The following is a 57,263-nucleotide window of genomic DNA, read 5'->3' on the forward strand; positions in this document are numbered from 1 at the left end:
ATATGCGACATCCCGCGAGTTCCCCTGAGCCCCACTGAGTCCCTGACCCCGTGGCCAGGGGGTTCTTCCTCCTTCGGGTGCTCTGTGGCCTGGTGACGTAACTTCGGGATTCTTGAAGCGTTCTCACCTCGTCCGGCCGGGCATCGGCCTGGTCGAAGGCGAGGGGGCTCGGGTTGGCGTCGCTGGCGGTCGTACGGGATCTGCGGGAACATCGGGCACCGGCCTCGTCCGAGGAACTGACGCGGTTCGAGATCGACGTGTTGGCCGGGTTCGTGCTGGCGCGGGCGTCCGCCGGCCTGGCGGACAGCACCATCCGCGGCGACGTCGGGAACCTGGAACAGGTGCGGACCTGGTTCGGCCGACCGCTGTGGGACATGGAACCGAAGGACGCAGATGCCTACTTCGGCCGGATGCTGCGAGGTTCGCCCAGCGGGACCCGTCTGGCCCGGTCCCAGGCCCTGACCACGTACTTCGCGTTCCTGGAATTGCGGCACAAGGTCGAGATCCACCAGATGACCGGCCGGGTGGTCGAGTGCCCGATCGACGAGATGAACCGGCCGCGCGGGAGCAAAGACGCTCAGCTTCGGATTCCGCCGAACACCGACGAAGTCGCCGCCTTGTTCACTGGCTGGGGCGGCGAGTTGACGACGTGCCGCAAGTTCGGCCCCACGGCCCGCAATTACGCAGCCGCCAAGCTGATGGCCGAGGTTGGGCTACGGGTCAACGAGGCCCGGCGTCTTGACCTGGAGGACATCAAGTGGGGCCTGGGAAGGTTCGGCAAACTGCACGTCCGCTATGGCAAGGGCTCGCGGGGCTCGGGCCCACGTGAACGCATGGTGCCTTTGATCAACAACGCCGGTCGGACTCTGCGGTGGTTCATCGAGGACGTCTGGGGCCAGTTCGGCGGCGATCACACCCGCCCCGGCGCCCCGCTCTTCCCCTCCGAGCGCAAGAGCGCGGACGGGTCACCGCGACGCGTTGGCGACGATGCCCTCCGGTCCGGACTCGCTGATGCAGCGGCAGCCCATCTGCCGGGCTGGGCAGACAAGTTGACCCCACACGTCCTTCGGCACTTCTGCGCGTCCGAGCTGTACTTGAACGGCCTGGATCTCATCTCGATCCAGGAAGTCTTGGGCCATTCGTGGATTGCCACGACGATGCGATACGTCCACGTGCACCGCACGCGGGTCGAGGATGCCTGGGTGGCCGGGCATGAACGAGCCGCTCGGCGGCTGGAAGGTCTGGTCCGATGAGGTGGAACCTGCGGCTGACAGCAGCGAACCGGGGCATCTGGAAGGCATCCGACCTGCAACGGAGCCTGGCCGAGCACGGCTTGGTGATCTCGGCAGGGAAGATGTCGGGGCTGTGGTCCGGGCAGCCAGTCTCCCTCAAACTCGATGATCTGGACGTGATCTGCGTGGTCCTCGGCTGTGAGATCGGTGAGTTGCTGGTGCCCGAGCCGCAGAAGGTGTCCCGGCCCGGCCAGGAAGCCGAGCCGACCGCAGCGGTCGCCAGCGGGACCGTGCCCGCCGTGGTGCCGCGGCGCCGTGATGGCCGGTCTCTTCCTCCGATGTGACGGGCGATCAACGTTGACACCGCCCAGAGCGGACAAGCCGCCAGCCTCTTGCAGGGTCTGTTTCTCATGGGGACAGCTGCCCGGGTATTCCTGCCGAGCCTGCTTCACCTTCGCCAGCCTCCACGAGGTGGGTGAGTGCTCGGCCTGCCACCGGTCCGTGCCCACGAAAAAGGGCTACTGTCGGCTGTGCTGGCTGCAGGCCAGCCTGGAGGCCAAGACCAATGGAGAAATGGTCGTTCTCGCGCCGTATCTCGCACGTCTCCAGTGCCAGCAGCTGTTCCTCGCCAGAATGCATCGCATCCGCCAGCCCGGTCCCCTGCTCGGCAAGGCCGGCCGCCGCAAACTGCGGCAGCCGATTCCGCCGGAACCCACGCACCCGCCGTCCTCGTGGATCCAGCCGTCGTTGCTGGACGTTCCCCGTGACTACCGCCGGTTCGACCGCCGCCGTGATCAGGAACTGGACAATCCCTGGCTCGTCCGGGCACGTCGCGCCGCCCGCGAACTCGGTGAGGCCCGGGGATGGACGCACTGGACCCTCCGCGAGGTCGACCGCGCGCTGGTCATCGCCTTGTCCGGCTTCACCACCGGGGACACGGTCCGCTACGGCGAACTACTCCCCGCCCTGCGGCAACGCGGACTGAACACGAGACGCACCAGCGAAGTCCTGGATCACCTCGGCGTGTTCGAGGACGACCGGCCCACCCACAGCCGGTGGCTCGACCGCAAACTCGAAGGCGTCGTCCCCGGGATCCGCCACGATGTCGAGGACTGGGTACGCACGCTCCGCGATGGCGGTCCACGCAGCCGGCCGCGCGACCAGCACACCGTCTGGAGCTACCTCGGCGCCGTCCAACCGCTGCTGCTGGACTGGTCGAACCGCTACCACCACCTGCGCGAAGTAACCCGCGAGGACATCCGGGCCGTCGCCGCCTCGCTCCAGGGCAGCGAACACCACCACACCCTCAGTGCCCTGCGGTCACTGTTCGGACACTGCAAAGCGACCGGAACCCTCTTCCGCGACCCCACCGCCCGGATCCGCCGCGGACGCCGCAGCTACGGAGTGATCCTTCCACTTGAGACCGAAGAGATCCACCAGGCCGTGGCCGCCGCCACCACTCCCGCCGCCCGCCTCATCATCCTGCTGGCCGCCGTCCACGCAGCCCAGTCGAAAACCATCGCCCGTCTTCGCCTGGACGACATCGACCTCGGCGAATGCCGGCTCAGCCTCGCCGGACACGCTCGTCCTCTGGACGACCTCACACGGCAGGCCATCACAGATTGGCTCACCTACCGCCGTCGGCGCTGGCCGAACACCGCCAACCCACACCTGCTGGTCAACCGGCAGACCGCGCTGGGAACCGAGCCGGTCAGCAGACTCTGGCTCACCAACCCCGTCCGCCACCAGGCCGCCACGCTGGAACGACTCCGCGTCGACCGCCAGCTCGAAGAAGCTCTCACCCACGGCCCCGACCCCCTCCACCTGGCCGAAGTCTTCGGCATCGCCGAGATGACCGCGATCCGCTATGCCACAGCAGCCCGGCAGATTCTGGAGTCATCCGCAGAAGCCAAACCCATGCCTTCATCCTCAACTCACGGGCCCACCACCAATCAGCACACCGACGGACCCACGGGTTCCCGCTGAACATCCCTCAGTTTCTCTGAACTCACGGCGGAGTGAGGGTGGCGTAACGGCGGGAGCGGCGCAGCGCGAAGTCGTCCACGGCGACCACCGCAACGCCGGCTCCGGCGGATCGGGGATCTTCAACAGGCAGGTGAGCAGGCTTGCCCAGCTCACGGTGTGGTGCAGATGGAGCAGCAGCCGCGAGTCGGCCTTCCCGGCCAGCGCCGTCGCCACAGCCACCACGATCGCCTGCAGGCCAGGGGCGCGGCGCTGGTAACGCACCGTCAGTTCATCGATCTGCTCCACGAACGTGACCTTGGAACAGGCCGGATTCTCGCAGTACAGGCGGCGGACCGACAGATCGATCCGTACCGGACGGCCACTGACCGCCTCGCCCGCGACGTGCCGTACATAGCGGCTGCGCTCCCAGCGCGAAGCATGGCCACAGCCGGTGCACACGACCGGTCCCGCCCGGGACCCTGCGGAAACCACCACCGCGCTCCCGCACTCCTCGACCGAACCGATCTCCACCGCAGCAAGCTGCGGCAGCAGCTTCAACACGTCATCACACACCGTCAGCATCCCGCCGGAGCAACGGAATGTCACGACCTCGGCGGAGTCGATCAACGGCTACGAAAATCTTGTATGAGCCAGGAGCTACACCCAACCGACTTTGACGGCATCCTGTTGGGTGACGCGGCACCTGCGGCTGCCCAATCATCCGGAGCTCTGCGTTCGGTCGGCCTTCTATCACCTGCCGTGGACACAACATGGCCTTCGAACGGACCTCGGCCAACTACTGGGCCCTTCCCGGGACTTGAGGCAGTCACTGTGAGCAGGTGCCTGATCCATCAGGACGGCCGAGACTTACCGGCCCAAGCTGGCGGCCTTGATCATGCGTTGCGCGAAGACGTCCTCGCGGCGGTCTTCCATCTGATGCAATGCGTCCTTTCTCAGCGAACCGCAGCTTGTCGCAGTGATCTGTGCGTAGATCGTGCAGTGCAGGGGCCGGAACGCGTTTGAGTGAGACGGTGTCCCGTTTTGCCGGACGTCAGGCAGTCCGTGAGCAGTGGCCGGAGCACCTCCGGTGATGGTCCGCTGTGCGGGGGTGTCTTCGGCCGCATCCTTCCGTTACACGCGCTGGGCCGCGGTCGTTACCCGCGTGTGTCCGCTGTTGAGACTGTCGAGGCCTGCGTCCCCGTCGACTGTGCCCGGCAGGGGGCCGACTTGGTCGTCGCGCTTGCCGTATGGGCTGGGCCGGTGCTGCTCAGCACGGTCGTGGCGCCTGTGGTCGGGACGCTGGGCCAGCTAGGGCTGACCGCTGTGGGATGTGTGGCGGTGATCTGGATGTGGCGCAGGGAAGGGCCGTCGGTTCGAGCGGAGGCGTTCGTGGCGACGCTGTGCGCCTGTGGCGTCTAGGTACTCGCCGTAGGGCCGTCTAGGCTGTGGCGGTTCTGGCAGGCCGGTTGGCCTGTCTGGCTGCCGTTCCACCATGCGTTGCTCGTCCTCGTCAGCCTGGTCGCAGCCCGTTCGTTGCCGCGTCTGCTGCGCCACCCGCTGGTGGGTGGTTGTGCTGTCCTGTGGTGCGGTGCGGGAACCGCCTGGGGCGTGTTGGAGGGCGAACGGCGTGACCTGATCAGTGTGTTGGGGCTCGTCGTGCTGCTGGTGGTGCGCCGTCACCCGGTGATGCGGCCACGGGTCCCGGTGATCGTCGTCGTGTGCGGTCTCACCGACTTCGTCGGGGTCACCGCCGGGACGTGGACGTATCAGCCCCACGACGTCACCGGGCTCTTGAGCTTGGGCAATCCGCCGGCCGCCATCGCGGGAGGGTTCTGCCTGGTCTACTACATCGGCTTCCGGCTCGGTCCGGTCCTGCTCAGGATGCGGTCGGCCCTGATCCCAGGATGACGCGGCAGCCCCGGGCCGGACGGATCTCGAAGCCCGACCGCCATCCGATGCCCTCGTCGCCGCGCACGGCGGGTTTCAGGTGGCCGCGGCGGGCGAGGGCATGGAGCAGTTCCTTGACTTGCTGGAGGGCGAGTTGGGTGCCGACGCAGGCATGCGGGCCAACCCCGAAGGGCAGCCAGGCACCGCGTGGCGGCCGGGCGTCCAGAAAGCGTTCGGGTCGAAACGCCTCGGGGTCGGGGTAGAGGTCCGGATGGCGGTGGACGTCCCAGTAGCTGGGCACGATCCACGCCCCGGCCCCCACCCGGTGGCCACCGAGATCGCAGGATTCCCGCAGACGCCAGACCGTCAGGCTGACCGGCGGTCGAAGCCGCAGGCTTTCCCGGATGACCGCGTCCGTGTAGGGGGCGTCCCCGTCGGCGAGGGTGGCCTCGGCGGCCACCCGTTCCCACTGCCCCGGCTGACGCACGGCCCGTTCGACGACCCAGGCCGCGGCCAGGCTGTTGGCGTACGCGGCGAACAGCCAGACCATGAGCTGGTCGGAGAGAAGCCCGCCGGTAAGGGACTCGTCGGCCGACGCGCGGTCCTGCGCCACCATGAGCTGCCCGAGCGCGTCGTCATGCACGGCGCCGACGCGCCAGCGCCGTGCGGCCTCCTCCCTGATGAGCACGAGACAATCGCGCTGTGCCCGCAGGGCAGGCGGGTAACGGGGCATCAGACCCAGTCCGTGGGCCACTGCCAGGGGCCGGAAGGCGGTTCGGCGCAGGCGGAGGAAGGCCGCCGTCCAGATTCGCAGCAGGTGCGGGTCGTGAATGCCGGCACCGGTGCGGATGTTCGCCTGGACGACAGCCCTTTCCAGCAGCGGCAGGAGGCGGAAGGGACGCCCGGTGGGGCAGGCGTCGGCCATGCGCTGGGCCACCGTGGTGATCGCGGCCCGGCTGGCGGCGAGGGCGTCGCCGCGCACGGTGGACATGACCGCACTACGGACGGTGCGGTGCCGCTCGCCGCTGAGCGCCACCAGCGTGGACGGCGAGCCCACCGCGCGTGCGAAGGCGCGGCCCATCGCGGTGAGGTCCACTGCGGGGCTGCGCAGGACTTGTTCGATGAGGTGGGGGGACCGCAGCCACACGAGTCGGCCCACGCCGGGAGCCCAGTCGGGGACAAGGTCGCCGTACCGGGCGAAGAGGCGCTCCGTGTGCCGCGGTCCCGCCAGGACGCGGCAGACGGCTGCGGGCAGGAGCCTGGGCGTCATCGCTTGAAGCTCAGGGTTCCCGCGCCGTGGAGCGTGCGCAGGCCGCTGCTGGCGCACGGGGTGACGTCGCTGGTGGGGGTGGCACTGCCGGAGACCTTCGTGCCGGCGAGAGACCCGCTGACGACCTCGCCGCCGAACAGGGCGTCCGTCGGGTTGTATCCGCTCACCGAGCTTCGGGTGGACTTGATCGTCGAGGTGCCCGACTTGTGGCCGGCGCTGTCGTACCAGGTGACCGCCGCCGAACCGCTGAGCTGCGTCCCGCCGGTGCAGCTGGCGTTTCCCCTGCCCTGGACGGTGAGGACGCCGGTGCGCAGCCGCCGTTCGGTGCCTGCGGGAGATGAGCAGCCGGTCAGGCGGAAGGTTGCGGTCATGCGGATGGTGCGGGGGCGCAGGGTCAGCGCTGGGGAGAAGGTGACCGGGTGATCCGGCGTGGTCGCAACGTGGCATTCAAGGGCGGTACGGCCGGCCGCCGCGACCGCTGCGCGCGGGGCCGCGGTCGCGGGGGCGGCGAGGATACCGGCGGCGACGATGGCCGTGAAGGCTGCCAGAGGGGTCCGGGGCAGCTGGGAGAAGGATCGAGGGCGGTCGGCGGAAAGCTTGTCCATCAGGGTTCCTTACTGTTTTCCGTGCTCGTGCCGGGAAGGGGAAGTGAGAACCTGGGCGCGAGCGGAGTCGGGGGCGCAGGCGGAGTCGGCGGGTGTGGCCGGGCGGTCGAGGAGGCGTTCGACGGGTGCGGGCAGCCACCAGTTGCGGTGGCCGAGCAGGCGCATCAGCGTCGGGACGAGGACGAGGCGGATGACGGTCGCGTCCAGGAGGACGGCGCCCGCCACCAGGAAGCCGAACTGCCGGTACTCCTGGCGGTGGGTGGCCGTCAGGGCGGCGAAGACGCAGGCCATGGTGGCGGCGGCGAGGGTGACGGGGCGGACGGTCTCGCTCAGGCCGCGGGCGACGGCCCGGCAGTGGTCACGGTCGGCCCGGTAGTGCTCGGTGATGCGGTGAACGAGGAAGACTTCGTAGTCCATGGACAGGCCGAACACGATGGTGAACGCCAGCAGGGGGATCGCGACGTTGACGGTGCCGGCGGTGTGCGCCGTCGCCCAGGCGAGCAGACCGAAAGAGGCCGCGAGGGACAGCGCATTCATGGCCAGCGCCTTCAGCGGCAGCAGGAGGCTGCGGAAGGCCGCGGCCAGGAGCAGGAACGAACCGGCCAGGATGAGGGCGGCGACCTGCCCCAGGCAGGACAGCAGCGCGGTGCGGACGTCGGCCAGCACCGCGCCCGGACCGGCGACATACACCGCCTGGCCGGGTGGCAGCGTGCGCCCGGTCAGGGAGCGGACATGGGCCATGAACGCGTCGGCCTCGGGCCGGTCGGCCGGAACGGAATCGGTCACCGCCACGACGGTCAGGTCGCGGCCGTTGTCCAGGGCCGCGGCCAGGGTGACCCGCCGGTCCGCGGACAGGGCGTCGGTCAGAGCGGTGGTGTCGACGGGGCCGGCACCGGCGGCGTGTGGCAGGGCGAGCAGCATGAACCCGGCCAGCCCGTCGGCCTCTGCCCGCTGCAGACCGCGGCCCGCTTCGGTGCCGGCGATGGCTGTGCGGTCGACCTGCACTCCCAGGCGCAGCCCCCCTGCCGGGGCGGCGGCGAGGCCGAGGACGGCGAGGGCGGCGAGGAGGTAGGGCCACGGGCGGGCCATGAGGTGGTTCGCCCAGCGGGAGACGCCCTCCCGCGCAGCGGTACCGCGACGGCCGATAAGGGGTGCGAAGGAGAGCAGCGGATCGAGCCGGGGCAGCAGGGCGGGCAGCAGGGTGGTTGCCACCGCCGTGGTGACGACGGTGGTCAGCACGGCGGCCCCTCCCGCGGTGCGGACGGCGGCCAGAGGGACGGTCTGCAGAGCGGCGCCGGCCAGCACGACCGCGCCGGCGCACCACAGCACCGTACGGCCTGCGGTCGCCGATGCGCGGGCGGCGGCGTCCTGGGGGTCGAGCAGGCGGTCGCGGTAGTGCCGGTGGCGCAGCAGGATCAGCAGGCCGTAGTCGAGGCCGAGCCCGAAGCCCACCGTGGTGGCGACGACCACGCTCAGCGTGTCGACGTGGGTGACCTGGCTGAGTGCCGCCAGCGCACCCGTGCTGACCAGGACGCTCACCCCCGCCACCAGGAGCGGCACCAGCGCCGCGCCGGCCGAGCCGAGTCCGGCCACGAGGATCCCGAACGCCAGGAGTGAGGTGATCGTCTCCACTCGGCGCAGATCCCGCAGGTCGCCGCCGACCGTTTCGTCGAGGACCGGCGTCGGTCCGGTCACGGCCACGGTCACACGACCGTGCGAGGCGGTGGCCGCCGACTCGTGGGAGACAGCTCGCAGTCGGGACGTCAACTGTCGGCGGGCGTCCTCGTCGCCGGTGACGCCGACGAGGAGATAGTCGTGGTGCGGGTTCTGGCCCGGCGATGCGGGGACCGGCAGCACCTGTCCCGCCCCTGGCAGCCGGGGCAGCGCCTGTGCGACCTGGGCCACGGCGTCCTGATACCCCTCGTCGGTGACGCGCAGCGTGCGGGAGTCGAAGGCGAGCACGAGCTGCTCGGTGCCGAGCTGCGGCATGCCCCGGGCGATCAGGCCGGCGGCGTGAGCGGACGAACTGCCGGGCACGCTCAGGGTGATGGCCCGGAGCCGGCCGAACCCGACGGACAGGGCGAGCAGGGCGGCCAGGACCACGACCGTCCACGCCGCTACGCACCATCGGCCCCGTCCACGCCGCCCCCGCACCACGTTTTCCACCCTCAGCCGATCCATTGCCCGATCACCGGTAACCCGACGGGCGCATTGACCATCTGGTGGCTTATCGCCAACTACCCGCCACTGGCGCCCCATTACGTGCCCGACATGCTGCCAGGGCCCTGGCCTGCACCGTCTCGCATACGAAGGCACGTTGACGCGCCGAGCCCGTGCCGCCCTGGAAGGACCGGCCGCCTTGGTCCGGCCAGGTCCGCACGTTCGGGTGATCGTTTCCAGATGGCCGTGGCACCGGCTGCGCCAACACGTTGAAACTGTCGGCGAATCGGCGGTACGGCACGAGGGGGAAATCCATGGGCGGGATCGACGGCGGCCGGACCACGGACCAGGGCGGGAAGACCCTTCGCGCGTCCTATCGCACCTGCCGACGGCTGGTCCGCGCCTCCCACCCCGCCGAGTACGCCCTGCTCCAGCTCATGCCGCCAAGGCTGCGGCCGGCCGGCTGGGCCCTGTACGCGGCCTTCCACACCGCGGACGCCCTGAGCGACGATCCCCAGGGCACATCCCAGACCCGCACCGCGGCCCTGCACGCGTGGACCACCGCCCTGCGCACCGAGGTGGAGCAGAGCATGAGCGCCGACCCGGTACGGCGCGCGCTGGTGGACACCCTCCTGCGATGGGACATCGACCTGGCCGACCTGGAACTGTCACTGACCGCGCTGGGCCGGGACGCGGCCGGGACGCGCCCGGCGACCTGGCAGGAGTGGAGCACCCGTGCCCAGGCCCAGAACACCAGCTGGATCGCCCAGGGTTCACGGCTGCTAGCACAGGCCGGGACATGCGCGCCGGTACGGCTGAAACAACTGCGCGGCTTCGGACGGTTCGTCGACGGCCTCTACCTCACCGACACCCTCACCGACCTGGCCGACGACGTACGCCGCGGCACCGTGATGCTGCCGGCCGAAGTGTTCGACGCCTTCCCCGGCTCCGGACCCGACCTGCTGCACGGCCACTGGACCCCCGCCGTGCAGGACCTGATCCACCACCTCCTCAAGCGGGCACGCCAGCGGCTAAGGACCGGCCACGACGAGCTGCGCACGCACCTGCAACCGGGCGCCGAGATCCTCACACAAGCCGGCGTCGACTTCTTCCTCGCCCGGCTCGACGCCATCGAGCGCGCCGGAGGACAGGTCCTGCGGCGTCCGGCACGTCCCGGCCCGTGGAGCCGCTCGCGCATCCTCCTGCCCGCCCGCGCGCGGGCCTTCCTGCTGTGGCGTCTGGTACGCCTGCCGGACCCACCCGAGCCTGTCGCACCCTCAGCTGCAGCGCCGGTTCCGCCGATTCCGACCAGGCCCGTGCCGCCGCATCCCAGTGGAGCGCAGCCCCCGCATCCGCACCCCGACGACCTGCCCCGGCACGTGGCCGTCATCATGGACGGCAACGGACGCTGGGCCACCCGGCGCGGCCTCGACCGCGCCGAGGGCCACACCGCCGGCGTCGAGGCACTGTTCGACGTCGTCTACGGAGCCGTCGAGATCGGACTGCGGCACCTGACCGTGTACGCCTTCTCCTCCGAGAACTGGCGACGCTCCCCCAACGAGGTCAGCCGCCTGTCCGAGCTGCTCCGTGAGTTGCTGGCGGACGACAGGTGGTGCCGACACGGGGTACGGCTGCGCTGGATCGGCGAGGCCGACGGCCTGCCCGATGACCTGCTGGCCGCCGCGCACGCGTGCGAGGCTCAGACCCGCGATCACACCGGGCTGACCGTCAACGTATGCCTGAACTACGGCGGACGCGGCGAACTCACCCGCGCGGGCGCCGCCCTCGCCCACGCCGCGCTCGCCGGCGAACTGGACCCCTCCCGCCTGACCGAACGGGACTTCGCCCGCTTCCTGCCCCACCACCCCCTTCCCGACGTCGACCTGCTGTGGCGCACCGGCGGCGAACGGCGCGTCTCCAACTTCCTGCCCTGGCACACCACCTACGCCGAACTCCACTTCACCGACCGGCTCTGGCCCGACGTCGACCGCCGCGACCTGTGGCAGACGATCACCGCCTACGGCCACCGGGCCCGGCGCTTCGGCGCCCTGCCGGCACCGCGCACGCCCGAGAAAGAACCGCACTCCTCCGCTGCGACATCCGGTCGCGAACACTGACCGGACGGCAGGCCACTGGTCGTGGTCGCGCGGGAGGCGCCGAGGGACACAAGCGCTGGGACCCCGAACGAGACGATCACACATACCCGGAACACCACACCAGAACAGAGCACCCTGAGCAAGTGACCGCAGGCGTTGCCTGCCATCCAATTCTGGTCGCCAATCAAGTCAGTCGCCGCAGGTCAGCACGCGGCGGACGACTGACTTCGCTGTCCAAGGACCAACTGTCCACTGTCGACCCCACGCAGGGAATCAGGTTCCGTGTCGATTTCTCCACTGCCGTCTCACGCGGATGTCCTGTTCCAGGCCAGCGGCATGCACCGAACAGGAGAGCTGAAGAAATGACACGGACGTTGAGACAACAAGCGGGTGACACAGCGTGAGACGCCTGCGGAACGCCCAGGTCAGAGGCACGATGGATGACACGATCCGCGAGAACCTGATATGTAGGCCGTTTTGACTCGCCCTGGCCTGCGTGATCCCCGGGCGCAACGGCCGCCTCGTCGGCTCCATGACCATGGCGAGCCACCAGCGCATGTGGGTGGAGGAGAACCCAGCTGTGTGGGGGGCCATCGGGATCGGCCTCGCTCTCGGCGCGCTGGCCGTCTGGCGCAGGGTGCCTCGCCGCGCCACGGGACGACGGCGGCGCCCCGGCTCCGTCAAGGAATAGTCGACGAGGGGCCAGGGTCACGTCGGCGGACATGACCGGAGCGAAATGTCAACGACCCCGAAGTCCTGGCGTCAGGATGAGTTCCGCAAGCGGGACGGGCCGCGTCACGTCGCTCCGATCGTCAACGACGGCACGGGGTGTTCGCCCTGGACCGCAGCTTGATCAGTGCACTCGCCGGCGCCGGCCCGAGCGAACTGGACGAGCTCGCGGCTCGCTGGCGCGAGAGGCTCTGGCGTGAGGATGGCGATGACATGACCGACGACTCTCCTCTGGAGATTCTGCTGGGGGGTGCCCGGTTTGCCGCGGTCGTGTTGAGCACGGGCGGTGGCCTCTGCTGCCGGCACTTCTGATCTGCGGCCGTCCCCACCAACTCAGCCCCTCACTCCCCCACTGACACGGGCCGGTCGCCTCTGCCGAGTGACCAATGACGCCGACACCTGGCACCAGCTCGCCGCACTGGTGGACCACACGCGTGATGTAGCCGGGGACGTGGATGTGGGAGAAGGCTCAGCTCTTGGTCGACATGGTGCAGGCCGAAGGGCCCAGGAGTGCAGGAAGGGGTCCGGGACCGGTCATGGTCCCCGGCCCCGCATCGTCGGGCCTGGTGACCACGCTGGGGGCAGCGGAGCCGCTCCGGTGGCTTCGCACCGACAGCAGGTTGCCGGGTCACCTGCGTACCGGGGTCAGCCACTGCGGCGACAGTGTGTTCTTGCCGCTCACCGCGTCCTGGTACGCGTCCCGCAGGGCTGCCGTGAGCGGGCCCGGCGCGGGCGTGGTGGTGGGCCGGTCGTCCACGGACCGGACAGGGACGACTCCGATCGCGGTGCCGGTGACGAAGAGTTCGTCGGCGGTATAGGCCTCGGCGTGTGCGAGGGGGCGCTCCACCGTGGGGATGCCCGCCGCGCGGGCGAGTTCGAGGATCGTGGCCCGGGTGATCCCTGGGAGGATCCCCGCCTCGACCGGAGGGGTGTGCAGTACGCCGGATCGGACGAGGAAGACGTTGGCGGCCGAGCTCTCCGAGAGGTGGCCCGAGGATGTCAGCAGCAGCGCGTCGTCGTAGCCCGCCCGTACGGCGGCGATCTTGGCCAGCGACGAGTTCAGGTACGCGCCGGTGGCCTTGGCCAGGGGCGGGATCGCGTCCTGGTGGTTGCGCCGCCAACTGCTGGTCATCAGGCGCCAGTTGTGGACCGGATGGTCCTCCCAGGACCACGCCGCGAGCGCGACGCGTACGGCGGACAGGTCCAGCGCCACGCCCATGCTGCCGTAGCCGAGGTAGACCAGGGGCCGGACGTAGCGCGGGCCCGTCCCGCCCGCCGCGATCAGCTCCGTCGTCGCGGCGGCAAGCTCCTCTTGCGTGTAGGGGATGTCCATCAGGTACACGCGGGCCGAGCGGGACAGCCGCGCCAGGTGGTCGTGCAGCCGGAAGACCGCGAGTCCCTCGGCCGTTTCGTGGGCCCGCATCCCCTCGTACACGGCCCAGCCGTAGTGCAGCGACTGGGTCAGTACGTGGACCTGCGCTTCGTTCCAGGGGACGAGACGGCCGTCCATCCAGATGTGCTCGGCCGGGGACAGGGCGGTCACGGGGTCCTCCTCGCCACGTCCCGCAGGCCGGGGGCGTCGATGTCGTGGTGGCGGGCCAGCACGTACAGTGCCCGCGCGGTGTCCGGGTCCAGCGGGATGCCGTCGCGCGCGGCTTCGCGCTCGCGGTGGCGCTCGGGGTCCCCCGGGCACCGGACCGCGGCCGCGCCTGCTGCCGGGGCGTTGCGTGTCGTGTCGACGAGGTCGCGCAGCCGCTCGGCGAAGGCGTCCCGGCCGCCGAAGAAGGCGGGGTCCAGACAGAGCAGGATGTGCGCCACCTTGCGACCCTCGCCGGCCTGTGCCCGCTCGATGTGATCGAGCTGCCAGTCGAGCGGGGCATCGGCGAGCGCGGCGGTCAGCAGCGTCACCACCATGCCCAGCCCCTGCCCCTTGTGTCCGGGGCCGAGCGGAGTCAGCGCCGCCGCCTGGGCGGGGTCGCGGGTGCCCCGGCCGTACGGGTCCAGGGCCCACCCCGGGTCCAGGGACCGGCCGCGGCGCCCCCGTTCCCGTACCTCTCCCAGACACACCTGGCTGGTGGCCATGTCGAGCGCGAACTCGTGGTCGCCGTTCCCCGCCGCGACGCTGATCGGATTCGTGCCGAGGAGCGGGTCCCTTCCGTGGTACGGAGCGACCCGCGAGGACGCCGACGTCATGGCCCAGCCGACCATCCCCGCACGGGACATGGCGCGGCTGTGGATGGAAGCCGCCGCAAAGTGGTTGGAGTTGCGCACCAGGACGGCCGCGACCCCGTACTCCGCGGCGCGCCGCACGGCCTCCCGCGCGCCCGTGAGGCCTGCCACCACGCCCAGTGCGGCGTCGGCGTCGAGGAGCACCGTGGGGCCGCTCTCCCGGATCGTCTCGAACTTCGGTCTGGGGTTGGCGACACCGCGCGCGAGATCGTCCAAGTAGCCGGGCAACAACCGCAGTCCATGGGTGGTGACACCCCGCGCGCTCGTCTCCACGAGCGCGTCGGCGACCAGTGCGCAGGCGTCGTCGTCCACGCCGTGCGCGCCGAGGGCGCGGACCGCGATCAGGCGCGCGGTGTCCTCGTCGACGCGGTACGTGTGCGTGTCCGCCTGAGGTGCGGGCGTCATCTGGCCACCTTCTCCTGTTGTCGGCATCTAGAGCACGTACGGCAGTTCGCCCGACACCTTCACGCTGGACCAGTCGAAGGCGATCCGGTCCAGGACGTCGAGCTCCTGGAGCACCCGGTGCAGACCGCTGTAGTCCCGCAGCAGGGCCGTGCGTCCTGCCGCCTTGCAGTCCCGGAGCATCTCGGCACCGCCCGCCACCCCCACCAGGCGCATGATCGTCCCCCAGGCGCGGTAGTCGTTGGCCGAGTACGCTTCGAGCGCCCGGCACAGCGAGTCGAGCAGGAACCGCTGCTGTTCCCCCGTCAGCTGGGGGTAGAGCACCTTCAGCAGTTCTCCGCTGATCGAGCCGTGACACACCTCGTCGTGCCGGTGCAGCCGGGACAGCGCGACGTTCATCGGTTGCACGCCCTCGGCGTTGGCGACGAGTTCGAGGTACGCGCCGATGGACAGCTCGGTGGTGGTGGCGAAGGCGAGCGTGAGCAGGCTGCGCTGCCAGCGCTCGGTGGCCGCGTCGGAGAGCTGACGGTGCGTCACTGACACGTACGGCAGCGGGAGTTCCTTGCCACGGAACTGATCGCCGCGCCTGGCCCGGGTCATGTCGCTGGCCATCCGGTGCATCAGGATGTGGTACTGCTCGTCCACCATGGCCTGCATCAGCGAGATCTCCAGGGCCTCTCCCCACAGCCCCGGGAACTCGCCGCGCAGGACGAGCCCGAAGGCCGGGTTGACCACATGGGTCTCGGAGTACTCCGTGTTCCGGTTCAGCGCGATCATGGCCCAGGTCAGGACGGCGTCGCGCCGCGCCGGGGCAAGCGCCCGGTAGGTGGGGTGGTCGGCGAAGGGAACGATCTCCTCGGGGTAGTCGGGGAGCGCGGGGTCGAACATGTCAAGAAGGCCGGGGTCGTCCCGCTTGACGGTGGCCCGGCGCTTCCAGTTTGCGGCCAGTCGGTGAATGACCGGGTTGTCGACGGTGCCGAACACCTCCTTGCCGAAGGCGTCTTCGTCGAGGTTGCTGATGAACCGCTCGTCCATCGTTCAGGATCCTCTCGGGTTTTGCGGGGCGGGTTCTCCCGCCGTACGCGCGGGGCGGCCGTCCGGGACGCCCTGGCCGGACGCTTGAGCGTGCTGCGGCCCGCGCCGCGTGGTGCGCGACGTCGTGCGCATGGACCTCTGCGCGAGCACCACACCGGCCAGGACGGTCGCTGCGCCGGCGCACTGCGCGGGTGTCAGACGCTCGCCGAGGATGAGATACGCGGCCCCGGACCCGGCCACGACCTCCAGCGTCGCGAACAGGCTGGCAGCCGACGGCGCCAGGAACCGCTGCGCCGCGATACCGCTGAGATACGCCACGAGCGTGGCCACGAGGGCGGCCCACAGGACGACGGCCCAGACGGGTGCGCTCAGCGTCCTGTAGCGGACCATGTCCCCGAGCCTGTCGTAGGGGAACGTGTCCACCGGTGCGAGGACGTTCAGCGCGAGGGCGCCGGCCGCGATGCCCAGGGCGGTCACGGTGAGCGGGTCGTGCCGGGCCAGCGCCCGCCCGGCGACGAGGAAACGTACGGACAGGGCGGCCGCCGTGCCCAGGGCGGCCAGCACTCCGACCGCGTCGAGCCGCAGCCGCTGCCACACCTCGCCCACAAGCAGCAGCCCGGCCAGGACCACGGCCGTGCCCATCCACACGAGACGGGGCTGCGGTATGCGCCGCACCCAGCGCAGCCACGCCACGACAATGACCGGCGACAGGTACTGGAGCACCACGAAGACACCGACGGGGATGCGGGCGACGGCGACGCCGCACAAGGTCTGCAAAGCGGCGAAGGAGAGGACCCCGAGGACCGCGATCGTGCCGTACGCCTGCCGGGCCGTCGCAAGGAGCGCCCGGGGGCGGGTGATCGTGGCGAGGGCCAGGAGCAGGATCGCCGCGATCGTCAGGCGCGCCTGGGCGATCTGCAGGGCGGACAGTCCCGCCGAGTCGAGGACCTTGGTGGCGGGTCCGACGGTTCCGAACGTGCCGGCGGACACCATCGCGAGCGAGACGCCCGTGGCGTGACCCGTGGTCGAACGGATGCCGTTCAGCGCGGGCCTCCCTGCGCGAGGGCGGCGCCGCGCGGGAAGAACGGCCGGTCGTGGCCGTCAAGCGGCACCAGTTCGGACCACCACTGGGCGGCGGGGTCCCAGCGGGCGTGGAACGGCCGGCCCACCAGCTCCGGATCGCGTGCCTGGAGGTAGCGCAGCGCGAACGCACGCTCCCCGCCGGGCAGTTGGGCCACTCCGTCCACGGTGACCTTGCCCTCGGCCGTGGACATCACGGGCCCCCGGGCGGTGCGGCCGAGTCCGGACAGCCGCGTCACCGCGCCCCGGTGGATCTCGTACGCGCGCTGGATCGGCAGTCCGAAGTAGCGGCGCGCCCCGGTGTCCCGTTCGACAAACAGGTAGTACGGGTGGATGCCGAGGGCGATCTGCGCCCGCCACGAGTCCGCCCACACCTGCGCGTCGTCGTTGACGTGCCGTACGACCGGGGCCTGCGAGCGCAGTTCGCAGCCCGCCGAGCGCAGGGCGGCCACCGCGCGCCGGGTCAGGTCGGGCTGCAGCTCGCGCGGGTGCGACACGTGCACCATCACGGCGACGTGCCGCCCCGCCCGTACCAGGCGCTCCACCAGCTTCAGCAGGGGCCCGGCGTCCGGATCGGTCACCAGTCGGGCGGGGTGGAAGGAGAGCGCCTTGGTGCCGATCCGGACGGTCGTGATGTGCTCAAGACCCGGCCGCAGCAGGGCGTCGATGTAGCGTTCCAGGAGTTCGGCGTGCATCACCAGCGGGTCGCCGCCGGTGAACAGCACATCGCTGACCTCAAGGTGGCGCCGCAGATAGTCGGCGACCCGGTCGGGCCCGTCGTCGGCGATGCGCAGCTTGGGCTCGCCGACGAACTGGGCCCAGCGGAAGCAATACGAACAGTAGGCGTGGCAGGTCTGTCCGTGCCGGGGGAAGACCAGCGCGGTCTGGGCGTACTTGTGCTGGACGCCCTCCACTTCGCCGTCCTGGTCGTGCGGGATGTTGCGGGTCAGCTGTTCGCCGGGGTGCGGGTTGAGGTCGCGGCGCGCGGCGGCGACGGCTGCGCGCAGCGCGACCGGATCCCCCAGCGCCCGCTCGACTCCCCGGAAGTGCGCCGGGTCGATCATGTCGCGGTGCGGGAAGACCAGCCGGTACAGCGGGTCGTCGGGGGCAGTGTCCCAGTCGACCAAGTGGTCGACGACATGGGCGCTGACCTTGAACGGCAGTATCTGAGCGACCACTTCGACGTCATGGGCGAGGCGGGGATCCGCGCACCGGTCGCGCACGAGCTCGGCGAGCCTGCGGCCGGAGACGGTACGGGTCGCCGGGGCCGTGGAGCCGTTCATGCGGCGATCCAGTACCGGGTCAGATGGCGGCGCTCGTCCGCGTACTCGGAACGGGCGTGCAGCATCCGCTGGTTGTTCCAGATGAGCAGGCAGCCGTCGGGGACGAGCACTTGGGTGCGGTACCGGTCGAACAACTCGCTGACGCAGCGGGCCAGTTCCGCCCCGGGTCGTCCCAGCGGCAGTCGTTCGGGGTCGGCCGCCGCGTCGAGGGCGGCGTCGTAGTCGGCCGCGGTCAGCAGGTTGTAGCTGAACCTGAGCACGTTCCGGCCGTCGTCCTCCTCGCACAGCATCGGTACGGTGACGGTCGTGCTGTGGCCCGCGTCGTCCTGCGGTCCGGGGAAGGAGATCCGCGGGCCGGTCAGCAGCGCGTGCTCGGCGGGGCTGAGCAGCTTTTCGAGCACCTTCAGGTCGAGCAGATCCGTATGGCCACCGCCGCAGCGGGCCTGCCGGTGGCAGTAGAGGGCGAGGTGGCGCGGGCTCGGGTCCCAGCCTGGAGCCTCGGTGTGGCAGCGGATGGCGTTGCGGCTCTGAGAGTAGGCGCGGCCGTCGTTGCCCGAGCGGTAGACCACCTCGTGCTCCACCGCGCCGGTGTACTGGGGCACGAACCGGCCGATCTCCTGCATGAGTTCGACGGCTTGGCGTTGACCGCCCAGCCGGTCCACAACGGCGTATCCGTCGGCGTCGAGATCGGCCCGGACGCTGTCGACGCATGGCTGTGGCATGGGCGATCCCCCTGGTGGTCCGGCGTTCCTTGCCGTGCCTCGTGGGCACTTGGGTTTGCACGGTCGCGAGGCAGCCTCGCAAAAGGGTGCCGGGGCGTATTGAAGAAAACCGACCTCGACTGCGAATGGCCGGATCCGGCGTCCGACGGCGCGCCCGGCCCGGCGGGTTCATCCCGGCAGTACGAGGCTCGTGGGGCGGCGGGCGCCGCGATCGGTGTCGGCGGGCCCGGTGTGCTCGATGCCGCGGGTACGCGCGAAGTGTGTGAAGGTCCAGCCCGTCATGGCCTTGAACTCCCTGCTCAGATGGCCCTGGTCGGAGTAGCCGGACAAGGACGCGGCCGAGGCACCGGTGTGCCCTTGGGACAGCAGCCCAAGGGCACCGCGCAGGCGCAGGATGCGCGAGGCGGCCTTGGGCAGCAGACCGATCTGTTCCTCGAAGCGCCGCTCCAAGTGACGTTCGCTCCAGCCGCATTCGCGGGCCAGGACGTGCACGGGGATCCGGCCCGCCGTACGGTTTATCCGCTTCCAGGCCCACAGCACCCGCGCCGAGACGCACGGCCCGTCCGTCAGCCATCGGGCGAGCGTCGCGTCGAGCAGCGCGAAGCGGGTGGCCCAGTCGGGGCTGTTGCCGAGGCGCTCGTCGAGCGCCCCGTAACGCGCGCCCAAGAGGTCGGAGGGTTCGACCACTTGGTTGGCCAACGCGTTCATGGGCGTACGGAAGAGCGTGTGCGCGGCCCAGGGAGCGATCACCACCTCCACCCCGCTCAGTCGGCCGTCGTGCTCGCCGACCCGGGCACGCGACTGCATCCCGGCGAAGACGGAGGTGTAGGCGGTCGTGGTGGCCACGTCGGCTCCCACAGGCTCGTGCACGCTGAGCTTCTGACCGAAGAGGATCACCAACGTGGTCATGAAGTCCGGCAGTTCGAGCCTGCGCCGCGGCCGGGCCAGGTCGAACCGGAAGCCGTGGTAGCCGGCGATGCCGGAACGGAGAGCGGCTGCCGGGCGGGCGGTCGCCCTCTCCCAGGTCCCGTCAGGGCAGCACTCGTACCTCACCGGATTCCTCCCCCGCCACGGTCCGCTTCCACCATTGTGGGCCGGGGGGCGAGGGAGAGGGGCTAGGGTTTCGCGTCAGTGTGCAGCGGCTGCCTCGACGGTGCAGACCTCCCGGTCCTGGCTGCGTCGCACGAGGGAAGCCCTGGTGTGGGTCCCGCGCGGTCGGAAGATTTCAAGTCCAGTGAGACGGTCGTGGCGTTATGAGAGGAATCCTCGCGTATCAACCATCCGGATACATGATGCAGGCGCCCGGAGAGTTGAATGAGCTCTTTCAGGGGTAGCTCTCCAGGGTGAGGACGGCCTGTGCCGCGGTGGTGAGCCAGGTGGGACTGCAGCGGGCTTTGCGGAAGATCCGCCAGGTCTTGAGGCGGGCGATGCCGCGTTCGATGGGATACCGGAGCCTGGCGTGGGCCTTGTTCACCGACCGCTGCCGGACGGTGAGTTCTAGACGGGGACGGCGACGGTGCGGGACGGCGACGGTTCCGCCGGCGCCGGGATAGCCCAGATCCGCCAGGACCAGGATGCCCAGCCGTCGGCAGGTGTTGATGATGCGGTGCCGGCGGGCCGCGGTGAGGTCGCGCGTGCGGCCGGGCAGGGCCCGGGAGACCCACAGGATCCTGCCGTCGGGATCGGTGACGACCTGGAGGTTCACGCCGTGGCGGCGGTGCTTTCCGCTGCAGTCGGCACGTGTGTCGCCGACCCGGTCGCACTCCGCCAGGGTGCCGTCCACCAGCACGTACTTGGCCGTGGTCTTCACCGCGCGCAGGGCCGCGGTGAGCCCGGGTGCCCAGCAGAGGGAACGCACGGCCGATTGGCCAGTAGCCCTTGTCCACGATCAGGAGGAGCAGCGGCGATTGCGGAGTTTCCGCGTTTCTCCAGGAATTTAACTCCGGGCATGCTGCGGATACTGACTGACCGGCAGGTCCACCTTTTCGGTGAGCCTGCCGGCTTTCCCTGCGTCGCCCCACACCATCCGATTCCCTTTACCCCTGGAAGGAAAGAGAATTCAGCGGTGGGCGAGGAATGTCGGCCTCGCCTACATCTTGGTAAAGAGAGTCCACGCCTGGTTTGGTGCGTCGGGCGTGGACTCCTTGAGTATGACCGGAGTGTCCTCGCCGTTTGCCGTGAGGACCAGGGCCCTGAACTTGACGCTCTCGATGGTGGTCTGCTCCTCCCCGGTGTCCACGACCCAGCGCTGTGACAGCTTGTCGGGGGTACGGGGCTTCATCGTCACTGGCCCGCCGCGTGTTGTGGCTTCGAGACACTGTCCCTTGTAGTGGGTGCTCTCGATCGTGTAGATGCCAGTACCTGCCGGGGTTTCACCCACCAGTTCAAGCTGCCAGACCTGATACGTCTGCTCCGGACTCCGCGTCCACAACGTCTTTCCGTCGTAGGCGTCGAGGTTGGTGTCATCGCTGAACACCTGGATGGAGGTCATCATGCTCTTGACCGAGGCCACGGCATTTCCCTTTCAGTCGACTGCACTGGTTCGCCGAACGGTTTTCACATTTCCAGAGTTAACAGTCACCCGGCAAGCACCGTAACCCGCCACAGTCAGCATTGTCCGAAGATCCCGGAGGTCAGGGCTGCGCGTCAATGAATTCAGGGCATTTTCCCGCAGGTTGCACTCGCTGCTCCCCAGTACGCCCAACGAGCGGCTTTCACAGGAATGAGTGTTCGCTTCCCATCGGGTGCCCCAGCTGCTTCTTACAGCTCATATGCTGCCTGCCGCACGGGAGGTTGCGCCGGGGAGCGACACTGATCTTGGCCTGGCGGACATCGTCGCCGCGCAGCTGGTCAGCGGTCTTGAGACAACATCCAGAGCGGGGGCCATGCCCGATGTCATCACGGTGCTGCGCCCCTCCTCCAAGCGGGAGAAGAAACGCCAGGGCGAGGGCTCCTCAAGTCCGTACCTCTTCATCGCGCAGCGTTGAGCAGCGACCGCTGCGCCGTGGGACCTGCCGGCAGAGGTGTCAGGTGCTTCGGCGACGCGGTACGCCTCGCCGCGGCATGTCAACTCCCGCCACGAACGGGGGGCTTGAGGCATCGGCCTGCGGGCGTGGGTATGTCTGCCGGCGACCGCAAGTACCACGAGGGGACATGAATGCGCTTTCGCATCCTCGCCGTCGCTGCCCTAGTGCTGTGACCGCGTTGGTTCGCCGGGTTGGTGTTCATGGTCCTCGTGCCGGTTGGATGTGACGACATGTCCGGTCGGTGCGGGGAGGCGGGATGGCGCAGCAGGTCAGGGTGCGTACGTTGACCGAGCAGGAGTGGCGGAGACTGCAGCGGATCGTACGACGGGGCAGCACCAGCACGGTGCGGTTCCGCAGGGCGACGATGCTGCTGGCCTCGGCGGGCGGGAACACCGTGCCGGTGATCGCGCGGCTCGTGCAGGCGGACGAGGACACCGTCCGGGACGTGATCCACAAGTTCAACGAGTCCGGGCTGTCCTGCCTGGACCCTCGGTGGGCGGGAGGCCGTCCCCGCCTGCTCAACTGTGACGACGAGGACTTCGTCATCCAGACGGCCACCGCCCGGCCAGGCTCGGCGAGCCTTTCACCCGCTGGTCGATCCGCAAGCTCGCGAATCACCTGCGCCGCGGCCTCGCCCGCCCGATACGGATCGGCCGCAAGGCCCTAATGGGCAGTGACAGGGCGACTGAGACCCAACCAAGACCAGGGCCATCGAGCTCTTCTTCCAGACCGGCCTGGTCGCCCCTGTCACTGTTGAAGCGGCCGCAGATCCGAGGTCTATACAAGCCCAGGGCCCCGAGCCCCCAAGATAGGCGGACCCGGTTCTGCGTACGGCAGCTGCTCCACGGTTGCCGCCGCGGGCACAGGACCGAGGTCTATACATCACCAGAGCAGAAAGCTCCGATCCCAGGCCGGCCCGATCCTGTTTCCAAAAGCTCATCCAGGTACTACCTGCTGCGGTGGTGGCAGTCGGTGCCGGGGAAGTCGCAACACGCCCCCGGGGCTTCGAGCCCTCGGTCAAGAGCCGACCCCCGGTTCCGTCCACTGCCACCGCAGCGCATCCAGTCTGACGATCAGATCGTTAAAGCCCGTGGTTCGAGCCGTTCGCAGGGACCACCTCTGACTGAACCCGGAGCCGCCGAGCTCTTCCGCAGACCGAGGGCCCTACGGACAGCTGGGGTCACGAACGGCTAATCGGATGCAGGGCCACCGAGCCCTTCCATTAGGGAGACGCGTGCCCCCGCGCGGCTGCGACCAGCAGCAACCTCGACCGAGAGGAACCGAACAGCACGATGAGAGTGTTCTGCGGCATCGACTGGGCCAGCGACCACCACGACGTCGCCCTGATCGACCACGACGGAGCCCTGGTGGCCCGAACCCGGATCGGAGACGACGCAACTGGCCTGCAACAGCTGCTTGTTCTCCTGACCGAGCACGGCGACACCGAGAACTCCCCGATCCCCGTGGCCATCGAGACGTCCCGCGGCTTGTTGGTCGCCTGCCTCCGCGCCACCAGACGCCCCGTCTTCGCCATCAACCCGATGGCCGCTTCCCGCTACCGCGAACGCCATGCAGTCGCCCGCAAGAAGTCCGACCACCTCGACGCCATGGTCCTGGCAAATATCCTGCGCACGGACCGGGCCGCCCACCGGTCACTGCCCGACGACAGCGAACTCGCCCAGGCCATCGCTGTCTTGGCCCGCGCCCAGCAGGACGCGGTCTGGAATCGTACCCAGGCCGGCAACAAGCTCCGATCACACCTGCGCGAGTACTTCCCCGGCTTCCTCGCCGCCTTCCAGCACACCCGCGAAGGACTGTGCTTACCCGTCGCGCGCGTCGTCCTGGCCGCCGCTCCCACCCCGGCCCACGCCGCCAAGCTCACCCGCGCCCAGCTGCGGTCGCTGCTGAAGAAAGCCGGCCGCCAGCGTGGCATCGAAGCCGAGGCAGACCGGCTTCGCGAAGCCTTCCAGATCACCCAGATGCGCCAACTACCCAAAGTCGAACAGGCCATGGGACACCAGACCCTCGCACTGCTGCGGCAACTCGAAGCCGCCTGCACCAGCGCCGATGGCCTCACCGCCGCGGCAGTGACGTCTTTTGACACACACCCGGACGCCGAGATCATCACCAGCTTGCCAGGGCTCGGATCACTCACCGGCGCCCGGGTGCTCGCCGAAATCGGCGACGACCGATCCCGCTTCACCGACGCGAAAGGACTCAAAGCCTTCGCCGGGGCCGCACCGGTCACCCGGGCATCCGGGCATCCGGGCATCCGGGCATCCGGGCATCCGGGCATCCGGGCATCCGGGCATCCGGTAAAAGCCTCGCCGTGATGGCCCGCCGGGTCAAGAACCAGCGGCTCGCCGCCGTCGGCTACGTCTGGGCCTTCTCCGCGCTGTCCTCACCCGGAGCCCGAGCCCAGTACGACCGCCGACGAGAAGCGGGAGACCGTCATACCGCCGCCCAACGCCACCTCTTCAACAGACTGCTCGGCTGTCTCCACCACTGCCTCACCAAACGCACCGTCTATGACGAGGGCACAGCCTTCCCGTCCTCTGAAACTCCTGTTCTGAAGACCGCCGCCGCTTGAGGCATTTAGTCCGGCAGGGGAAGCAGCCTGCCGCTCCAACGCTCGTCGTCAACCTCATCGGGTTGCGTCAGGCCGATACCAAAAGCGTCCTCTACCAGTGCCAGGACGCTGTGAACAGGCGCGACCTGCCCAGGGGCGAGCCCAAGGGGTCTCATGGTGTCATCAAGTCTTGCCGGGTTCTGCCCGGTCGGTTCGATCGCCTGGAGAGTGTGGAAGTCGACGATGATCTCGCCTCCGACCGCGTACTTGAACCAGTGCATCGGCTTCTCGTTGTAGTGGAGCACCACGGCCTCAGTCCCCATGGAGACGGCGCTCAAGATCCTCTCATCGAGTCCGTGCACGCCGCCCTGTTCCCATGCCCACGTCCACGACCCGTCGATGCCGCTGGTGACGACGGGTTCTTCATCGTCGAAAAGGTCGTCGCCCAAGTCATCCGACAGGTCTATGGCGTTGCGAAGCGCCAAGGTCTCCGGATCTACCCCCATGCGGGTGAGCAGCTCAGCAGGGGGAAGGTCCCGCACGAAGGTCAGCGTGTAGATGGGAAAATCCCCCTCCCGGAACAAGTCCAAGCCGCGGCCCATCTCTGTACTCGTCATGCCGCGGATGCTGCCACACACCACTGACACCCCTCCCGGACCTCCCTCCTTGACAGATCAACTGCATCGGATGTCTGGAAGGAGTCCACCGACCCGGACTTCGACGCCAAGCTGGACCGCATCGAGTACGTGCTCCAGGAGCGCCCGGACCGGACCTTCGCCTTCGACGAGTTCGGGCCGCTGGGCATCCGCCCGACGGCCGGGGCCTGCTGGACCGAACAGGGCAGACCGGACCGGCTGCCGGCGACCTATCACCGCACTCACGGCACCTGCTACTTCCATGGCTGCTACTCGGCTGGCGACGACACCCTCTGGGGCGTCAATAGACGCCGCAAGGGCATCGCCCCGACCCGGGCCGCGCTCAAGAGCATCCGCGCGGCCCGCCCGGACGGCGCCCCGGTCTATGTGATCCTGGACAATCTCTCCGCCCACAAGAACGGGCGTATGCGCCGCTGGGCGACGAGGAACAAGGTCGAGCTGTGCTTCACCCCGACGAACGCGTCCTGGGCCAACCCGATCGAGGCACACTTCGGGCCGCTGCGGCAGTTCACCCTCGCCAACTCCCACCAACCCCAACCACACCGTCCAGACCCGCCAGTTGCACCGCCATCTGCGCTGGCGCAACCAGAACCCCCGCCACCCCGACGTCCTGGCGGCACAGCGCCGCGAACGCGCCCGCATCCGCAGCGAGAAGGGCATCCGCTGGGGCGGACGCCCCCTCGCCGCCTTGGCCTGACCCAAGTGAGGGATCCCGCCGTGCCGGGATGCGGAGATCAGACAGCGGCCAGGCTCTTCGCCATGACCCGCTCCCTGCCAACGCCATCGGGCAGAAGATCGCCGGGCTCACCCGTGTCCGTGAAACCGTGCCGCTCATAGAGCGCGGTCGCCTTGCGGTTGTCCGGCACGACGGACAACCGCAGGGTCGTGGCACCGCGCTCCGCCCCCCACCGCTCGACCGCCTGGATCAGGTAGTCACCCACGCCCTTGCCCCGAGCCGTGGGGTTGACCCACATCGAGATCAACTCCACGTTCTCTGCTCCCTCGCCCGGCACTCCGCTGGCCAGGCCCACCGGAAGGCCGTCGAGGAGCGCAACGAGATCGTGCGCGCCAGGAATCGACAGACGGGCACGCCAGCGTTCCTCTCGGTCGCCGGAGCCCTGCCACTGGGCCAGCGTCGATCCGAACGCGTAGGGCGCCTCAGCAAGCGCGGCCAGTCGCAACTCCCGCCAAAGGGGCCAGTCGTCTGATTCCAAAGTGTGTAGTTCAAGCATGATCCAGACCCTGCCCGCCCGCCGGGGCGGACAGCAAGTTGATTACAACCATGCAAACGAGGTCGCTCAGCCCTGCGACCAGCCGAAGCCGGGGAGCAGCGGTGACTCACGCACCCGCAGACCACGAGACCTCGGTGAACATATCCGGTCACGGCACTAGGGCGTGTCCGGCGAATCTGGTCGCCCGCAGCGGGCGGTGCTGTTTGGTGCTGGTGAGCGGTGGTCTGGTGCGTGCAGCTGCAAGGCGGAGGAGGGAGTCGACGCGGAGCGTCGGCGAGTGACGACAACGCGGCAGATGGGCGTGCCAGACCACCGCGTCCCAGACAAGATCCGCCGGACACGCCCTAGGTGCCACCGCCGTCTGCGCCGCGCCGGGAATCGCCACGGCCGACGCCGCTCACGACGGCTCAGCATCCTCACGGATCGAGGGCTCGCCGAACAGTCCGTGCACCGGTATCCCGGGCAGGGCTTCGGCGTAGTCGCGTGATGCCCGGTTCGTAGCGGACTGTCAGCTCAGCGGCCGTGTTCTCGGAACGTGACAGGCACGGCTTCCAAGATCATGGAGTTCTCTACGCCCCGTGATCCAAGTGGAAGACCGTGCCTGCCGACGCATCATCTCTGATCCCGCCTGCCCTTGACCAACTGCGCGAGAATCCGCAGGTCGGACCCGAGGAGCTCCCGGGCCTGCTGGAATGGCTGGCCGAGGTGCCGGACCCGCGTGACCCACGCGGGGTGCGCCGCCGCCTGGCCGTCGTGCTCACTCTCACCGCGTGCGCGGTGCTGGCCGGAGCGACCTCGCTGCTGGCGGTCGGCGAATGGATCGCCGATGCCCCTGGGCATGTGCTCGAACAGGTCGGTGCGAACCCCGATCCGCTCCTGCCCATGCGGGTACTGCCCGCCGAGAGCACGGTCCGCCGGCTGCTGGCCCGCGTCGACGTGTTGGCGTCGTGGTCAGAAACCGCAGTTCACCCTCGTGGCAGTCCCGTTCCCGCCATCGGAGAAGGTGTGCCAGTTCCCCGGCAAACGGAGGTCATTGCACTCCACGGCCGCCCCGTGGTTGATCTCCAGCACCGGCGTGAACCGCTTGGGTGCACCGTAGTTGTCGATGGGGACAGACTGCGAGGTCCGCCAGCCCGTGTTCGCGTTGCTGTAGGCCCGGTCATACCTCCAGCCGGAGCCGTCGGCATACGGGTGCTCGTCGTCCAGGCGGATGTATCCCACCTTGTTGCTCAGGTCCACGCTCCCGTCCTGGTTCCAGTGGAATTCGGCGTACACCTGGCGGCAGTTGGGGTTGGGAAAGTAGCCCAGGTACAGCATCCCCAGCCGCCGCGGGGCTCGCGTCCACGGGGAGGACCACGTCCCCAGGTCGTAGAAGTCCACGGGGTTGTTCGCCATTATGGGATTGGAACACGGGCTGGCCGCCTGTGCCGGGCCAGCGGGGACGGCCACGGCCAGGCAGGCTGCGGCGATGGCCACGGCGGCCGCGGCCAGTCGGCGCAGCGACAGACGGGCGGTCTTGACTAGACGCGCAAGCATAGAAGCACTCTTCACTGATTCCCCATTTCTCGGCGTGTATGGATTCGTTGGGCGAGCTGGGTGTTCTCCATGAGTGCCTTTGAGCTCGTAACGGAATCTTGCTGATGTGTCCTGGTCGGCCGTGACTGTTGTGATGATCTGACCGTTCGAGAGGGTGTGACGACTCGCCCGTGGATCGTGGACGACGACTTGTGGATGCTGATCGAGCCGCTTCTGCCGCCCTGGCCGAGCGGCCGCCGGGACCGAGGCCGGTGGACGACCGGCTCTGCCTGCAAGGCATCCTGTACGTCCCGCACCAGGAAATAGCCTGGCAACTCCTCCCGCTGGAGCTGGGGGTTCGGCTCCGGGCAGACCTGCTGGCGCCGGCTGAACCGCCGGCAAGAGGCAGGCGTCTTCGACCAGCTTCACCGCGTCCTGCTCGCCGAACTGAACGCTGCCCTTGCCGAAAACTCATCCATCGAGGTCAAACCGCATGTTGGTACTCGTGGAGAATGCCGCCGAGGCGGTCGCGGCGGCAGATGTCCAGGCGGGTGATTTCCTGCGGATCGGCGGTCGGTGTGAGCAGGCGGCGTAGCGGGCGGGCGTTGGCGATGCCCTGATGGGGCCCACGTACTCGAACTACGTTCGGGCGACGGGTCGATCCCGGCCTCAGTCAAGATCTCCCACACGGTGGATGACGGCCACCTCCACGCCGAGGACGAGCAGTTCGCCGTGGAGCCGGCGATACCCCCACCTGGGGTTGTCCCGCGCCAGGCGCAGGACCAGAACGCGGATGGAGCGCACCGTCCGCGGCCGTCCCGGTCGCTTCGGGCGGGACTCAGCAGCGTGGCGGCGTGCGATCAGGTCGCGGTGCCAGCGCAGCACGGTGTCCGGCCGGACCAGCAGCCGAAGCTGGCGCAGCACTCCCAGCGGGACTCGGTGCAGCAGCGCTGCCAGGAACACCCGATCGCTCGGGCTGAACCGCATCTTCTGTTTGCCGAGTTGATGCTCCAACACCGACAGCTGGTGGCGCAGGGCGAGGATCTCGACATCTTTGTTCCGGTCACTCATAGGCAGCAAACGCAGCATGGCGAACGTGTTGGTGACACCGAGGTAGGCCAGTCGAACCAGCACGGTCGATCATGATGCCGCAGTGCCACCAGCCTCGTGAGAGCTCCCGCGTCACCGGCTCCAGCCAAGCTCCCCCTACCCGCTCCCACCAGCACGGATGAGTTTTCGGCAAGGGCATCGCTACCGAGCCGAGATGATCATCCGCTTCGCTGTCTGGGACCACATCACCGGCACCGCAGGCCTACCCCAGCCCGCCTGAACGAGGCCGATCCCAGGGCCGATCACGACCCCGGCACGACCAGTCCGTTCAGGCCCCGCCAAGTTGACAACGCCCTGTTGACCAGTCGGTTCGCATCGCCCGCCTACGGTGCTGGTTCCCTCACCCTGCACAGCATCAGCGCGAATTCAGACTCGCCTGCCCCGCGCGGCAGGTAGGTGCCGGTGCCCTGTCCTCAAGGGGGCGTCACACGCGACGGCGGAGACGCATTGCCAGGGCCGGGCACTGGTTGACGGCGCGGCGGGCGTCGTGCTCCTGCCAGGGAGCGACCGGGATGGTGGCGGAGGTGGGGTAGCCGTGCGGGCCGAGGCGAATGAGGCCGGGGGCCAGCACGGCGCACAGACCATGGCCGGTGCAGCGGGACCAGTCCACCTCGAGCCGGGCGCCCTTCGCGGGTGGGAGGGGCAGTACTCCGCGTACGGGGCGGCCGCAGCCGGGGCCGGACAGGTGGGCGTCGACGTCCTCGGAGAAGACATCCAGCGCGGTGAGCAGGAAGCGGGCCGTGCCGTCCGGGTGCGAGCATGCGCCACCGGCCTGGGCCGCGCCGAGGGCTAGCCGGGCGTCCTCCAGTACCGCGGGCTTGACAGCACCGGCGGCCAGCATGGCCAGCGCCTCAGCGGCTTCGGGCAGGCCGCGTTTGCACGGTCCGCACTGGCCGGCGGACTCGGCCGCCAGCCAGGCCGCTACCTGGGCGGTCTCGCCGAGCGGGCAGGTGTCGTCGGGGAGCGCGATGATCGCGCCCGCACCGAGGGTCCCGCCGAGGGCGGCGAGGCCGGCGCGGGAGAGCGGCGCGTCGGCGGCCTCCGATGGGCGCAGCCAGGCGCCGTGATAGCCGCCCACCAGCACTCCGGCGCCCGGCTGGAGGCCGCAGGCGTCCAGTACCGGGCCCAGCTGGGTGCCGGTCGGAACTTCGACGACGAGCGGATCGGCACCTGGCCGGTTGACGGTGAGCAGGATCGTGCCGGGTTCGGCGGCGGTGCCGACGGCGGTGTAGGCGTCGGGTCCGAGCCGGGCCGCGAGGGCGAGTTGGGCCCAGGTCTCGGCGTTGGAGAGCAGTGTTGGGCGGCGGCGCACCCCGCCCGCTGCGCCGTCGGCCGCGCGGGCCTTCAGCGGCGCTGGTGTCACCGGCAGACCGTTGATGCCCCGGATCAGGGCCCCGGATTCGCCGGAGACGAAGCGTTCGGGCAGGGATACGGTCCGGGCAGGGCAGGGAAGTTCACGCTCGGCGAGGGCGGCCGGGACCGATATCTCGCCGGGGCTGCCCGCGGCGACGCCGATCACGATCTCCTCGGCGCCGAACGCGGCTGCGGCCAGGCAGGCGCCGTCCAGTACCAGGTGCGGCACACGGGCGAGCAGCATCTTGTCCTTGGCGCTGGCCGGTTCGCCCTCCGCGCCGTTCACCACGATGACTGGCGCTGTGCCGGTGCGCTCGGCGGTGGCGAGCGTGGCTCGGGCCTTGCGGGCGAACGGGAAGCCGGCGCCGCCGCGGCCGGACAGTTCGACGGCCTCGGCGAGGGCGAGCAGATCCTCCTGGTCCGGTTCGGGGAGTGGCGGGTGGACACGGGTGTGGGTGGAAAGGTCCATGCGCTGGTAGCGGTCCAGGCCGGCGGTCAGCCGGCCCGGTTCCACCCAGCGCACCTCGGGCAGCTTCAGCGGGGCGTTCTTCATTCGCTGCTTCCGGGCTGGGCCAGGCGGAGCGGCCGGGGCCCTGGTCTCCTGGCGTGCTTCGGCTGTTTGGGTACGCCGTTACTCTGTGCGGATCGGTGGGTCGCCGTTGTCGGTGCTGCGGGCCAGGCGATCAGGCGGGCGCTGGTCGTGGGGCGCGGGGAGCGCGTGGACAGTGCGGACAGCGCGGCCGGGCGGACGGCAGCGGGCCGGTATGCCTTGGCGTCGCGCCGACGTCGGCTCCGGGTCCGGTGGCGGCCCAGATGGGAAAGGGAACGGACCAGCAGCGCGAGTGCCACCAGGGCCGCGCACAGGCCGTAGCCCCAGAGCACCCACACGTGCGCCTTGCGCCCCGCCGTCAGCCCGTGCGCCAGGGAGATCGGCCAGCAGACGTACGCCGTCGAGTGCAGCAGCCGCCATAGCCAGGGGCGGCGGCCTGCGAAGCGGCCGCGGAGCACGCCGGTGGCCGTGATCAGGACGAGCAGGTCGGCGGCGACGGTGCCCAGGCTCGCTGCGAGGGCGGTGCCGCCCGTGAAGGGGGCCACCGCGGTCTGCGGAGCGGCGTGCTGCTCGACGACCTTGACCGCGATGTGGATGGCGAGGAAGCCGAGCGCCGCGACGGCGCTCGCCCGGTGCACCGACTGCACGGCCACCCGCAGTCGGGGGGTCAGCACCAGCCGGTCGGTGGCGGCGAGCCCGCATGCGACCACAGCGGTCAGCGAGAGCAGGGTGAAGACGCCGGCGAAGTAGTCCAGGAAGGCCATCGTCCGGCCGACTGCTGCGGCCGACGCGGCGCCGAGCCCAGGACGGGCGAGCAGGGGGACGCTGGACATGGGCACCTTCTTCCTTGCGCTCGGGTCGCGCAGCCAAGCCGTGGCGGGACCGGATCGGGATTCCGCATGCCCACGTCGGGGGGCATCGCCGGGACGTGTGCACCGGCGGCACTACACGTCAGGGCACATCGTTAGCCCGGACCCACCCCCGTGCCAACAGCTCCTGATACGGCCCACGACCGTATCGACCCCGGCATCGACACCGGTTTCCGGGCAAGGTGGCAGTTTGTCGCCAACGACCGTGCCTAGTAGTTGCCAAGAACGACGTGACCAGACTCACCCGTGCAGGTACGGGCAGTGTCAAGATCCCGGGCAAGGCGATCGCCTGGTCCACCAGTACTGCGATCACGAAGAGTGCGGTATTCGCGGAGCTCGGATTGTCGGACACCGAGACACCGGCGGGCCGGGGGAGCTGGTGTCGGCCGGCGACGCCACCCGGAGCCGCACACTGCGCCTGAGGGGCCGGACCCCGGGCCGGGGAGGCTGCGTCCGAGCGCGCCCACACCACCGACCGGCATCACCCCGCCCCGAACCCGCTGAAAGAAGCTGACGCACCGAAACTGAAAGCCGTATGACGGGCATCACAGGGGCGGTGCAGAGGGCGCGAAGGCGACAACTGCGGCCATCCACTGATGATCGCAACTGCCGGCGGCCGCGTAGGTGCCGGTGGCGCGATTCGCAACGGGAACTGCCTGCTGATCACTGCCAAGGAACACCGATCCCAGGGCGTGGACTTGGGCCGACCACGGGCAGAGGCCCCGCGGGTTGCTCCGACGCTGTTGGCGAATCTCGTTGAATGGGTCCTTCTACTTCACCCTGCCGGTCGTTTGATCGGCGGGGCGAAGTGCTGCGAAGTGGCTGGTGCGGGTGGCCGCCCTGGGTGTCTGGGTGAGGTGGGCGTCGATGCGCGCGACGTTGATCGCCGCGCCGGTGAGCTGGCGCTGGAGACTGGCCTTCGCGAGCCCGCGATAGCCGGATCTACGCAGGCCGCAGCGGCCGACGCCCTGGGAGATGGTGCCTTCGACCCCGGCCCGGATCTTGCAGCGGTCTTTCCATGCACCGGTCTGCTGCTCGGTGCGGACCTTGCGGACTACCTCGTGCTCGTCCCGTAGGCGGAGGTTCATGTCCCGCGCGGGCTCGACAAGCGTGACGTGCCCGGCGTCGCCAAGTGGGTGCTGCTGCGGCCCGGTTCCTGACTTCCCGGCATGTGAGCCCCTCAAATCGCTACCGTATGTGATGAAATACAGGCATCCAATTACCCTACGCGGTCGTTACGGTGCTGCTCCTCGCCGCGCACAGCGTCCCGCGTTCCCACGAGGAGTCCCATGTTCCGCAAGGGGATCCGCCGCAGGGGGAGGTGGACGTTCGCGGCCTGTGCCGCGCTCGTCGTCCTGTCCGCCACCGCGCCTGTCGCGCTCGACCCCCACCAGGCCGGCTGGCGTCCGTTGGGCGTCCGGCCGGTCCAGGGTGCCGATCCGGTGCCGGAAGTGGTCTGGCAGCGCGGACAGTTGGGACCGTGCGGCCACCAGGGCGGCGCCCGGCCCGCCGTTTACGGGCAGCGGTCGCACCTGCGCCTCGTTTTCGACACGTTCGAGTACGTCGAGCACGCGCCGTGTGCTGAGCGGGTCCCGCAGCCCGCCGTGGGCATCCTCCCGGTTTTCCCCGGCCTGGACGCCGCTGAGGAAGCGCAGGATTCGAAGGGCGGGCATGTGCGAGCTGACGAGCACGTCCGAGGTGAGGAGACGAGTGAAGGCAAGCGTGAAGGGGAGCGAGGAAGCGGGGTGTCGGCCGACGAAGACCTGTCCGTCCGGGAACCGGCCGCGCACCTCGCGAGCGGCCCGCAGTACCCGCGAGTCTTCCGGGCCCCGGGCGACCGGACGACGGCGGACCTGCCGGAGCCGGGCTCGGGCCGCGTGAGACGGGCCGTCAGGACGGCGGCCGGCGCACCCCGCCCGACGACTCCTTGGCGGGGCGCGGGCGGCGGCTCCGGCGGTGCGGACAGATCCGGGGAAACTGCCGGGGCTCCGACGCGGGGCAGCCACGATAGCCGCCCGCCCTCACGGGACGGCAGCCCTAGCGCCGCGGCGAGGAGCCACGGCGACAGTTCGGGGACTCGGCCGGTGCGGCCGGTCTACCGGGTGCCGATGGCCCCGCCGCTCAGTCCCGGCCGCTCGCCCGGCTACCCCTGGGTGGGGCAGCCGCCATCGTGGGGCCAGGCCACGGCCACGGCGACGTCCACGGCGACGGCGTGGAGCGGACCGGTCGCACCCCGCTGAATCGCCCTCGGGCGCCCGGTATCAACCTGCCCGTCGACGACGCCGTGATCACCGACCTCGCCACCGCAGCCACAGCAGGAATCACCGCCCTGGCCGACCGGCACCACAGCACCCCGGCGGAGCCGCCGAGCCGCACTGACAGGGCCGTTCCTCCTGGTTGAGTGTCCGTTCAAGACTCCATGAACCCCACCGGCCCCACGCCGGTGCTCACACCCACCAGATGAGCCACGCGATCCACAGGGAGGCAAGACCGGCTGTCCACGCACTCGTTGGCACGCCCAGTTTCCGACATGGCCAAAGGGGTTGGAACGCCAAGCCGTCGCCGCGCCACCTGGCCGGTTCGTGTTCTGTTCATCTTCGGCGATCCTCCCGAAAGATAGGGGCTTGCCGGGAAAGTGACACCTGCCGACGGAGGAACCCGCGATGACCGCGAACCCGAAGGGCACCACGACAGGGCAGCAGAGCCGCGAGGAGCGGACCTCCGAGGAGATCACGGCACTGCTCGCCGGGGCCGCCGACCCAGAGCACCGGCTGGCCGTCCACCAGGAGCTGTACCCGGACGTGACCAACCTGGCCACGGCGGAGAACGTGCTGGTCTATCCGTCGCTGCGGGACAACGTGTTCGAACGGCTCGGGGTCCTGGAGCAGAAGGACGTCAAGTACGCACCGTCGTACGGCAGTTCCGAGCTCCGCCAGGGCATTGCGGACATGCTCCGCCCGATGTTCTCCGCGGACTTGAAGAGCGAGGACGTCTTCGGCACGTCGGGAGTGTCGGCTGCTCTGGAGTGCCTGGCGTTCGCGCTCAGGGAGGGCGGGATCCTGGAGATCGGCGATCGGGTGCTGCTGCCCGCGCCCTACTGGCAGGGCTTCAACTGGTGTTTCGAGCAGCGGCCCGAGCTGGTCACCGTTCCCGTTCACCTCCGGGAGAAGGGTCCGGAGAACTTCGAGCTCACCCTGGCCGATGTGCAGCACGCCTACCGGACCCAGCCGGAGCCGCCGAAGCTGCTCGTCCTCACCAATCCCAACAACCCCCTGGGCGACAACTACGGCAAGGACCTGCTGGAGAGCATCTACCGGTGGGTGCTCACGGAGACCGGCATGCACATCGTCTCCGACGAGATGTACGCACACTCCCAACTCGCCGGAGCCGGGCCGGAGTTCGTCAGCGCCCTGGCCCTGGACGCCTACAAGAACATCCCGGAGGCGCGGGACCGGGTCCATGTCGTGTGGGGATTCGCCAAGGACTTCGGTCTTTCAGGCCTCAAGGCGGGAGTTGTGATCTCCAAGTCGCCGGTGGTCCATCTGGCCATGCAGGGCATCAAGGACAAGCAGAACAGCTACGCCTGGTTCAGCCCGTTCGACTCGCTCAAGCATCGTGTCATCGGGGCCATGCTGAAGACTGTCGTCGACGGCAAGAGCTACCCGCTGGAGCTGATGCGGCAGTACCGGGGCTGGCTGACCACGGCGTTCGAGGACACTCGCCGCGCCCTCACGGACGGCCACATCCCGTACCGCTACCGCGAGGGGCAGAACGCGGCGCAGTTCTTCTGGCTCGACCTGCGGGCCTATCTGCCACCGGCCGGGACGGCGGTGATTCCGCCGGAGATCGGGCCGCATTTCCCGCAGCTCGACCGCATACCGGAGCCGTTCGCCGCTGAAGCCGAGAAGAAGGGGACGGTCGCCCTGCCGATCCTCTTCCCGGACATCTCCAGCGAGGAGGAGTGGCTGCGCTGGTACATCGCCACCTACGCCCAGGTGCAACTGCTGCCGGGGCAACTGCTGTCCTGCGCCGAGCCCGGCTACTTCCGGCTGTGCTACACGGCCGTCGACACCAGCGAAGTCATCGCCTCGGTACGCAGGATCGCCGACCTCCTGGCACCGTGGGGGAACAGGCTCCGTTGAGGTGCAGGCAGGACTCCCCCGAGCGCCTTGGCTCTCTACAACGGCCTGAGGAAGCTGCGTAATGAGGCTGTCCATGAAGGAGCCACCGTCAGCGAAGACGCTGACGGTGCCCTCTCCAAGGCGTCCAGCACCGTTGGGTCAAGGCGCATCCCGGCGGCGTCATGGTGGGCCCTTCCCCCACCCAGCCCATTGTGCGTCAGGGGAGGGACACCGGCGCCGAGTTGGCTGCCTGGGCAGCCATCGCGTGGGGGCGTGTCAGTACTTTACAGACCCTCCTCACAGGGGCGTAGCGGTTGGGAACGGGATGCCGTAGACCGTTGTCGGTGCCGGCTCTTCCGTCCCCGCCCACCGGGGGTCAGTAGATGGTGAGGTCCGTCAGGTACGAGTCGCCAGCCCAGTCCTTCAGCGAGTAGCAGGTGTGACGGGCGATGCTCTGGCCGGCCGGGCCGCCGGAGGCGAAGGAGACATAGATGTCGTTGTTCCCGCTGCACACCTGCCACACGTTGTGGATGTTCGGGTGGGTGGATCCGGCGTTCGCGTAACAGGTCGAGCCCTGGTCGGAGTAGACGGTGACGTAGTCGCTGCCGTCACAGACCGGGTTGGTGATGGCCGGGCGCGCCGCAGCGCCACGTGCGGTGGAGGCGTGGCCCTGGGCCACGGCGGGCACGGCAACGGCAAGGCCGAGCGCGGTAGTTGCGGTGGCAATTCCCAACAGGCGCTTGAACACAGTCGGTCCTCTTCTCAAGGCGATGCCCGCACCGGAGCGGTAACAGGCATGAGTGATCTTCTTGGGACGCCCTGGTCCGGACCAGACGGTTTCCAGCCCAAATTGGCATGCACGCGACTACGAGACCAGGACAGCCAGTTCAGTGGCATGGATCCACTGGTCCATGACCGACGTCATGCTCCGCCGTCTCACCCGCACAACCACCGCGACCTGGCGCGACCCGCCCGCCGGCACCCCCACAGAGCAGGAGCGTCGATGAAGCACCTCCTGGACAAGATCGAGGCCCGGCAGCAGCTGATACGAGACAGCCGGACAACTGCGTGAGCAGGCCACACTCCGCACCGAACAACTCGCCGCCGCCGAACACCCCCTGGAGCGCCTGGACATCACCCGTGCGACGATGCTGGAACTGGCCGCCGAGGACGGCATCGAACCACCCGAGCCACTGCCGCCCGGCTACCGCGAGGTCCTCGCCGCCTTCGAACAGGCGGGACACGGACTCCGCGCCAAGAAGATCTGCGAAATCCTCGGCATCGGCTGCCAAACCGGCCCCCCGTTCGGGTCCCCAGCGCGTGTCCATCCACCGACTCGACCAGTCATACGGCAGCTTGGACCAGTCACCGACTCAACCTCAACTACCTCAACAACAAGAGGAATCCCCCCATGCGCCGCACCGCCGCGATCCTCCTCACAACCGCCTGCATCCTCGGACTCACAACCACCACCGCAACAGCCGACGGCACCCCCGCCGCTGCCCCCGCCAGCGGCGTCGTCGACCTCCCCACCGTCGCCGGGTACGTCATCCAAACCGTCACCGCACTCGGAGGCCTCAGATGACATTCGCGAAGCCACCGACAACCACCGCGCGTTACTGATGTCGGCCCGTCAGGGTGGATGGCTACGCCAGGCCGGGCCTCGGGGAGCGCGCTCAGTTGTGATGGCTCTCGTCGATGGTCGGCATTGTGTCCCCACCCGGATGCCATTTGCTGAGGAACGTGGCCTGTTGGCCGGTGTCGACGAGTTCGATCCGTGCCCCGATGCTGTCCACGTGGTGGTAGGCGAAGGGGCGGCCGTAGGGGCAGCCGGTGAAGTCTGTAGACATCCCTTGCGCCTCCAGGCGCCGTGATGCTTGCTGGACGTCACTGGACCAGAATCCGAGGTGGTCGAACCTGGCTCCCTGAGACGCATCCCAGGGGCTGCCCGCAGGACCTTCGATCAGCTCGATGAACGGCGGGCCGCCGGCGCTGAAGACGATGCGGTAGTCCCACTCGCCGAGCCTGCCGGGCTGGGGAATGCCCCACTCGACCCCGGCAGCACGCTGAAAGTCATGCATCGCCTCATCGAGATCTGGCACGGCGAAGCACACATGATAGAAGGCAGTCATCCACCCATGATCGAACACGTCGTTCCACATGCGCGGGGGAATAAAGAGCAGGGCAGGCCGACTGCGTCCGATTCAGCAGAGGGGCACCCTGACGAGCCGAAGTCAGCAGACCGGGCGCCCCACCCCACGAGAACAGGAGAAACCCGATACGTGCCCGCCCGATCGTCACCGCCCTGCTCCTGGCCGGCGCAGCCGTCATCCCCCTGTCCACCCCGAGCACCGCAACACCCCACCCAACACCCTTCGGACCCTGCCAGCGCGAAGGAGCCATGTCCGTCGGAGAGCACGGGTTCTACACATGCGCCCAAGGCCGGTACATCCCCCGCGACTGCCACCCCGGCGCCAGACCCGTACAGATCCACCAGGACACCGTCATCTGCACCGACGAGTGACCGCTGGGCCGTCGGGAGGGCCTGCTCGGCCTGGCGTTGGCGGTTCACTTCTTCTTCATACAGCCATCCTGCCCCGGCACCCCGCCGTTCGGGACCGCTCCACGGATCCGGACGGCCCGGGTTCCACCGTGCGGGTAGGACAGGCGCAAGGGCCGTGTCGTGGTGGTCGACCGGCCAGTTGAGCCGGCGACGCGGGCAGGAACCGCCCCCCTGGACCCTGCCCCGCCCGGCCAGGGTCCCCACCCCACAGTCGCTCCAGTCGCTTCCCCGGCGGCCCCGGAACCCCGGCCGCGCCCGCGGTGGTCGCGGACCGGACCCCGCTCGACTGGGCCGCCAGCGGGCCACGGACGCAGCATTCCTGCCTAGCACGCCCAAGCCGCGCGCGCCCGAACACCGGCCGGGGCAGAATCCGCTGCGCGGCCCGCCCGGCATGAGACCTCACCCGGCGGGGTGAACTCCCGCCCCACCCCGCGTGGCCCGGGATACGCCGGGCAGCGTCGAGGCGGGCTCGCAGGGAACGGCGACCCGAAACGATCGCAGTCGCTATCACGCGGTCTGAGAACCCTCCGGGCCCATCCACGTCCCTACCGCCGTCCCCCGTCAGCACACCGAACGCCCCATGCGCCGCACGTACTTTCCCCCACAGGGCACAACCGGCCGCCCACCAAAGCGCCGCCGGGCCCAAGGCAACCCGCCCTGCCGCACGGCCTGCCGCAGGGCCGACGCGGACACGAAGTATCGTCAGAGCCCTTCAGCGGACTGCCCGTCCGCCTTGCGGGAGGGGACACGCGCGTGAGCGAGACCAAGGCTGCGGCGAGCCCGGTGGCACGCGATCTGCCGTGCCCCATCGGCGATCACCCCCGCCGGGACCTGGCCGTTCTCCTGGACATGATCTGGGCCGCACTATGCGGACTCATCGTCCTGATCATCAGCGTGGTCGTACAGGAGAGCCTGGCCACGAGAGCCGGCTCGGACATCTCATGGAAGGTGACCGGCCTGCACGGCCTGGCGATCGCGGTGGCCGCGATGCTCGCCGCGTCCTTCACCAACCAGGTACTCCTGACCGTATGGACACGCGCCAGCCTGGGCAAACACGCCACCCTGCTGCGCGTCGTACGCGTCGACACCACCGCGCGGCCCCGCTTCCCTCAGACCGTGCGCCGCTGGCTGTACGGCCTGGCCTACGTCATCGCCGTCCTCCCCCTCGCCGCCCTCCAAGTCACGGACATCGGCGGCCCGGACGGACCGCGCCACGACGCCATGGGACTACGCACCGTCCGCCGCACATGCCTCAAACTGCGCGGACAGTGCCCGGACTGCAAGTGGAACCACTCACGTCGACGCGGTGCCCGGATCCCCGTACAGCGCTAGGGCCTGTACGGCGGATGCTGCTACAGGCGACCTATCGGACACGCTCTAACTGAGTGTTTGGTCCTGTTTCACGGCAACCTGTGACGGTATTCCGTCCGCGTTTCCTTGGTGCTGCAGCGGGCGGTGAGAAGTCCGTCTTCTCCTGCGAAAGCGGAGACCTGTCTCGTCCGGACTTCTCCCGTCCGGCTCCAACACGCGCCGAAACGGTGCTCTTTGACCGCTCGCCAGGACGGCCGGCCCGCAGTACATCTGAAACATGACCGGGCACGACGGCTACCCCAGCGACCTCTCCGACGCACGGTGGGCGCTGATCGAACCGGTCCTCACGGCCTGGCGGGCCGAGCGCCGCCGGCAGGCCCTGGCCATCGGACGCCCGCCCGAACACGACCTCCGCCAGATCACGAACGCGATCCTGTACGTGGACCGCACCGGCATCCCCTGGCGCTACCTGCCCCACGACTTCCCGCCCCACCAGACGGTCTACGGCTACTTCGCCCGATGGGACCAGGACGGCGTCTTCGCCCACCTCACCGGGCTGCTCCGCCGCCAGGTCCGCGAGGCCGAGGGACGCAGCAGCGAGCCGGGCCGTCGTCACCGGACAGTGCGGCCAGCCAGGGCGTTTCGGTCTCGGCGGGAACGCGTGCCCAGTTGGCGAATGACGCAGCCTCCTCGGGCGTCAGGACCCGCGCAGCCCTCTCGGCCTTATCCGCCGCGAGGACGCTCCGCAGTGCCGGAGGCACCTCGTCCATGTCGGGAAGGCCGTAGATATCTTGCATCTGGCCATTCTCTCCAGCCGCGGGACCCGCCCGGCGACGCTGCCGGTGAGCCGGCAGATCATGTCTGGCGGCGGCATCTGCTGGTCGCGGACGTCAGGGTGTCGAAGCCACCTATCGGACAGGCCCTATGACGGAGAGGTTCGGTCCGCTCCCAAGCCACGAGTCCAGTCAAGGACTCCCCAGAAGCAGGAATCCCGTTCGACGCGATGCCCGAAGAGTTCGCGGTCCGGTCCGTGGCATGCCCCAGGGCTGATTCAAAGTCCGCCGACGCCGAATCCTGCCCGCGTTCGCAAGTACGTTTGCTTGGGTGTCGCCGCAGGCCAGAGGGCACTACTGACCGTCGCGTGGTCTGAAGAGGCGTCAGACTGGCTTCCATGACCGATCTATCGCGCGCCGCTGACCTGCAACGATGCGAGGAGGGTGGGGCTTTGAATTAGCCCTGGGCATGCCCCAGCCCGAAGTCCCCCCGTTGCTCGACCCTGCCTGACTGACAACTCGTCATCACACCCGAATCAACTCGCGCGGCCTTCGCCACGTCCCCACCTGCGACCAAGATCAATCACGGGGCAGCCCGTTAGCGGCGGACCTGAGCGTTCACTGTGAGATTCGCGTCATCGCTGTCCGCGCCCAGGCCCACGAGCAGGCGCAGTCCGTCCTCGGCGGGGCTGCCGGGAGCTGCGGACAGGACCAGCAGCTCCATACCCGATTCATCCGGTAGTGCGAAGTTCTCCTGGTGCAGTTCAAGGAGTCCGACCAGCGGGTGCCGGTACGCCTTGTGTCCATGTGTGCGGGCGCGCACGTCTGCGCGGGCCCAGAGGCGGCGGAAGCGTTCGCTGCCCATCGCCAGTTCGCCGATGAGCGAGGCCAGGCGGGGGTCCTCAGGGTATTTACCGGCGGCCAGGCGCAGGTGCCCGACCACGTCGAGGGTGCAGTTGTCCCAGTCCGCGTAGAGGCCGCGCTCGGCCTCCTCGAGGAAGATGTGCCGGGCAGTGTTCAGGCCCGGCATCGGCTGGCCGAAGAGGAGTCCTGCGAGGCGGTTCCCGGCGAGCACGTCCAGGCGGTGGTTCATGACCAGCGCGGGTGCCCCGGTGACCAGGTCGAGGACATGCAGAACCTCCGGCCGAAGCCGCCCGTCCGGCGCCTTCGCGCGGCGTCGGGGCTGCCGGGCGAGGCGGTCGAGGTGTCCGCGTTCGGTCTCGTCGAGAGCAAGGACGCGGGCGAGCGCGTCGAGGACCTGCTCGGAGGGCTGGGTCGCGCGGCCCTGCTCCAGGCGCACGTAGTAGTCGACGCTGACGCCGGACAGGTGTGCGACCTCTTCGCGGCGCAGCCCTGTAACCCTGCGGCGGCCGTCGACGGGGATACCAGCAACTGCCGGGTCGACTCGGGAGCGCCGGGTGCGCAGGAAGCCTGCAAGATCGTCCATGCCCCCAGTATGGCTTCGCTGGAGCTGGTGAAGGTGGCCCTGCCAGTACCAGGAAGTCCCGTCCGACGGAAGAGGCGCCCCTGAACGCCGGGCGCCGCAGCGGCCAGGATCGAAGGCATCCGATCCGAAGGAGTTCCCATGAAGACGCTGATTGTCCACGCCCACCCGGAGCCGAAGTCGCTCAACAGCTCGCTGAAGGACCTCGCGGTGTCCATGTTGGAGGGCGCAGGGCACGAGGTACGGGTGAGCGATCTGTATGCGATGAACTGGAAGGCGGTCGTGGACGCCGTGGACTACGGTGCCGACGCCTCAAGCCCGTTGCGGGTCGCCCGCGACTCGGGCCGGGCCTTCAAGGCGGGGACGCTCACTCCGGACGTCCGCGCCGAGCAGGAGAAGCTGCTGTGGGCCGACACGATCGTCTTCCAGTTCCCGCTGTGGTGGTACACGATGCCCGCGATCCTCAAGGGCTGGGTGGATCGGGTGTTCACGCACCGCTTCGCGTACGGAGTCGGCGAGCACAGCGAAACCAAGTACGGCGAGCGCTTCGGCGAGGGCACGCTGGCCGGCAGGAAGGCACTGTTGTCGGTCACGATCGGCGGCCCGGAATCGCATTACGCCGCTCGCGGCATCAACGGCCCCATCGACGACCTGCTGTTCCCGATCCACCACGGCATCCTGTACTACCCGGGCATCGAGTCGCTCCCGCCGTTCGTCGTGTACGGCGCCGACCGGCTGACCGAAGAGGACTACCCGACCCTTGCCAAGGCCTGGGAGCAGCGCCTGCTCACTCTGGAGTCGACCGAGCCGATCGCGTTCCGGCGGCAGAACTTCGGCGACTACGAGATCCCCTCGCTGCACCTCAGGCAGGGCCTTGAGCCGGTAGGGCGCAGCGGGTTTGGGTTGCATGTGCGGGGGTGAGGGCTGGGGGTGGGCTGCCACAGGACCGTCCACCCGGGACGCACGCTCGACTACCCGGGGCTCCCGCGCGCAGCCCATCACCAAATAGCCTTCGAGGGATATGTCGGCATGCACTTGGGCAGTGTGGACTCGTGCTTTCCAACGCTCCGGCGTGGTTTCGCGCCTTTCTGCGCCGACCGCGCTCTGGCGGCCGTTCCCCGGCGGCCGACGGCCCGGTCGTGTTCAGTGCCGACTTCGCTTCGCGGACGCAGTGGGTCGCGGGCCGCTCGTCGGCGTATCCGGACGGCGGTCCGGTCAACCCCGGTGACAACAAGCTGGATTACCTGGTCGACGATCCGTCGTACAGCCGTGGCGGAGTGTTCCGGGCGACCCGGAACCCTGACGGCACCTGGAACACCGGCCTGTTGACCACGGAGGGCAGCCCCGAGGGGTTCGTGGTTCGCACCGGAGACGTGCTGGAGACACGCGTGCGGCTGCCCACCGGGGTGGGGGCGTGGCCCGCCATCTGGACCTGGCGGGACGGCGGTCAGGAGATCGACGTGCCCGGGACGGACGGAGTGCAGGCCGATAGGGTGACGGGTGTCCGGCGGTTGGAAGAGGCGCAGTCTCTCTGCGCCGGCGCGGGGCGGGAGCAGCCTCGCGAAAAGGCAGCCGCAGAGCGGGTCTTGGGCGGGTGGCCGATCTCAGGCGGAGCACAGACCGGGTGCTCGACGAGTCCCGGTGCCCAGACAGCGGCTCGGCACCGGGACTGCCTGTCCTTACTTCTCGAAGGCGGCGTTGTTACAACCCATGCTGGAGCCCAGCTTGGCCTGCTGCGCACCCGCGTTGCCCTCGCCGTTGAGCGCGCCCCCGAGCACGCCGTTGAGGACTCCGACCGCACCGAGGACGTCGATGTTCAGGTCGTGCGACCGGCACTGGGTGCCCTGGGAGACGTTGAAGACATCCCCCTTCCCGCGCTTTCCGCCGTCCTCCCCGTCGCTGGAGAAGGAGTTCATCCCGCCCCGGCTCCCACCGTGGGCATTTGCGGTGCCTGCGCCGAGGAGGCCAACACTGCCCAGCACGGCGATTACAACGGCGGCCTTACGAAGCTTGCGCAATTTCATCTCCGGTAGGTCGAACGGAAGCAATCAGAAGTTGATCGACTTCGTACGAGCATGAAAACTAATGCGGAATATGTCCCAACTCCTCAGTGACACGCTGAATTTCACGACTGCCGCGATCCAAATCCGCCCCGCTTATCAGATAACTCGCATCCTCGGTGACCTCAGGGTATCGGCCGCAGCGAATGGATCGGGGCGGGCCTGCCCTTGCCAAGAAACGCATCCGCGCAGGTCACACGGCATGTCGGCACTCGTGGAGGATGCCGCCGAAGACGCCGCGCCGTCGTATGTCAAGGCGGGCGACAGCCGAGCCGGTGCCCGCCGATGGTCGGACCGCGTCCGGTGGCAAGGAAGTGACGGGTCGACTCGTCGAACTCAACAATCCCGGCGGGCTCGCCGGTTTGGGGAGGAAAGCCGCAGGGCCTGTCCTGTTGGGAGCACGGTGACACGGCGTGCCGCCGAACGGATGGCCCTTCAGGCAGGTGAAAGCCCCAAGGACCCACCGCCGCACTGAGGAAGTGTCGTTCGGTGAGGAGGGAGCGATCGGACAGCCCGACCAGGGTCGGTTTCCTCAGCGGGTCTTCATCGTTGTCAAGGCATGAAGAAGACAATGCTGTTCACAGCCCCCCTCATCCTCGCGCCCATGCTGGCAACCCCAGCCGCCCACGCCGCCGACAAAAGCGTCCTGACCATCAGTCCGCGATCGGGCAACGTGTGCGTCAACCTCACCCGGGACATCAAGACCATCGACCTCCCCCGCGGCTACCGAGCCAGCATCCACAAGGAGAAGAACTGCAGGGGACACGTCCTCCTCGAATCCACCGAACGCCGACTCACCGACCTCCCCAGCGGAGCCACCAGCGTCCACGCCTCCAAGGACTCCTCCGACATCCATCTCCCCCTCGTACAAGGCCTCATCGGAGATTCGCCCACAGGCACGGCCTGAGCGGGTGGACACACCATCGCTGCCGCCTACACCGCAGCTACCAGCACCGACGGGCCAGGGCGCAGAACAGCCCGCTGTCTAGGCTGCGTTGTTCGTGTGGGGCTCGGATGCGTATATCGGCGAGCGAGGTCGCGTTGTACGCGACGATCCGTCGCGACTACCGTGCGGGCCTCCCGATGCGTGCGCTGGAGCGCAAGTATGGGCCGACGTGGCCTACGACCCGCGCGCGCCGGGACATGGCGCCAGCGCGGGCCGGGGGCGGGCTCGCAGGTCATCGAGCTGGGTCGCTCGGGTAGTGACGGCAGGTGGGACAGGTGCTGGCTGCGGCATGATGCCCGTGCGGGCCGTCGTGTTCTTTCGTCGAGGATTTCGCACTGTTCGCCGTACAGGCGGTGAACCCGGCCACCGTGGGGCCGGGGCGGCGGAGGCGTCGGCGGCTGCGGTCGCCGGCACTCCCATGACGAGGCCAGCGGCGAAGAGAGCCGATACGGCTCCGCGAAGGGTCATCATGCTGTCAGATTTGCCCATCGCCAAATGGGCTACGCGCGGGACGAAATGGGTCATATGAAGGGCGCTGGGCTGGCGTTCACCACCAGGGCGGGAGACCAGGATCCCCAGGGCGGCGGCGACCCGCCACGCCGGGGCATCGAGTCCGCACACCCGTGACCACACAACGGAGATCTCCGGTAGGGGCGCGGCCCAACGCGATCAGGGCGGTCTGGCGTGGCGTTCCGCCAACGGTGCGCTCACGCGACCTATCAGACAGGCCCTAGTCATGCAGTTTCGCGCGACATCTAACGCGACGGCGGTGCGGCCGGCATGCAACATGTCGGCCGCCCTTCGGGATGCAGATGTGCCACACTCGACCAGCGCCATGAGCGAGACCTGCGGGTGCCCGCTCTGGTTGACGCCGTTCTTGCCGGGTGAACCCGAACGCGGCGGGGGTGTCGGGCACGTCGAGCGCGGTGCCGTCCCAGGCGACCAGGCGCAGGCCGAAGGCGAACACGGAGATCGCGACAGCTGAGGCGAGCTGGCCGCTCAGGAGCTGGACAGGGCGTGCAGCGGATTGTCGCCCAGGCGCGGGCCGGGTGAGCGCGGAACTGATCAGAAGCGGCCCACGCCACCCGCCCTCTCCGACCACCCCAACATTCGTCTCCGTGCACGACCCTCGTCATCGAGGACGGCATCCCCCGGACAGTGATGGTGTCCTTCGCCCAAGAGCATCTCGGTGAAGGCGAAGGCCGAAGCCGGGATTGAGGGTGTGGTCAAGGCGGCACCTTGAAAACCAGCCTGCCACCGCGAGAACCAACGAGGACCGCAGGGACGGGATGCGGCCAGGTGACAGGGCAACCCTTGTGTAGGAACAAGTGCCAGCCCCAGATGGCTGGTCCAAGACCTTCACCGACACCCGCGCTCTGCGCGGCGATCGTCGACCGGCTCACCTTCAACGCCACCCTCATCGAGACCGGCACCGAGTCCTACCGCCTCGCCCGCACCAAAGCGAACAGCGGACAAGGCCAACGGGACCAGGTAATCACCTGCCTCGTGACGGGCTCGGCGCGGGCTGCCAGTCTGTTTCGGTCGCAGTGTTCGGCTGCCGTCATCAGTACCTCCGTGGCCGGGGCTTTGATCTGCCCGTAGTCCAACAGGTCCGGAACGCTGAGCTAGGCGCTTCTTGAACGCTCCCCACGACCGGCGGGCAGCTTCATTGGCGCGCAAGCAATCCCGGAAGAGAAGAGCGAAGCGGACATTCGGGCCGCCCTCCTCGCGCAGATGCACATTGCAGGGTCGAGCACCGACCGGCGGCGCGAACACCAACTTGCGACAGTCCTGGCCGCCCGAGACCTCGGCGCGGTTCCAGGGCTCAGGGCGGCAGCGAAAGCCGATCGCCTCAAGCAGCCCACTCTGCGCGCTTTCGTCGATCGCCTCAACACGGACCTGGATGTCCACGCAGTCCTTGGCGGCCAGACCCGGCACCGAGGTGGAGCCGACATGATCGATCGACCAGGCTTTATCTCCGAGCGCACCGCGCAGAGTCCTGGCCAATTGCTCGAAGTCCACTGCCCACTGCGGCTGGTAGTCCAACACCGCCACGGGAGCCGACTCATCAGGAAATGGCATGCCTACAGCATGGACGGGCCGCTCAAATATCGGGGCCACAGGACACGGTGGTCCCGGATCAAGCCACCCTCCGGGCCCATCTCACAACGCCTGATCTTCACGAATCATCCGAGAACCGGGGCCCGTTGGAGTCGCCTCGACGGGGCCGCTGAACACCACGCTAGCCACCTTCATGGCGTAGTCACCACGGAAGAGCGGCCAGAACGCCCTGCGGCTCTGTCCGCAGTTCCGTCAAGGTCGCCCTCGTGAAATTCGCCTTCCACGGGCGCGAACGGCTGGGCATGCTGCGCGTCTTGGACGACGTCAACGTCCTGCAGGGCCTGCAGTGGGACGACTACATCAGATCACCGTCCGCCATCGCCCCTCCCCCGACCCGACTCACCGATGAACGTGCAACGGCGCGCAGCACGAAGTCTTTCGACCGGGAGCACGCCTGGGGAGTCGTGCCCCAGCCGATGTCCTCCACGTCGAATCCGACAGCGCCCCGTCCCATCATGCTTTGGTCCTGCAGCGTCAGGAGAGCTGCGAAGCGGATATCCCACACGTCATCGGCGAGATCGGACACCGCCAGCATCAACGCCTCGGTGAACACCTCCAGGCCCCGTTGGACAGGTACAGATGCCGTCCATGGCCACCGAATACGTTCCCCACCGGGCCACCGTACGGCGCCCCCATGCCTGCGAGTTCCGACTTGTTTGTAGGCGGCGTCGCCTCCGGCCCCGCTGGTGACCTCCGCCGGCTGCCACAGCATGCCTGAGCTTCGCTTTCTCCCTTCGGGGAAGGCCGGGGCTCAGGCTGGTTCACTGCTCACCATTTGGGCGGAACGTGCTTGTTTGTCTTACCCCCGTCGTACGTTTCAAGTTCCTCAACCACGTCAGAGCCGGTAGCGCTGCTATCGCCGGGCTGCTTCTCGTCCCCCGCTCGGGTCCGGTTGCCCTTTCCACGGGCCGACGAGCTGTAGGCATCGGGCGCTGCTTCACCTGCGGACTCGGGTTCACTGCTCCGTCTGTTCTTCTTGCCCATGCTGGCCACTCCTAGTGATTGGTCGGACACAACCACTCTGCGGCAGCGAGGCGTGTGGTGCACCTCAGGCCCCAAGCCTGGAGGCGCGCCGGGCAGGCTCTCCAGCCTGGGCTGCGTGAACGTTCGTTGGCGAATCCTCTTCTGAAGGGAAGGGGCGTCCGAAAGAATGCTGATCGGGCTGCTCTGGGCACGTGTGATCCGTCGGCCTTACGGTGTTTATCGACTTCTTCGACGGTGCCGAGATCTGGTCGGGGAACTCGTTGGCCAGGCCCCGGTAGCCCTCGTCCGCCTCGGCTTTCACATTCGGGTGCTGGCGGAGCAGCTCGGCGATGCCTTCGGTGCGCAGACAGGTCTGGTCGTACATCCCGGCCGGGCCTGTCGGCCCCGGACCACAGGGTGCGGCACTGGCCGTCGCTGATCGTGGTGGTCTTGGCTGTGTTCTGCTTCTTCTTCCCGGACACGAACACGCAGCGGCCGGGCCGGTGGGCCCTGGGGCGGCGGACCTGGGTCTCGGTGCCGTCGATGCGCGGTGCGACCTGCTCGGCTTCGGCGTAGGCGAACACGTCTGCCAGGGTGCGCAGCCGCAGTCCGGGCAGGTCGGGGACGGCGCAGCCGCGGTCTGCGAACAGGGACTGGATCTCCCCGATCGCTTCGGTGACGGTGGAGCGGCCCGCGCCGTACAGCTCGGCGAGTGCGGCGTGCGGGAGCTGGGTGCGCAGGTAAACCAGGGTGCCCAGCACGCGGTGGTAAGCCAGGGTGACTGGCACGCGGTCGGTGAAGACCAGTTGGTGCTTGCGGGCCCGCACCGGCTGCCCGCCGACGTGCTTCGCCCCGCGGCTCGTACAGCGCGGACTCCCGCCGTGCCTGCCACGGGGCGGCCAACTCCTCGATCAAGCCATCGAGATGTGCACGCGAGATGCCGGTGAAGGAAGGAGGGAACAAGACCGCACGGGCCCACTTCGTCTTCACACCCGAAGAACCCGTGCAGCCGCCGTCACGTCACGCCCCGAAGCGTTCGAGGGCGATTGCCTCAGGACAGCTCGTCTGCGAGCAGATCCATCAGCAGCCCGTCCTGCCAGGCGCCCGTCCGAGGGTCGCGTCCGTACGCCCGCATGATCCCCACGGGTTTGAACCCGACCTTGCCGTAACAGCGGATCGCCACAGTGTTGGCCACGGCGGGATCGATGGTCAGCCGGTGGTGGCCGCGTTCCCGCACCAGCCACCGGGCCAGTGTGCGCACCGTGTCGGCACCGAGCCCCTTCCCGTGGCGCCTCGCCGTCAGAAAGATGTCGATGCCGGCATGGCGGAACTCGGGATCGGTCTCTTCTTCGAACTGAACGGCGCCGATGACCTCACCCTCGAAAACGACGGCCAGCATGCCCTCATAGCCGCCCGGAGGCGACCACCACGCCGCGACTTCCGGTTCTCGTACGACCCTTTCGAGGACCTCAGTATCGCCATCGGTCACCGAACGCAGCACGACCCTGTCCCCATGCAGCTCCATGTCCTCATTCTCCCTGACCGTAAAGGCACCTTCGGCCCACGCTGCCCCTCGCCACGTCACGAGCTGATCCACTCAATAGTGGACCACGTCGTTAGCCTTCTTGGGCGCTGGGATACGAGGAACTGACCGCTCCGGAGCGGGAGTTGTGGGATGCCTTTCCCAAAGGGCGCCGGGTCGATCTGCGGTCGGGCGATACCGAGGGCGACGACGTGGGGGACGGAAGCCGGCGGGGCCCCGAACGCACGCTGCGGGCCGAGGTGTTGGCGTCATTGTTACTGGGAGAGCATGGCGAGCGGTCGGGGGTCGGCGCAGCCCTGCGGTTGTTCGGGGCGCGGATTACCGGCACTCTGGCGCTGGAGGGGGCTGAGGTGCGCTATTTGCTCCACCTCGAAGGCTGCTGGCTGGAGGAGACGGTGCGTCTCGACAGCGCGTCGACGCTCGCGGTCGCTGTGGCCCATAGCCGGGTACCCGGTTTCTGGGCCCCCTCGGCCCGTATCGGAGGGCGCCTGGACCTGCGTGGCTCTGTGATCGGGGCGCAGGACCGCCGTAACGCGGTCGAGCTCATCCATGCCCATGTGGCGGGCGGGCTGCGCCTCGACGGGGCCGTTTTGTCAGCTCCGGACGGTATCGCTCTGTCGGCGGGCGGCATCGTGATGGACGGCGGCGCGGTTGTGTGCGAGGACGGCTTCCACGCCCGGGGAGAGGTGATGTTCCCGGGGGCGCGGCTGTCGGGGGGCTATTCATGCGAGGTGCGTGCTTGGAGGCCCCGGGCGGCATCGCCCTCGGCGCGGACAGCGTGACGGTCTCGTCCATCCACTGCTCCCAGGGGTTCACGGCCGACGGGAGTGTCCGCTTGCGCGGGGCGCAGACAACGGATCTGCTCTCCTTCGAAGAGGCTGCCCTCGCCAGCGTTCCCCAATCTCTGGTGGCCACTGGCCTGCGTGCCCAGGATCTCGACCTGCGCTGCGCGGTCGCGCCCGCCGGCGCCGTCGATCTGCGTGGTGCACACGCCGCCTGGGTCCAGGACGACGCCCGTAGCTGGACGGGCGAGATACGACTGGAGGGCTTCACCTATGACTCGATCCGGTCTGCGTCCGACACGGTGGGTCGGAGGCTGGAGTGGATTCGCCGCAATCCCGGGTATGCGCCACAACCATACGAACAACTGGCGGGTCACTGCCGCCGGATCGGCCACGATGACGAGGCACGCCGGATCCTCCTGGCCAAGCAGCGCCACCGCCGCCGCTCGCTGCGACTGTGGAGCCGCGTCTGGGGTTATCTGCTCGACGGAGCCGTCGGCTATGGCTACCGTCCCTGGCTGGCCGGTGCCTGGCTCGTCATCCTGACCCTGATGGGCGCACTGGTCTTCGGCGCCCACACTCCGAGTCCGAACAAGCCGGGTGAAGGGCCACGCTTCAACGCCATCGTCTACACGCTAGACCTGCTGATCCCCATCGGCGGACTCGGCCAGCGCGATGTATGGCACTGGTCCAGCGGAGTCCTTCAAGCGATGGCCTACGGACTGATCGCGATCGGCTGGATGCTGACCACCGCCGTGCTCGCCGGGCTGACCCGCACCCTGAGCAAAAACTAGGCCCGCATGATGCGGCCTGGCTGCCTGACCTCGATCTCCATTCGAGAAGAGCTGCGCCCAAGGAGATCCCTGTCTGATCCGGCAGATGTGCTTCTGGATCGGAGGGAACCTGTGCGACAGCGATCTGGCGGCTGCCGCTCCGGGGGCGGTGACCGCGCGCCCGCTGTCCGGAAAGCGCCGCCCGTCTTGAGGCCGGGCCCACAACCGCTCGACGCCCGGATGGCATCCGCGCCCACCACGGGCTCCGGGAGGGAAGGTGAGCGCGAAGTTCCCCGCACGAGCCGGGAACGACCCGCATCGATCCCCACGGAGCACAGATGATCAGGAACCTTACGCGCGGCCTGCGTCCGGCCGCCGCCCTGCTGGCCACGGCAGCTGTGGGCGTGGCCCTGCTGGCCGCACCCGCGAACGCCGCGACCACACCCGGTTGGGAGACCCTGCCCCAGCCCAGAGACAAAAAGACCTCGTTACTCATCCCGTTCGACAGCCAGAGCGCCCTGGCCAGGACCACGGATGCGTTTTGCGGGATGGGCGGCTGCTGGTCCCAGCACGAGCTGTGGCAGAAGAACGGGACGGCATGGAACAAGCTGCCGGCCGCGCCGGCCAACGCCAGCCTCGACATCCTCACTGCCACCGCCCCCGACGACCTGTGGGCGATCGGGTTCAAGGGCGTACCTGGCGAAGAGTGGCGGGTCAACCACTTCGACGGCACCACCTGGTCGGCCAATCTCAACCCCGACACACAGAATCTGGAGATCGTCGCCGCCAAGGCCGTCAGCCGGACCAGCCTGTGGGGCGTCGGCGACACCCGGATCGGTGACGCCTCGGGCTTCTCCCACCCGACGGTGACCCACTGGGACGGTACGCACTGGAACACCACCACGTTCTCGGCGATGGAGGGTGGCCTCGGGGCTCTCGAGGTGAAGGCGGAGAACGACATCTGGGCCACCGGCGGCCGCTCCACCAGCAGCGGCGGCCGCGGGGCGCTCGTCCTGCACTTCGACGGCACGCAATGGACCGAGGTACCGGTGCCCGCGTCGGTGACGAGCGCGAGCGTTGGCCAGATCATCAGTACCGGGCCGAACGACGTCTGGGCGGCCGTGGCCGAGAGTGGTCCCGGAGCACACATCATCCACTGGGACGGCAAGAACTGGACCCACCGGAACACGCCGGGTGCGCCGGGCACCGACTCCGGGTACGTCCACGGCTTCGCCTACTACAACGGGCAGCTCTACGCGGGTCTCGACTTCTCCCAGCGGCAGCGCCTGGTCCGCTGGACCGGTTCCGGCTGGGAAGGCGTCACCGGTCTCAACAAGTCCATCTCAGAGGTCATCGGCCTCACCAGCACCGCGGACGGTTCGCTGTACCTCACCGGCTCCGGCGCCGCCTTCGACTACTACCTGCAACGCCTCGCACCGCCCGCCGCGAACTGACGCGCATCCAACTTCCCTCCGGTTCGTTGATTTTGTACAACCTTGTCCGACTGACAGAGATGGCAGATCATGAAGAATCGACGTGTCGGAAGCATCGTGGTCCTGATGGGAAGTGCCGCGCTGCTGACGTGTGGTATCGGAACAACGGCCTCGGCGGCTCCCGCATCCGAGGGCAGCACGCCATCGTCCGAGCGAGCCGCCTTCGGCCCTGATGGACCCTTTGGCGCCAATGGGCCCTTTAGCCCCAGCGGGCCCCTCACCGCTGGTGCCGCCGCCGGCGGTGCATTCGGTCCGCGAGGCACGCAGACTGCGGCCGTCTCGCCCACACACCACAACCGTTGACCGCTCCAGGACGCCGGGACAACGTCACGGAAGACCGATAGTCGACACACACTGCGGCGTCGGCACCAGCTGAGGTGTGGACCGGCCCCGAGCCGGTCCACACTGTCCCGTTCGCCATCGATCACCCGCCCCGATCCCGAACCCATTGCCGCTGCGGCCACCCTTCCGACCGCCGAAGTCGCCCGCTCTCGCCAGGGCACCACCCCCAAGTGCGTCAACAGCGGCCGAAACCAGCAGACTTCACCTCGCCGAGCGGAGATCACCAACAGCATCCGGAATCACGGCCGGAACTTTGAATCTCCCCACCTCGCGCACAGGTCTCCCCCAGACCTGCTCACCTCGGCTCCCCAACGACGGCGCGCTGACTTGCGGCCGGGCGCCACAGCGCAGGGGGCCGTTCGATAGTCGGCCCGGCCCGGACGTGGCGGGGTGGGGCGGGCGTCCTGCCGGAGCATCGGGTCTGCTGGGCGGCCGTCACTGATGCGGGATGTCGATGCCGGCTGCGCGTAGGTTTGCCTCGACCAGGGTGTTCAACCGGGCGATGGACGGCTCCTGGTCTTCGCGGTGGTGGTTGACCAGTGCGTACCGGGCGGAGGCGTCGGGCCGGTTCCGAGGTCCGGTCGGCATGGTCAGCAGCGTGCGGTTGGCCAGGAGTTTGTCGGCCAGCGCGGACGCCAGTTCCCCGATCCGCGGGTCGTCGGGATCCCAGGACGTCGCATCCAGGCCGCGCTTGGTCAGCTCGACGAACTCGGGATCGTCAAGCCCGTGTTCAAGCCTGGTCAGGAAGGTGTCGAAGACGTCCGGGACCAGGGCTCGGGCCAGTACCAGGGCCTCTCGTTGAGTGGCGACGTAGTCGGGGCTGAACGCCTCCTCCACGGTGGGGACTTGGATCGGCGCCGGTCAGCCCATGGCCGCGATAGAGGTTGACCTTGACCTTGGGGCAGGGTGCACGCTCATCGCATGGCCGCCTCGAAGGGGGCCCGGTCCCCTCCTCCCGGCGGAGGGTTCCAGGGATCGAATACCTATGGACAAGGACATTCATGATGAGTGAAAGCAACAGCGGCTTCTCCGAAGCAGGGCTCCGCAGACTGCGCGAGGTGCTGGCACGGCATGTCGAGTCCAAGAGGATTCCCGGGCTGGTCGCCCTGGTCAGCCGCGGCGGCCGGACGCACGTCGAAGCGATCGGGACGATGCGTCATGACGGTGGCGCGCCGATGCGCCGGGACACGATCTTCCGGATGGCGTCCACCTCCAAGCCGGTCACGATGGCGGCGGCGATGGTCCTGCTCGACGAGTGCAGGCTGCGGCTGGACGAGCCGGTGGACCCTTGGCTGCCCGAACTCGCCGACCGCCGGGTGCTGAAGCGGCCCGACGGCCCGCTGGAGGACACCGTGCCGGCCCAGCGCCCGATCACCGTACGGGACCTGATGACCTCCACGTTCGGGCTCGGAGTGGATTTCGATCTGCTGGACTCCCCGATCAGGGCCGCGACGTTCGAGCGGACCGACTACAGCGTGGCGTCCGGGCCGGCGCCCGAGCCGGACGAGTGGATGCGCCGCCTTGGCGAGCTGCCGCTGTCGTACCAGCCTGGAGAGCGGTGGCAGTACGACCTCAGCAACGAAGTACTCGGCGTGCTGGTCGCCAGGGTCACGGGCCGGCCGTTGGAGACGTTCCTGCGCGAACGCATCCTCGATCCGCTGGGGATGAAGGACACCGGTTTCCACGTGCCCGGCGGCAAGATCGACCGGCTGCCGCCCCTTTACGGCCCCGACCCGCAGACCGGAGAGTTCCTCGTGTGGGACGAGGCGGAAGGCGGAAGGACCAGCCGGCCTCCGGCGTTCCAAGGCGCCGGCGGCGGGCTGGTCTCCACCGCCGACGACTACCACGCCTACTTCCAGATGCTGCTGAACCACGGCATGCACGGCAGCGAACGGATCTTGTCCCGGCCCGCCGTCGAGCTGATGACCACCAACCGCCTCACACCCGAGCAACAATCGGCCCGGGACACCATGTACAGGAACATCGCCCACATCACGGTCGGCCAAGGGCAGCAGGGCGGCTGGGGCTTCGGGATGGCAGTGCGCACCCGTCGTGGCGACCACGCGCCCATCGGCCAGTTCGGCTGGGACGGCGGTACCGGCACCACGGCCTACGCCGACCCGGACAACCAGCTCACCGGAATCCTGCTCACCCAGGTCGGGATGTCCACCCCGGACTCGGCGCGGCTCATCCACGACTTCTGGACCACGCTCTACCAGGCCATCGACTGACACCGAGCTCGGTGTGTCCGGTCCACATGCGCAGACAGCGGTTCGGCCAAAGGTGGCGGCCCCGCCTCGCCACCTGCAAGGCGCTCACTTCCGCTCCCCACTCGGTTCAGGAATGGAGCGAGTGGAGGGAAGAGCAGCCCTGGCCAATAGTCGGCGCCCTGGCCCCACCTGGAGCCAGCCGCGCGTACCGCCCGCCGGACGGTGCGCGCCGGGGTAGCTCGGTCAGCTCTCCTGATCGATGACGTCGTGGAGGTACTGGAGCGCGAGCTTTTCGGCGTGGCGGCGGCGTTCGATCGCCGCGCCGGTGTCGTCGAGCCACCTCCGGTAGAGCTCGACGCTGGCGAGGAGAGCCCGGCCGGCATCGTACCGGTCGTAGCCGCAGAGGGTTGCCCGAAGGTCGCGCGCCTCATCCGGTGCGATGGATTCGAGGTGGCGGACGCCGCGGGGTGATGCACCCACCCGTCGAGCGGCCAGAGGACCCAGCACGGTCTCGCGCAGGTAGCTGAGGAAGCCGATGACCTCGAACAGCTCACCGCGGCCGAGTTTCGTCGCACCGTAGTGCACCCAGATCCAGAACCGGTCCTCGATCCACTGGAGGTCGAGCGACGGGGCCGTCAGCGGATGCTCCGCGAGCGAGCCGGCCAGGCTGCCGTCTCGGTCCCAGAGGATGTCCGGGTCTTCGGCGCGCTCGGAGAAGTCGGAGGCCCGCACGAATTTGAAGTCGACGTGGAGGAGGGGCGGGCCGACCAGCGTGATGATCAGGCGTGGTTCGCCGACGTGCTCCCCGGTGAACCCTGCCACAAGGGTGATCCAAGAGCCGATCAGCGCGAGTCGCTCCTGCATGACCGAGTCGAACGCCCCGTCATCGATGACCACGATCAGATCGACATCGGAGTAGATGTCGGGGTGTCCCCCCGCGATCGACCCCGAGACGGCAACACCGGCCACTCTCGAATCCTGCTGAATCCGAGGAAGCGCCTCGTCGAGGAACTCGCTGTGCGGAGAAGGGGCGTCCATGACATTCCTTCCGGTACGGACAAATTCTTCGAACGTACCATGCCGTCCGGCCGGATTCGCGAGGAGAGAGCGGCACGGAAACGCAGCTGAACCACCTCACCGGCCGAGAACGACCGCCGCGTAGCTGCGGAGATGTTCACCTGATCCGGAGCTGATGGGTCAGGCCGCCTGCACCAGGTAGTACCCGCGGGCGGCCGCGGCCCGGCAGGTCGGAGAACGGTAGACCTGGCGCTCCTGCGGTTGGCGACGGCGAACCCGGTCTGGCAGACCGGGCAGAGCCACGCCAGGCTTGCGGGCAGGGCGAGTTGAGGGTGGTGGTGGGTTCAGGAGACACGTGCCTTCGCTCCCGCCCCCAAGGCGTCGGCTGTGGTCTGGTGGTGGCGCAAGCGATGGGACGGGGCCGTCGATGCCGCCGCCCGGTGCAGGCCGTCGGGCACCGCGGCCGCGACGGTGGCGTCCCCGAACGGCCTTGGCCCAGTCATCCCGACCGACATCGGTCGTCAGAATCGTGCTCGACTCCGGATACCTCTGGTTGATCACCCGGAACTGGGCCGAGGCCCCGTCCTCGTGCAGGCAGGCGAACCGCAGCCGGGCCGCCGGGCCTGGGTGGCGTCGGCCCCGATCTCCAGCAGCCTCTCCAATGCGGCGGTCAGCGACATCCGCTCGGCGCGGGTCTGATCACATACCCGGCTCAACACCTCGGCGGGATCGTTGAGTTGAGGTAGGACAGATGGCCCCGCAGCTGCTGGAAGCGGCGTGCTTCGCTCATCTGCATCGGCGATGTACTCACTCCTTGCTCTTCTCCCTCGGTGAGGGAACACTCCGCAGCAGGTCGGCCACGGCGGCATAGTGGGACAGGTCGATCACGACCCGTTCGGCCGGATCACCGGCGGCCTGCTGCTGTCCGCGCGGGCACTTGGCCTCCGCCAAGGCGGCCTCCGAGGGCGGGCGACGGACCTTGTTCCTGCACCGGGCCCGGTCGGAGAAGGCGGCCAGCACCTCGCGCTCCAGCGCGATCACATGCCCGGCCTCGCGGACCGTCTGACCGTCTGACCGGCTCCGCGAGACGCCCGACGACGGTGGGCGATCACCGCCCGGCCGACGGTGGCGATGGTGATGGTCCTCACCGAGCCGGTGCAGGGCCCGCACCTGGGCGCCGGTCAGGCCCGGCGGCACCGAGTTCAGATTCCCCTTGAAGGACACCA

General features: G+C 68.9%; 45 protein-coding genes and 13 pseudogenes (1 of these 58 running past the window's edge). 26 read left to right on the forward strand and 32 right to left on the reverse strand.

What is annotated here, in order from left to right; translation table 11 throughout:
• The first annotated feature begins 173 nt into the window (after positions 1-173).
• The 3 genes from ACIQ8J_RS18235 to ACIQ8J_RS18245 all read left to right on the forward strand — a co-directional run bounded on the left by ACIQ8J_RS18235 (position 174) and on the right by ACIQ8J_RS18245 (position 3,218).
• Complete coding sequence (locus ACIQ8J_RS18235) at positions 174-1,253, forward strand: tyrosine-type recombinase/integrase (RefSeq protein ID WP_403278337.1); 1,080 nt, start codon at positions 174-176, stop codon at positions 1,251-1,253.
• Complete coding sequence (locus tag ACIQ8J_RS18240) at positions 1,250-1,576, forward strand: helix-turn-helix domain-containing protein (protein WP_403278336.1); 327 nt, start codon at positions 1,250-1,252, stop codon at positions 1,574-1,576. The genes ACIQ8J_RS18235 and ACIQ8J_RS18240 overlap by 4 nt, the downstream gene beginning before the upstream one ends.
• 157 nt (positions 1,577-1,733) lie before the next feature.
• Positions 1,734-3,218: a hypothetical protein gene (locus tag ACIQ8J_RS18245; protein WP_403278335.1), complete on the forward strand. Its 1,485-nt coding sequence runs from the start codon at positions 1,734-1,736 to the stop codon at positions 3,216-3,218.
• Here ACIQ8J_RS18245 and ACIQ8J_RS18250 read toward each other — a convergent pair.
• Positions 3,162-3,824 carry a hypothetical protein gene (locus tag ACIQ8J_RS18250; RefSeq protein ID WP_403277162.1) on the reverse strand — a complete coding sequence of 221 codons (663 nt, stop codon included), beginning with the start codon at positions 3,822-3,824 and terminating at the stop codon, positions 3,162-3,164. The two genes, ACIQ8J_RS18245 and ACIQ8J_RS18250, sit on opposite strands and share 57 nt — an antisense overlap.
• A 981-nt stretch (positions 3,825-4,805) precedes the next feature.
• On the opposite strand from ACIQ8J_RS18250, the gene ACIQ8J_RS18255 reads away from it, so the two are divergent.
• Positions 4,806-5,105, forward strand: a complete 300-nt coding sequence (locus tag ACIQ8J_RS18255) for a hypothetical protein (protein ID WP_403277164.1) — start codon at positions 4,806-4,808, stop codon at positions 5,103-5,105.
• Here ACIQ8J_RS18255 and ACIQ8J_RS18260 read toward each other — a convergent pair.
• From ACIQ8J_RS18260 to ACIQ8J_RS18270, 3 genes are read right to left on the reverse strand one after another with little or no spacing between them, the layout of a single operon-like run.
• Positions 5,074-6,354, reverse strand: coding sequence for a cytochrome P450 (locus tag ACIQ8J_RS18260; RefSeq protein WP_403277166.1), 1,281 nt, complete (start codon positions 6,352-6,354; stop codon positions 5,074-5,076). The two genes, ACIQ8J_RS18255 and ACIQ8J_RS18260, sit on opposite strands and share 32 nt — an antisense overlap.
• Positions 6,351-6,959 carry a hypothetical protein gene (locus ACIQ8J_RS18265; protein WP_403277169.1) on the reverse strand — a complete coding sequence of 203 codons (609 nt, stop codon included), beginning with the start codon at positions 6,957-6,959 and terminating at the stop codon, positions 6,351-6,353. Before ACIQ8J_RS18265 ends, ACIQ8J_RS18260 begins: the two co-directional genes overlap by 4 nt.
• Before the next feature lie 9 nt (positions 6,960-6,968).
• Positions 6,969-9,062: an MMPL family transporter gene (locus tag ACIQ8J_RS18270; protein WP_403277171.1), complete on the reverse strand. Its 2,094-nt coding sequence runs from the start codon at positions 9,060-9,062 to the stop codon at positions 6,969-6,971.
• 371 nt (positions 9,063-9,433) lie between these two features.
• On the opposite strand from ACIQ8J_RS18270, the gene uppS reads away from it, so the two are divergent.
• The 3 genes from uppS (at position 9,434) to ACIQ8J_RS18285 (ending at position 12,256) form a co-directional block, all read left to right on the forward strand.
• On the forward strand, positions 9,434-11,236 hold the full coding sequence (gene uppS / locus ACIQ8J_RS18275; protein WP_403277173.1) for a polyprenyl diphosphate synthase: 1,803 nt from the start codon (positions 9,434-9,436) through the stop codon (positions 11,234-11,236).
• A gap of 475 nt (positions 11,237-11,711) precedes the next feature.
• Positions 11,712-11,906, forward strand: coding sequence for a hypothetical protein (locus ACIQ8J_RS18280; RefSeq protein ID WP_403277175.1), 195 nt, complete (start codon positions 11,712-11,714; stop codon positions 11,904-11,906).
• A gap of 137 nt (positions 11,907-12,043) precedes the next feature.
• Positions 12,044-12,256, forward strand: a complete 213-nt coding sequence (locus ACIQ8J_RS18285) for a hypothetical protein (RefSeq protein WP_403277178.1) — start codon at positions 12,044-12,046, stop codon at positions 12,254-12,256.
• A gap of 316 nt (positions 12,257-12,572) precedes the next feature.
• On the opposite strand, the gene ACIQ8J_RS18290 is transcribed toward ACIQ8J_RS18285, so the two are convergent.
• From ACIQ8J_RS18290 to ACIQ8J_RS18330, 9 genes and pseudogenes are all read right to left on the reverse strand, one after another.
• Positions 12,573-13,487 (reverse strand): branched-chain amino acid transaminase, encoded by a 915-nt coding sequence (locus ACIQ8J_RS18290; RefSeq protein ID WP_403277179.1) that lies wholly within the window; start codon positions 13,485-13,487, stop codon positions 12,573-12,575.
• Entirely contained in the window at positions 13,484-14,578 is a 1,095-nt protein-coding gene (locus ACIQ8J_RS18295; protein ID WP_403277181.1) for an Ldh family oxidoreductase, read from the reverse strand. The genes ACIQ8J_RS18290 and ACIQ8J_RS18295 overlap by 4 nt, the downstream gene beginning before the upstream one ends.
• Positions 14,579-14,605: 27 nt before the next feature.
• Complete coding sequence (locus ACIQ8J_RS18300; protein WP_403277183.1) at positions 14,606-15,610, reverse strand: diiron oxygenase; 1,005 nt, start codon at positions 15,608-15,610, stop codon at positions 14,606-14,608.
• Between the two features lie 3 nt (positions 15,611-15,613).
• Positions 15,614-16,654 (reverse strand): DMT family transporter, encoded by a 1,041-nt coding sequence (locus ACIQ8J_RS18305; RefSeq protein WP_403277217.1) that lies wholly within the window; start codon positions 16,652-16,654, stop codon positions 15,614-15,616.
• Positions 16,651-17,973, reverse strand: a complete 1,323-nt coding sequence (locus tag ACIQ8J_RS18310) for a KamA family radical SAM protein (protein WP_403277184.1) — start codon at positions 17,971-17,973, stop codon at positions 16,651-16,653. Before ACIQ8J_RS18310 ends, ACIQ8J_RS18305 begins: the two co-directional genes overlap by 4 nt.
• The gene (locus ACIQ8J_RS18315) at positions 17,970-18,695 is read right to left on the reverse strand and encodes a TauD/TfdA family dioxygenase (RefSeq protein WP_403277185.1); all 726 of its coding nucleotides are present in this window, start codon (positions 18,693-18,695) and stop codon (positions 17,970-17,972) included. Before ACIQ8J_RS18315 ends, ACIQ8J_RS18310 begins: the two co-directional genes overlap by 4 nt.
• 168 nt (positions 18,696-18,863) lie before the next feature.
• Complete coding sequence (locus ACIQ8J_RS18320; RefSeq protein ID WP_403277187.1) at positions 18,864-19,748, reverse strand: helix-turn-helix domain-containing protein; 885 nt, start codon at positions 19,746-19,748, stop codon at positions 18,864-18,866.
• 271 nt (positions 19,749-20,019) lie between these two features.
• Positions 20,020-20,535, reverse strand: a pseudogene (locus ACIQ8J_RS18325) (transposase family protein); the annotation flags it as partial.
• A 249-nt stretch (positions 20,536-20,784) separates the two neighbouring features.
• Positions 20,785-21,207: a ricin-type beta-trefoil lectin domain protein gene (locus ACIQ8J_RS18330; RefSeq protein ID WP_403277190.1), complete on the reverse strand. Its 423-nt coding sequence runs from the start codon at positions 21,205-21,207 to the stop codon at positions 20,785-20,787.
• 770 nt (positions 21,208-21,977) lie between these two features.
• On the opposite strand from ACIQ8J_RS18330, the pseudogene ACIQ8J_RS18335 reads away from it, so the two are divergent.
• Both ACIQ8J_RS18335 and ACIQ8J_RS18340 read left to right on the forward strand, forming a co-directional pair.
• Positions 21,978-22,387 (forward strand): annotated as a pseudogene (locus tag ACIQ8J_RS18335) (transposase); the annotation flags it as partial.
• Between the two features lie 626 nt (positions 22,388-23,013).
• Positions 23,014-24,311: pseudogene (locus ACIQ8J_RS18340) on the forward strand (IS110 family transposase).
• Positions 24,312-24,316: 5 nt separating this feature from the next.
• Here the strand turns inward: ACIQ8J_RS18340 and ACIQ8J_RS18345 are convergent.
• A complete protein-coding gene (locus tag ACIQ8J_RS18345; protein ID WP_388132235.1) occupies positions 24,317-24,907 on the reverse strand; it encodes a DUF6461 domain-containing protein in 591 nt (196 codons plus the stop codon).
• A gap of 75 nt (positions 24,908-24,982) precedes the next feature.
• On the opposite strand from ACIQ8J_RS18345, the pseudogene ACIQ8J_RS18350 reads away from it, so the two are divergent.
• A pseudogene (locus tag ACIQ8J_RS18350) lies at positions 24,983-25,643 on the forward strand (transposase); the annotation flags it as partial.
• A 37-nt stretch (positions 25,644-25,680) separates the two neighbouring features.
• On the opposite strand, the gene ACIQ8J_RS18355 reads toward ACIQ8J_RS18350, so the two are convergent.
• On the reverse strand, positions 25,681-26,178 hold the full coding sequence (locus tag ACIQ8J_RS18355) for a GNAT family N-acetyltransferase (RefSeq protein ID WP_403277195.1): 498 nt from the start codon (positions 26,176-26,178) through the stop codon (positions 25,681-25,683).
• Between the two features lie 732 nt (positions 26,179-26,910).
• On the opposite strand from ACIQ8J_RS18355, the pseudogene ACIQ8J_RS18360 reads away from it, so the two are divergent.
• Positions 26,911-27,057 (forward strand): annotated as a pseudogene (locus ACIQ8J_RS18360) (ISAs1 family transposase); the annotation flags it as partial.
• Between the two features lie 72 nt (positions 27,058-27,129).
• Here the strand turns inward: ACIQ8J_RS18360 and ACIQ8J_RS18365 are convergent.
• Positions 27,130-27,714 carry a hypothetical protein gene (locus tag ACIQ8J_RS18365; RefSeq protein ID WP_403277219.1) on the reverse strand — a complete coding sequence of 195 codons (585 nt, stop codon included), beginning with the start codon at positions 27,712-27,714 and terminating at the stop codon, positions 27,130-27,132.
• A gap of 195 nt (positions 27,715-27,909) precedes the next feature.
• Here ACIQ8J_RS18365 and ACIQ8J_RS18370 point away from each other — a divergent pair.
• Positions 27,910-28,152, forward strand: a pseudogene (locus tag ACIQ8J_RS18370) (transposase); the annotation flags it as partial.
• A 164-nt stretch (positions 28,153-28,316) separates the two neighbouring features.
• Here ACIQ8J_RS18370 and ACIQ8J_RS18375 read toward each other — a convergent pair.
• The 4 genes and pseudogenes from ACIQ8J_RS18375 to ACIQ8J_RS18390 all read right to left on the reverse strand — a co-directional run.
• Positions 28,317-28,827: pseudogene (locus tag ACIQ8J_RS18375) on the reverse strand (helix-turn-helix domain-containing protein); the annotation flags it as partial.
• Positions 28,828-29,227: 400 nt separating this feature from the next.
• Positions 29,228-30,709 carry an NADH-ubiquinone oxidoreductase-F iron-sulfur binding region domain-containing protein gene (locus tag ACIQ8J_RS18380; protein WP_403277197.1) on the reverse strand — a complete coding sequence of 494 codons (1,482 nt, stop codon included), beginning with the start codon at positions 30,707-30,709 and terminating at the stop codon, positions 29,228-29,230.
• Complete coding sequence (locus tag ACIQ8J_RS18385; protein ID WP_403277199.1) at positions 30,706-31,539, reverse strand: hypothetical protein; 834 nt, start codon at positions 31,537-31,539, stop codon at positions 30,706-30,708. The genes ACIQ8J_RS18380 and ACIQ8J_RS18385 overlap by 4 nt, the downstream gene beginning before the upstream one ends.
• An 806-nt stretch (positions 31,540-32,345) precedes the next feature.
• Positions 32,346-32,669: pseudogene (locus ACIQ8J_RS18390) on the reverse strand (transposase); the annotation flags it as partial.
• 1,076 nt (positions 32,670-33,745) lie between these two features.
• On the opposite strand from ACIQ8J_RS18390, the gene ACIQ8J_RS18395 reads away from it, so the two are divergent.
• Complete coding sequence (locus ACIQ8J_RS18395; RefSeq protein ID WP_403607861.1) at positions 33,746-33,976, forward strand: hypothetical protein; 231 nt, start codon at positions 33,746-33,748, stop codon at positions 33,974-33,976.
• Positions 33,977-34,238: 262 nt separating this feature from the next.
• The gene (locus ACIQ8J_RS18400) at positions 34,239-35,717 is read left to right on the forward strand and encodes a pyridoxal phosphate-dependent aminotransferase (RefSeq protein ID WP_403277203.1); all 1,479 of its coding nucleotides are present in this window, start codon (positions 34,239-34,241) and stop codon (positions 35,715-35,717) included.
• A 355-nt stretch (positions 35,718-36,072) separates the two neighbouring features.
• Here ACIQ8J_RS18400 and ACIQ8J_RS18405 read toward each other — a convergent pair whose 3' ends face one another.
• Positions 36,073-36,444: a beta/gamma crystallin domain-containing protein gene (locus tag ACIQ8J_RS18405; RefSeq protein ID WP_403277205.1), complete on the reverse strand. Its 372-nt coding sequence runs from the start codon at positions 36,442-36,444 to the stop codon at positions 36,073-36,075.
• A gap of 663 nt (positions 36,445-37,107) precedes the next feature.
• Between ACIQ8J_RS18405 and ACIQ8J_RS18410 the strand changes: the two genes are divergently transcribed.
• On the forward strand, positions 37,108-37,281 hold the full coding sequence (locus tag ACIQ8J_RS18410; RefSeq protein WP_403273338.1) for a hypothetical protein: 174 nt from the start codon (positions 37,108-37,110) through the stop codon (positions 37,279-37,281).
• 91 nt (positions 37,282-37,372) lie between these two features.
• Here the strand turns inward: ACIQ8J_RS18410 and ACIQ8J_RS18415 are convergent, their stop codons facing one another.
• A complete protein-coding gene (locus ACIQ8J_RS18415; RefSeq protein ID WP_403607863.1) occupies positions 37,373-37,828 on the reverse strand; it encodes a VOC family protein in 456 nt (151 codons plus the stop codon).
• A gap of 269 nt (positions 37,829-38,097) precedes the next feature.
• Here ACIQ8J_RS18415 and ACIQ8J_RS18420 point away from each other — a divergent pair, with 269 nt between their 5' ends.
• From ACIQ8J_RS18420 to ACIQ8J_RS18430, 3 genes and pseudogenes are all read left to right on the forward strand, one after another.
• On the forward strand, positions 38,098-38,220 hold the full coding sequence (locus ACIQ8J_RS18420; protein WP_403277208.1) for a hypothetical protein: 123 nt from the start codon (positions 38,098-38,100) through the stop codon (positions 38,218-38,220).
• Between the two features lie 792 nt (positions 38,221-39,012).
• On the forward strand, positions 39,013-39,591 hold the full coding sequence (locus ACIQ8J_RS18425; protein WP_403277209.1) for an RDD family protein: 579 nt from the start codon (positions 39,013-39,015) through the stop codon (positions 39,589-39,591).
• 256 nt (positions 39,592-39,847) lie between these two features.
• Positions 39,848-40,174 (forward strand): annotated as a pseudogene (locus ACIQ8J_RS18430) (transposase); the annotation flags it as partial.
• Between the two features lie 767 nt (positions 40,175-40,941).
• On the opposite strand, the gene ACIQ8J_RS18435 reads toward ACIQ8J_RS18430, so the two are convergent.
• The gene (locus ACIQ8J_RS18435) at positions 40,942-41,790 is read right to left on the reverse strand and encodes a helix-turn-helix transcriptional regulator (RefSeq protein WP_403277211.1); all 849 of its coding nucleotides are present in this window, start codon (positions 41,788-41,790) and stop codon (positions 40,942-40,944) included.
• Between the two features lie 138 nt (positions 41,791-41,928).
• Here ACIQ8J_RS18435 and ACIQ8J_RS18440 point away from each other — a divergent pair, with 138 nt between their 5' ends.
• The gene (locus tag ACIQ8J_RS18440) at positions 41,929-42,708 is read left to right on the forward strand and encodes an NAD(P)H-dependent oxidoreductase (RefSeq protein ID WP_403277213.1); all 780 of its coding nucleotides are present in this window, start codon (positions 41,929-41,931) and stop codon (positions 42,706-42,708) included.
• A gap of 167 nt (positions 42,709-42,875) precedes the next feature.
• Positions 42,876-43,250, forward strand: a pseudogene (locus ACIQ8J_RS18445) (beta-glucanase); the annotation flags it as partial.
• Between the two features lie 216 nt (positions 43,251-43,466).
• Here the strand turns inward: ACIQ8J_RS18445 and ACIQ8J_RS18450 are convergent.
• Positions 43,467-43,805 carry a hypothetical protein gene (locus ACIQ8J_RS18450; protein ID WP_403277215.1) on the reverse strand — a complete coding sequence of 113 codons (339 nt, stop codon included), beginning with the start codon at positions 43,803-43,805 and terminating at the stop codon, positions 43,467-43,469.
• 646 nt (positions 43,806-44,451) lie between these two features.
• Between ACIQ8J_RS18450 and ACIQ8J_RS18455 the strand changes: the two genes are divergently transcribed.
• Positions 44,452-44,754: a hypothetical protein gene (locus ACIQ8J_RS18455; protein ID WP_403607865.1), complete on the forward strand. Its 303-nt coding sequence runs from the start codon at positions 44,452-44,454 to the stop codon at positions 44,752-44,754.
• A gap of 1,382 nt (positions 44,755-46,136) precedes the next feature.
• A pseudogene (locus ACIQ8J_RS18460) lies at positions 46,137-46,263 on the forward strand (ATP-binding protein); the annotation flags it as partial.
• A gap of 204 nt (positions 46,264-46,467) precedes the next feature.
• Here ACIQ8J_RS18460 and ACIQ8J_RS18465 read toward each other — a convergent pair.
• From ACIQ8J_RS18465 to aac(6'), 5 genes and pseudogenes are all read right to left on the reverse strand, one after another.
• A pseudogene (locus tag ACIQ8J_RS18465) lies at positions 46,468-46,875 on the reverse strand (GrpB family protein); the annotation flags it as partial.
• Positions 46,876-47,209: 334 nt separating this feature from the next.
• A complete protein-coding gene (locus ACIQ8J_RS18470) occupies positions 47,210-47,467 on the reverse strand; it encodes a hypothetical protein (RefSeq protein WP_403273280.1) in 258 nt (85 codons plus the stop codon).
• A 495-nt stretch (positions 47,468-47,962) separates the two neighbouring features.
• Entirely contained in the window at positions 47,963-48,262 is a 300-nt protein-coding gene (locus tag ACIQ8J_RS18475; RefSeq protein ID WP_403273295.1) for a hypothetical protein, read from the reverse strand.
• 304 nt (positions 48,263-48,566) lie between these two features.
• Positions 48,567-48,704 (reverse strand): annotated as a pseudogene (locus tag ACIQ8J_RS18480) (hypothetical protein); the annotation flags it as partial.
• A gap of 224 nt (positions 48,705-48,928) precedes the next feature.
• Positions 48,929-49,402, reverse strand: a complete 474-nt coding sequence (aac(6'), locus tag ACIQ8J_RS18485) for an aminoglycoside 6'-N-acetyltransferase (protein WP_403273292.1) — start codon at positions 49,400-49,402, stop codon at positions 48,929-48,931.
• Between the two features lie 143 nt (positions 49,403-49,545).
• On the opposite strand from aac(6'), the gene ACIQ8J_RS18490 reads away from it, so the two are divergent.
• The 3 genes from ACIQ8J_RS18490 (at position 49,546) to ACIQ8J_RS18500 (ending at position 52,429) form a co-directional block, all read left to right on the forward strand.
• On the forward strand, positions 49,546-50,202 hold the full coding sequence (locus ACIQ8J_RS18490; RefSeq protein ID WP_403273278.1) for a hypothetical protein: 657 nt from the start codon (positions 49,546-49,548) through the stop codon (positions 50,200-50,202).
• The gene (locus ACIQ8J_RS18495) at positions 50,160-50,996 is read left to right on the forward strand and encodes a hypothetical protein (protein WP_403273276.1); all 837 of its coding nucleotides are present in this window, start codon (positions 50,160-50,162) and stop codon (positions 50,994-50,996) included. Before ACIQ8J_RS18490 ends, ACIQ8J_RS18495 begins: the two co-directional genes overlap by 43 nt.
• 317 nt (positions 50,997-51,313) lie before the next feature.
• A complete protein-coding gene (locus ACIQ8J_RS18500) occupies positions 51,314-52,429 on the forward strand; it encodes a hypothetical protein (RefSeq protein WP_403273274.1) in 1,116 nt (371 codons plus the stop codon).
• 816 nt (positions 52,430-53,245) lie between these two features.
• Here ACIQ8J_RS18500 and ACIQ8J_RS18505 read toward each other — a convergent pair.
• Complete coding sequence (locus ACIQ8J_RS18505; RefSeq protein WP_403273273.1) at positions 53,246-53,647, reverse strand: hypothetical protein; 402 nt, start codon at positions 53,645-53,647, stop codon at positions 53,246-53,248.
• 167 nt (positions 53,648-53,814) lie between these two features.
• On the opposite strand from ACIQ8J_RS18505, the gene ACIQ8J_RS18510 reads away from it, so the two are divergent.
• Positions 53,815-55,041: a serine hydrolase domain-containing protein gene (locus tag ACIQ8J_RS18510; RefSeq protein ID WP_403273271.1), complete on the forward strand. Its 1,227-nt coding sequence runs from the start codon at positions 53,815-53,817 to the stop codon at positions 55,039-55,041.
• Between the two features lie 222 nt (positions 55,042-55,263).
• Here ACIQ8J_RS18510 and ACIQ8J_RS18515 read toward each other — a convergent pair whose 3' ends face one another.
• Positions 55,264-56,058: a nucleotidyltransferase domain-containing protein gene (locus tag ACIQ8J_RS18515; protein ID WP_403273270.1), complete on the reverse strand. Its 795-nt coding sequence runs from the start codon at positions 56,056-56,058 to the stop codon at positions 55,264-55,266.
• Between the two features lie 786 nt (positions 56,059-56,844).
• Positions 56,845-57,263, reverse strand: the 3' portion of a protein-coding gene (locus ACIQ8J_RS18520) for a hypothetical protein (RefSeq protein WP_403273268.1). The gene runs 16 nt beyond the window's last position; the window shows 419 of its 435 coding nt (coding positions 17-435); its start codon lies beyond the right edge, outside the window — the gene reads right to left on this strand; it ends in the stop codon at positions 56,845-56,847.

The organism is Streptomyces sp. NPDC094147 (assembly GCF_044764265.1).
Lineage (GTDB): Bacteria > Actinomycetota > Actinomycetes > Streptomycetales > Streptomycetaceae > Streptomyces.

Bases quoted from the DNA above. Each gene is read 5' to 3' on its own strand.
- ACIQ8J_RS18515 (WP_403273270.1), bottom strand. From the start codon at position 56,058: ATGGACGCCCCTTCTCCGCACAGCGAGTTCCTCGACGAGGCGCTTCCT.
- ACIQ8J_RS18300 (WP_403277183.1), bottom strand. From the start codon at position 15,610: ATGGACGAGCGGTTCATCAGCAACCTCGACGAAGACGCCTTCGGCAAG.
- ACIQ8J_RS18475 (WP_403273295.1), bottom strand. From the start codon at position 48,262: ATGTACGACCAGACCTGTCTGCGCACCGAAGGCATCGCCGAGCTGCTC.
- ACIQ8J_RS18295 (WP_403277181.1), bottom strand. From the start codon at position 14,578: ATGACGCCCGCACCTCAGGCGGACACGCACACGTACCGCGTCGACGAG.
- ACIQ8J_RS18385 (WP_403277199.1), bottom strand. From the start codon at position 31,539: ATGTCCAGCGTCCCCCTGCTCGCCCGTCCTGGGCTCGGCGCCGCGTCG.
- ACIQ8J_RS18435 (WP_403277211.1), bottom strand. From the start codon at position 41,790: ATGGACGATCTTGCAGGCTTCCTGCGCACCCGGCGCTCCCGAGTCGAC.
- ACIQ8J_RS18440 (WP_403277213.1), top strand. From the start codon at position 41,929: ATGAAGACGCTGATTGTCCACGCCCACCCGGAGCCGAAGTCGCTCAAC.
- ACIQ8J_RS18310 (WP_403277184.1), bottom strand. From the start codon at position 17,973: ATGAACGGCTCCACGGCCCCGGCGACCCGTACCGTCTCCGGCCGCAGG.
- ACIQ8J_RS18365 (WP_403277219.1), bottom strand. From the start codon at position 27,714: ATGCTTGCGCGTCTAGTCAAGACCGCCCGTCTGTCGCTGCGCCGACTG.
- ACIQ8J_RS18510 (WP_403273271.1), top strand. From the start codon at position 53,815: ATGAGTGAAAGCAACAGCGGCTTCTCCGAAGCAGGGCTCCGCAGACTG.
- ACIQ8J_RS18265 (WP_403277169.1), bottom strand. From the start codon at position 6,959: ATGGACAAGCTTTCCGCCGACCGCCCTCGATCCTTCTCCCAGCTGCCC.
- ACIQ8J_RS18455 (WP_403607865.1), top strand. From the start codon at position 44,452: ATGCTGGCAACCCCAGCCGCCCACGCCGCCGACAAAAGCGTCCTGACC.
- uppS (WP_403277173.1), top strand. From the start codon at position 9,434: ATGGGCGGGATCGACGGCGGCCGGACCACGGACCAGGGCGGGAAGACC.
- ACIQ8J_RS18355 (WP_403277195.1), bottom strand. From the start codon at position 26,178: ATGCTTGAACTACACACTTTGGAATCAGACGACTGGCCCCTTTGGCGG.
- ACIQ8J_RS18380 (WP_403277197.1), bottom strand. From the start codon at position 30,709: ATGAAGAACGCCCCGCTGAAGCTGCCCGAGGTGCGCTGGGTGGAACCG.
- ACIQ8J_RS18240 (WP_403278336.1), top strand. From the start codon at position 1,250: ATGAGGTGGAACCTGCGGCTGACAGCAGCGAACCGGGGCATCTGGAAG.
- ACIQ8J_RS18345 (WP_388132235.1), bottom strand. From the start codon at position 24,907: ATGACGAGTACAGAGATGGGCCGCGGCTTGGACTTGTTCCGGGAGGGG.
- ACIQ8J_RS18315 (WP_403277185.1), bottom strand. From the start codon at position 18,695: ATGCCACAGCCATGCGTCGACAGCGTCCGGGCCGATCTCGACGCCGAC.
- ACIQ8J_RS18420 (WP_403277208.1), top strand. From the start codon at position 38,098: ATGTCCGTCGGAGAGCACGGGTTCTACACATGCGCCCAAGGCCGGTAC.
- ACIQ8J_RS18410 (WP_403273338.1), top strand. From the start codon at position 37,108: ATGCGCCGCACCGCCGCGATCCTCCTCACAACCGCCTGCATCCTCGGA.
- ACIQ8J_RS18415 (WP_403607863.1), bottom strand. From the start codon at position 37,828: ATGACTGCCTTCTATCATGTGTGCTTCGCCGTGCCAGATCTCGATGAG.
- ACIQ8J_RS18400 (WP_403277203.1), top strand. From the start codon at position 34,239: ATGACCGCGAACCCGAAGGGCACCACGACAGGGCAGCAGAGCCGCGAG.
- ACIQ8J_RS18500 (WP_403273274.1), top strand. From the start codon at position 51,314: ATGATCAGGAACCTTACGCGCGGCCTGCGTCCGGCCGCCGCCCTGCTG.
- ACIQ8J_RS18260 (WP_403277166.1), bottom strand. From the start codon at position 6,354: ATGACGCCCAGGCTCCTGCCCGCAGCCGTCTGCCGCGTCCTGGCGGGA.